Source organism: Flavobacterium daejeonense DSM 17708, assembly GCF_000425425.1.
Lineage (GTDB): Bacteria > Bacteroidota > Bacteroidia > Flavobacteriales > Flavobacteriaceae > Flavobacterium > Flavobacterium daejeonense.
Genome location: NZ_AUDK01000019.1, coordinates 1 through 57,671 on the forward strand (window position 1 = coordinate 1; position 57,671 = coordinate 57,671).

At 34.7% G+C, this 57,671-nt stretch carries 50 protein-coding genes; 49 read left to right on the forward strand and 1 reads right to left on the reverse strand.

Annotated elements, in window-relative coordinates; all coding sequences use genetic code 11:
* Nucleotides 1-548: 548 nt before the first annotated feature.
* The 27 genes from H599_RS0113015 to H599_RS0113155 all read left to right on the forward strand — a co-directional run bounded on the left by H599_RS0113015 (nucleotide 549) and on the right by H599_RS0113155 (nucleotide 32,872).
* Nucleotides 549-1,841 carry a nucleotide sugar dehydrogenase gene (locus tag H599_RS0113015; RefSeq protein WP_026714533.1) on the forward strand — a complete coding sequence of 431 codons (1,293 nt, stop codon included), beginning with the start codon at nucleotides 549-551 and terminating at the stop codon, nucleotides 1,839-1,841.
* Nucleotides 1,842-2,238: 397 nt separating this feature from the next.
* Nucleotides 2,239-3,246 carry a mannose-1-phosphate guanylyltransferase gene (locus H599_RS0113020; protein ID WP_026714534.1) on the forward strand — a complete coding sequence of 336 codons (1,008 nt, stop codon included), beginning with the start codon at nucleotides 2,239-2,241 and terminating at the stop codon, nucleotides 3,244-3,246.
* 439 nt (nucleotides 3,247-3,685) lie between these two features.
* On the forward strand, nucleotides 3,686-4,732 hold the full coding sequence (gene rfbB / locus H599_RS0113025; RefSeq protein WP_026714535.1) for a dTDP-glucose 4,6-dehydratase: 1,047 nt from the start codon (nucleotides 3,686-3,688) through the stop codon (nucleotides 4,730-4,732).
* 526 nt (nucleotides 4,733-5,258) lie between these two features.
* Nucleotides 5,259-7,682, forward strand: a complete 2,424-nt coding sequence (locus tag H599_RS0113035) for an SLBB domain-containing protein (protein ID WP_026714536.1) — start codon at nucleotides 5,259-5,261, stop codon at nucleotides 7,680-7,682.
* A gap of 80 nt (nucleotides 7,683-7,762) precedes the next feature.
* A complete protein-coding gene (locus tag H599_RS0113040) occupies nucleotides 7,763-8,137 on the forward strand; it encodes a four helix bundle protein (RefSeq protein WP_026714537.1) in 375 nt (124 codons plus the stop codon).
* Nucleotides 8,138-8,251: 114 nt separating this feature from the next.
* Nucleotides 8,252-9,310 (forward strand): Wzz/FepE/Etk N-terminal domain-containing protein, encoded by a 1,059-nt coding sequence (locus tag H599_RS0113045; protein WP_026714538.1) that lies wholly within the window; start codon nucleotides 8,252-8,254, stop codon nucleotides 9,308-9,310.
* On the forward strand, nucleotides 9,310-10,344 hold the full coding sequence (locus H599_RS0113050) for an iron-sulfur cluster-binding domain-containing protein (RefSeq protein ID WP_026714539.1): 1,035 nt from the start codon (nucleotides 9,310-9,312) through the stop codon (nucleotides 10,342-10,344). The genes H599_RS0113045 and H599_RS0113050 overlap by 1 nt, the downstream gene beginning before the upstream one ends.
* A 5-nt stretch (nucleotides 10,345-10,349) precedes the next feature.
* Nucleotides 10,350-11,126, forward strand: coding sequence for a glucose-1-phosphate cytidylyltransferase (gene rfbF / locus H599_RS0113055; RefSeq protein ID WP_026714540.1), 777 nt, complete (start codon nucleotides 10,350-10,352; stop codon nucleotides 11,124-11,126).
* A gap of 59 nt (nucleotides 11,127-11,185) precedes the next feature.
* Complete coding sequence (gene rfbG / locus H599_RS0113060) at nucleotides 11,186-12,265, forward strand: CDP-glucose 4,6-dehydratase (protein ID WP_026714541.1); 1,080 nt, start codon at nucleotides 11,186-11,188, stop codon at nucleotides 12,263-12,265.
* A complete protein-coding gene (locus tag H599_RS0113065; RefSeq protein ID WP_026714542.1) occupies nucleotides 12,258-13,145 on the forward strand; it encodes an NAD-dependent epimerase/dehydratase family protein in 888 nt (295 codons plus the stop codon). Before rfbG ends, H599_RS0113065 begins: the two co-directional genes overlap by 8 nt.
* 16 nt (nucleotides 13,146-13,161) lie before the next feature.
* Nucleotides 13,162-14,466: a lipopolysaccharide biosynthesis protein RfbH gene (rfbH, locus tag H599_RS0113070; protein ID WP_026714543.1), complete on the forward strand. Its 1,305-nt coding sequence runs from the start codon at nucleotides 13,162-13,164 to the stop codon at nucleotides 14,464-14,466.
* A gap of 129 nt (nucleotides 14,467-14,595) precedes the next feature.
* Nucleotides 14,596-15,567 (forward strand): glycosyltransferase, encoded by a 972-nt coding sequence (locus H599_RS0113075; RefSeq protein WP_035141631.1) that lies wholly within the window; start codon nucleotides 14,596-14,598, stop codon nucleotides 15,565-15,567.
* 3 nt (nucleotides 15,568-15,570) lie between these two features.
* Nucleotides 15,571-16,995 carry a lipopolysaccharide biosynthesis protein gene (locus H599_RS0113080; protein WP_026714545.1) on the forward strand — a complete coding sequence of 475 codons (1,425 nt, stop codon included), beginning with the start codon at nucleotides 15,571-15,573 and terminating at the stop codon, nucleotides 16,993-16,995.
* Between the two features lie 221 nt (nucleotides 16,996-17,216).
* Entirely contained in the window at nucleotides 17,217-18,068 is an 852-nt protein-coding gene (locus tag H599_RS19760) for a glycosyltransferase family 2 protein (RefSeq protein ID WP_035141633.1), read from the forward strand.
* A gap of 20 nt (nucleotides 18,069-18,088) precedes the next feature.
* On the forward strand, nucleotides 18,089-18,898 hold the full coding sequence (locus tag H599_RS0113090) for a glycosyltransferase family 2 protein (RefSeq protein WP_026714546.1): 810 nt from the start codon (nucleotides 18,089-18,091) through the stop codon (nucleotides 18,896-18,898).
* On the forward strand, nucleotides 18,899-19,738 hold the full coding sequence (locus H599_RS0113095; protein ID WP_026714547.1) for a glycosyltransferase: 840 nt from the start codon (nucleotides 18,899-18,901) through the stop codon (nucleotides 19,736-19,738).
* 170 nt (nucleotides 19,739-19,908) lie between these two features.
* Nucleotides 19,909-21,078 carry an O-antigen polymerase gene (locus tag H599_RS0113100; RefSeq protein WP_162174263.1) on the forward strand — a complete coding sequence of 390 codons (1,170 nt, stop codon included), beginning with the start codon at nucleotides 19,909-19,911 and terminating at the stop codon, nucleotides 21,076-21,078.
* Entirely contained in the window at nucleotides 21,075-21,788 is a 714-nt protein-coding gene (locus H599_RS0113105; protein WP_026714549.1) for a glycosyltransferase family 2 protein, read from the forward strand. The genes H599_RS0113100 and H599_RS0113105 overlap by 4 nt, the downstream gene beginning before the upstream one ends.
* 38 nt (nucleotides 21,789-21,826) lie before the next feature.
* Nucleotides 21,827-22,675, forward strand: coding sequence for a glycosyltransferase (locus tag H599_RS0113110; protein ID WP_035141636.1), 849 nt, complete (start codon nucleotides 21,827-21,829; stop codon nucleotides 22,673-22,675).
* Nucleotides 22,676-22,776: 101 nt separating this feature from the next.
* The gene (locus tag H599_RS0113115; protein WP_026714551.1) at nucleotides 22,777-23,751 is read left to right on the forward strand and encodes an MraY family glycosyltransferase; all 975 of its coding nucleotides are present in this window, start codon (nucleotides 22,777-22,779) and stop codon (nucleotides 23,749-23,751) included.
* Nucleotides 23,752-24,517: 766 nt separating this feature from the next.
* Nucleotides 24,518-24,943, forward strand: a complete 426-nt coding sequence (locus H599_RS0113120) for a WxcM-like domain-containing protein (protein ID WP_026714552.1) — start codon at nucleotides 24,518-24,520, stop codon at nucleotides 24,941-24,943.
* Nucleotides 24,936-26,075 (forward strand): DegT/DnrJ/EryC1/StrS family aminotransferase, encoded by a 1,140-nt coding sequence (locus tag H599_RS0113125; RefSeq protein ID WP_026714553.1) that lies wholly within the window; start codon nucleotides 24,936-24,938, stop codon nucleotides 26,073-26,075. The genes H599_RS0113120 and H599_RS0113125 overlap by 8 nt, the downstream gene beginning before the upstream one ends.
* A gap of 921 nt (nucleotides 26,076-26,996) precedes the next feature.
* Entirely contained in the window at nucleotides 26,997-27,545 is a 549-nt protein-coding gene (gene rfbC / locus H599_RS0113135) for a dTDP-4-dehydrorhamnose 3,5-epimerase (protein WP_026714555.1), read from the forward strand.
* Between the two features lie 173 nt (nucleotides 27,546-27,718).
* Nucleotides 27,719-28,555, forward strand: a complete 837-nt coding sequence (locus tag H599_RS0113140; RefSeq protein WP_026714556.1) for a BRO-N domain-containing protein — start codon at nucleotides 27,719-27,721, stop codon at nucleotides 28,553-28,555.
* A gap of 280 nt (nucleotides 28,556-28,835) precedes the next feature.
* Nucleotides 28,836-29,699, forward strand: coding sequence for a dTDP-4-dehydrorhamnose reductase (gene rfbD / locus H599_RS0113145; protein ID WP_026714557.1), 864 nt, complete (start codon nucleotides 28,836-28,838; stop codon nucleotides 29,697-29,699).
* A gap of 167 nt (nucleotides 29,700-29,866) precedes the next feature.
* Complete coding sequence (gene rfbA, locus H599_RS0113150) at nucleotides 29,867-30,736, forward strand: glucose-1-phosphate thymidylyltransferase RfbA (protein WP_026714558.1); 870 nt, start codon at nucleotides 29,867-29,869, stop codon at nucleotides 30,734-30,736.
* Nucleotides 30,737-30,940: 204 nt separating this feature from the next.
* Nucleotides 30,941-32,872: a polysaccharide biosynthesis protein gene (locus H599_RS0113155; protein WP_051590750.1), complete on the forward strand. Its 1,932-nt coding sequence runs from the start codon at nucleotides 30,941-30,943 to the stop codon at nucleotides 32,870-32,872.
* 394 nt (nucleotides 32,873-33,266) lie between these two features.
* Here H599_RS0113155 and H599_RS0113160 read toward each other — a convergent pair whose 3' ends face one another.
* Entirely contained in the window at nucleotides 33,267-34,007 is a 741-nt protein-coding gene (locus H599_RS0113160; RefSeq protein WP_026714560.1) for a tyrosine-protein phosphatase, read from the reverse strand.
* Between the two features lie 563 nt (nucleotides 34,008-34,570).
* On the opposite strand from H599_RS0113160, the gene H599_RS0113170 reads away from it, so the two are divergent.
* The 22 genes from H599_RS0113170 to H599_RS0113275 all read left to right on the forward strand — a co-directional run bounded on the left by H599_RS0113170 (nucleotide 34,571) and on the right by H599_RS0113275 (nucleotide 57,520).
* Nucleotides 34,571-35,440, forward strand: a complete 870-nt coding sequence (locus H599_RS0113170; protein WP_026714562.1) for an ABC transporter permease — start codon at nucleotides 34,571-34,573, stop codon at nucleotides 35,438-35,440.
* 198 nt (nucleotides 35,441-35,638) lie between these two features.
* Nucleotides 35,639-35,989, forward strand: a complete 351-nt coding sequence (locus H599_RS0113175; protein ID WP_026714563.1) for a four helix bundle protein — start codon at nucleotides 35,639-35,641, stop codon at nucleotides 35,987-35,989.
* A gap of 245 nt (nucleotides 35,990-36,234) precedes the next feature.
* Complete coding sequence (locus tag H599_RS0113180) at nucleotides 36,235-37,509, forward strand: ABC transporter ATP-binding protein (RefSeq protein WP_026714564.1); 1,275 nt, start codon at nucleotides 36,235-36,237, stop codon at nucleotides 37,507-37,509.
* A 3-nt stretch (nucleotides 37,510-37,512) separates the two neighbouring features.
* Nucleotides 37,513-38,322 (forward strand): FkbM family methyltransferase, encoded by an 810-nt coding sequence (locus H599_RS19765; protein WP_026714565.1) that lies wholly within the window; start codon nucleotides 37,513-37,515, stop codon nucleotides 38,320-38,322.
* Between the two features lie 8 nt (nucleotides 38,323-38,330).
* Nucleotides 38,331-39,176, forward strand: a complete 846-nt coding sequence (locus H599_RS19770) for a glycosyltransferase (RefSeq protein ID WP_035141641.1) — start codon at nucleotides 38,331-38,333, stop codon at nucleotides 39,174-39,176.
* Nucleotides 39,176-40,090, forward strand: coding sequence for a glycosyltransferase family 2 protein (locus H599_RS19775; RefSeq protein ID WP_051590747.1), 915 nt, complete (start codon nucleotides 39,176-39,178; stop codon nucleotides 40,088-40,090). Before H599_RS19770 ends, H599_RS19775 begins: the two co-directional genes overlap by 1 nt.
* Before the next feature lie 2 nt (nucleotides 40,091-40,092).
* A complete protein-coding gene (locus H599_RS0113200; RefSeq protein WP_026714566.1) occupies nucleotides 40,093-41,142 on the forward strand; it encodes a hypothetical protein in 1,050 nt (349 codons plus the stop codon).
* 3 nt (nucleotides 41,143-41,145) lie between these two features.
* Nucleotides 41,146-42,084: a glycosyltransferase family 2 protein gene (locus H599_RS20380; protein WP_026714567.1), complete on the forward strand. Its 939-nt coding sequence runs from the start codon at nucleotides 41,146-41,148 to the stop codon at nucleotides 42,082-42,084.
* Between the two features lies 1 nt (nucleotide 42,085).
* Nucleotides 42,086-43,228 carry a glycosyltransferase family 4 protein gene (locus H599_RS0113210; RefSeq protein WP_026714568.1) on the forward strand — a complete coding sequence of 381 codons (1,143 nt, stop codon included), beginning with the start codon at nucleotides 42,086-42,088 and terminating at the stop codon, nucleotides 43,226-43,228.
* Nucleotides 43,219-44,238, forward strand: a complete 1,020-nt coding sequence (locus tag H599_RS0113215; RefSeq protein ID WP_026714569.1) for a glycosyltransferase family protein — start codon at nucleotides 43,219-43,221, stop codon at nucleotides 44,236-44,238. The genes H599_RS0113210 and H599_RS0113215 overlap by 10 nt, the downstream gene beginning before the upstream one ends.
* Nucleotides 44,235-45,107, forward strand: a complete 873-nt coding sequence (locus H599_RS0113220) for a beta-1,6-N-acetylglucosaminyltransferase (protein WP_026714570.1) — start codon at nucleotides 44,235-44,237, stop codon at nucleotides 45,105-45,107. Before H599_RS0113215 ends, H599_RS0113220 begins: the two co-directional genes overlap by 4 nt.
* A gap of 3 nt (nucleotides 45,108-45,110) precedes the next feature.
* Nucleotides 45,111-46,181, forward strand: a complete 1,071-nt coding sequence (locus H599_RS0113225; RefSeq protein WP_026714571.1) for a glycosyltransferase family 2 protein — start codon at nucleotides 45,111-45,113, stop codon at nucleotides 46,179-46,181.
* Between the two features lie 12 nt (nucleotides 46,182-46,193).
* On the forward strand, nucleotides 46,194-47,285 hold the full coding sequence (locus H599_RS0113230; RefSeq protein ID WP_026714572.1) for a glycosyltransferase family 4 protein: 1,092 nt from the start codon (nucleotides 46,194-46,196) through the stop codon (nucleotides 47,283-47,285).
* Nucleotides 47,286-48,197 carry an acylneuraminate cytidylyltransferase family protein gene (locus tag H599_RS19785; protein ID WP_081810569.1) on the forward strand — a complete coding sequence of 304 codons (912 nt, stop codon included), beginning with the start codon at nucleotides 47,286-47,288 and terminating at the stop codon, nucleotides 48,195-48,197. It begins immediately after the preceding gene.
* Entirely contained in the window at nucleotides 48,194-49,234 is a 1,041-nt protein-coding gene (neuB, locus tag H599_RS0113240) for an N-acetylneuraminate synthase (RefSeq protein WP_026714573.1), read from the forward strand. Before H599_RS19785 ends, neuB begins: the two co-directional genes overlap by 4 nt.
* 192 nt (nucleotides 49,235-49,426) lie before the next feature.
* Entirely contained in the window at nucleotides 49,427-49,747 is a 321-nt protein-coding gene (locus tag H599_RS0113245) for a GIY-YIG nuclease family protein (protein WP_026714574.1), read from the forward strand.
* Nucleotides 49,748-50,041: 294 nt separating this feature from the next.
* Complete coding sequence (neuC, locus tag H599_RS0113250; protein ID WP_026714575.1) at nucleotides 50,042-51,163, forward strand: UDP-N-acetylglucosamine 2-epimerase; 1,122 nt, start codon at nucleotides 50,042-50,044, stop codon at nucleotides 51,161-51,163.
* Nucleotides 51,163-52,563 carry a glycosyltransferase family protein gene (locus H599_RS0113255; RefSeq protein WP_026714576.1) on the forward strand — a complete coding sequence of 467 codons (1,401 nt, stop codon included), beginning with the start codon at nucleotides 51,163-51,165 and terminating at the stop codon, nucleotides 52,561-52,563. Before neuC ends, H599_RS0113255 begins: the two co-directional genes overlap by 1 nt.
* 99 nt (nucleotides 52,564-52,662) lie before the next feature.
* The gene (locus H599_RS0113260) at nucleotides 52,663-54,096 is read left to right on the forward strand and encodes an MBOAT family O-acyltransferase (RefSeq protein ID WP_026714577.1); all 1,434 of its coding nucleotides are present in this window, start codon (nucleotides 52,663-52,665) and stop codon (nucleotides 54,094-54,096) included.
* A gap of 142 nt (nucleotides 54,097-54,238) precedes the next feature.
* Nucleotides 54,239-54,622 carry an endonuclease domain-containing protein gene (locus tag H599_RS0113265; protein WP_026714578.1) on the forward strand — a complete coding sequence of 128 codons (384 nt, stop codon included), beginning with the start codon at nucleotides 54,239-54,241 and terminating at the stop codon, nucleotides 54,620-54,622.
* 413 nt (nucleotides 54,623-55,035) lie between these two features.
* On the forward strand, nucleotides 55,036-55,914 hold the full coding sequence (locus tag H599_RS0113270; protein ID WP_026714579.1) for a hypothetical protein: 879 nt from the start codon (nucleotides 55,036-55,038) through the stop codon (nucleotides 55,912-55,914).
* Nucleotides 55,915-56,350: 436 nt separating this feature from the next.
* The gene (locus H599_RS0113275) at nucleotides 56,351-57,520 is read left to right on the forward strand and encodes a glycosyltransferase family 4 protein (RefSeq protein WP_026714580.1); all 1,170 of its coding nucleotides are present in this window, start codon (nucleotides 56,351-56,353) and stop codon (nucleotides 57,518-57,520) included.
* Nucleotides 57,521-57,671: the final 151 nt, after the last annotated feature.

The window sequence follows — 57,671 nt, forward strand, 5'->3', positions numbered from 1 at the left end:
ACCCGAACTGACGTATGGGTATTCGTGTAATTCTTGTGTCGTCACTTCGAGTGTTTTATGTAGTGAAACGGAATAAAACGTATCGAGAAGGTTTTGTCACATAACGGTTCTCGATACTTCGAAACAATTTTCTGTTGCAAATTGTTTCTCAACCCGAACTGACACCCGAACTGACCTGTAGTAATAAACCAACGTATGTTTTTCTAACCCAGAACTCACAACTCAAAACCCACAACTGACAACTGACAACTAATAAAATAAGATTAATCTGTGATTTTATGGTTCTTTTGACATCACTAAATTTGGTGATTTTTTGGCGTAAAACTTTTTTGTTGTAAGTTTTTTGGTGTTGATTAGTAGTGGTTTAGGTTTTTTTTGTCGATGAATGGAATGTTTGTCACGTCCAACGGCTAAATATATAATGGTAATTCGACTTGAAGTAGTTATATTTGCACACGTAAAAAAAAGGATTCTGACTCGTTTTGTGTGGGTTGGAACCGCGAAGCGTTGGAGTAAATTCACTACAATTCCTGAAATGACCCTAATTTATGAGTTCAAATTCTAAAATAGCTGTAATAGGGCTGGGCTATGTCGGATTGCCATTGGCTCGTTTGTTTGCTACCCGATATGCAGTTGTTGGCTTTGATATCAATCAAAAAAGAATAGAAGCCCTGAACAATGGGGTTGATGACACTTTAGAAGTCGAAGAGTTGGTTTTACAATCGGTTTTGATTTCCAAGGAGGAAATACAAACAAGTAAAGGTTTGTATTGCAGTAATCAACTGGAGGATATTGCCGATTGTACTTATTATATTGTTACAGTTCCTACTCCTGTTGATAAGAATAACCGCCCCGATTTGACTCCGCTGTACAAAGCGAGTGAAACAGTCGGTAAGGGTTTAAAAAAAGGGGATATTGTTATTTATGAATCCACCGTTTATCCGGGAGTGACAGAAGAGGAATGTGTGCCGGTTTTGGAACGGGTTTCCGGTCTGAAATTTAATGTTGATTTTTTTGCCGGATATTCTCCGGAACGTATTAATCCCGGCGATAAAGAACATACGGTCGATAAAATTTTAAAAGTAACAGCCGGTTCTACTCCCGAAGTCGGACAAAAAGTAGATGCCTTATATCAATCGGTGATTACTGCCGGAACGCATCTGGCGCCTTCTATCAAAGTGGCTGAAGCGGCTAAAGTGATTGAAAATTCCCAACGGGACATCAATATTGCTTTTGTCAATGAATTAGCTAAAATATTTAGTTTAATGAGCATTGATACCAGTGCTGTACTGGCTGCTGCGGGAACCAAATGGAATTTTTTGCCCTTTAAGCCTGGATTGGTGGGAGGGCATTGCATAGGGGTTGATCCTTATTATTTGGCGCAAAAAGCACAGGAATTAGGCTATCATCCCGAAATTATTTTAGCCGGACGTCGTTTAAATGATAGTATGGGGGAGTATGTGGCGTCTCAGGTGGTGAAACTGATGATTAAGAAAGGGATTTCAGTCAATGGTGCTTCACTATTGATGTTAGGAATTACTTTTAAAGAAAACTGTCCGGATGTACGCAATACCAAAATCATAGACGTGATTAAAGCGTTACAGGAATATGGAATTACAATTACGCTTTGCGATCCATTAGCCAATCCGGAAGAAGTACAGCATGAATATGGACTGGAATGTAATTCTAAACCCATAGAAGGGAAAAAATATGATGCAATCGTACTAGGAGTGGCTCATGCTGAATTTTTAACCATGGATTTGTCAACATTGCAGAAAGAGAGCAGTGTTTTATATGATGTAAAAGGCGTTTTAGGAACAGCAGTTGATGGGAGGTTGTAGTTGAAATAACACACCCCTAACCCCTCTTAAGAGGGGAATTTGTCTCGTTTATACATTACGAATTCCCTCCTTGAGGAGAGCTCAATGTCATTAAGTTAAGCTTTTTGTCGTCACTTCGAGTGATTTTAAATAATAATGCGGTAGCTTTATTATTTAAAATTGTATCGAGAAGTCTTGTTTAAACTAGAGTTCTCGATACTGGCTTACGATTTTCTATCGCAAATTGTAAGCCAACCCGAACAGACGTATCCTTAACTTAATGACATTGAAGGAGAGCTAGGGAGGTGTAAGCTTGGAAATAAGATATGTAAAATGGATTTTTATATTAAGCACCAACAACAGAAAACTGACAACAGATCCCGATAGCTATCGGGACAGATAACTGATAACAGTTAATATGAATAAAAAACACAATATTATACACGTTATCCTTACCGGAGGGGTAGGTAGTCGTTTATGGCCATTGTCCCGAAAGAGCAGACCCAAACAATATTTAGAGATTTTTGACGGAAAATCTTTGTTTGAATTGACCGTAGATCGAAACCGTGATATTGCTGACAAAGTGATTGTGGTGGGTAATGTCGATAATTGCCATCTGAGTAGAAGAATTCTGGAAAAGACGAATACGGACTATTTTGATATTGTAGAAGCTACTCCCCGAAATACCGCAGCTGCGATTGCTTTTGCCGCTTTTGCTGCCGATCCGGAGGATATTTTGATTGTAACTCCAATGGATCATATTATTGAAGGTAAAGAACAATATGATATTGCAGTTGCAGATGCTATCTCAAAAGCGGAAGAAGGCAATATTGTTACTTTCGGAATTGTGCCTACTAAACCGGAAACCGGTTATGGTTATATTGAAGCTAAGGGTGAAAATGTGCTTTCTTTTAGAGAAAAGCCTAATTTAGTTACCGCAAAAGGTTTTTTAGCAAAGAAGAACTTTTTATGGAATAGTGGAATGTTTTGCTTTAAGGCGGGTGTATTGCTGGACGAATTGAAACACTTCCAGCCTAAGGTGTATAAAAGAGCTAAAAAAACCTGGGAACATAGCGAAAATGGGAAATTAGATTTAGGATTGTCATTAGACATTCCTTCCATCAGTGTGGATTATGCGGTGATGGAACGTTCTAAGAAGATAAAGGTGATTCACTCTCAGTTTTTATGGTCTGATTTAGGGTCTTTTGAATCGGTTTATGATTATTTGTTATCCAAAGGACATCCGGTGGATGAACATGGTAATATGGTGATAGGGGTTCAAAATTATACGGCTTTTATCGGTATGAAAAATACGATTTTAGTAGCCACTGAAAATGCCAATCTGGTTTTGCAAAAAGAATATTCGCAGGATGTGAAAGATTTATATAATGAATTGGAAAGTCAACATTCCGAATTATTAAATTAAGCTTTTGGGTGACATTGTTCTTTGATGATCAATTTTCTTGTTCCCGATACGATTTTATAATGAAAATCGAAGTGACGGATAATAAAGGTTAACTATTTGGTAAACGAGGCTTCTCGATACGTTTTACTCAGTTACACTGCGTAAAACACTCGAAGTGACGGAAACAGGACATCAGTTCATCACACCGTCAGTTCGGGTTGAGAACAGCTTTGCGACAGAAAAGTGGTTTGGAGTATCGTGAACTATTTGGTAAACGAGACTTCTCGATAATTTTTACTCCGTTACACTACGTAAAACACTCGAAGTGACGTTTTTTATATGAGAATGGTTCTCGATATAAATTTTAGAAAAAGCTGCTCGCATTTTCTGAAATTTTACCCGAACTGACGTTTTTGATAATTTTACTCAGCGGGTTAAAATAAAAAAATAAAAAAATAAAATGAAAAAAATACTGATTACCGGTGGTGCCGGATTTATCGGATCGCATGTGGTTCGACGTTTTGTGACCAAATATCCGGAATACCACATTTATAATTTAGATGCACTGACCTATGCAGGGAATCTGGAAAATATTAAGGATATTGAACATAGCGAGAATTATACTTTTGTCAAAGGGGATATTGTGGATGAAGCTTTCATTAACGAACTTTTTTCAATACATCATTTTGACGGGGTATTGCATTTAGCGGCGGAGTCTCATGTTGACCGCTCTATTGAAGATCCGTTGGCTTTTGTGAAAACCAATGTGATCGGGACGATGAATTTACTAAATGCCGCTAAAAATCAGTGGAAAGACAATTTTGAAGGCAAGCGCTTTTATCATATTAGTACCGATGAGGTTTATGGAAGTCTGGGTGCAGAGGGGCTTTTTACGGAAACAACTCCTTACGATCCTAATTCGCCTTATTCGGCTTCAAAGGCAAGTTCGGATCATTTTGTCAGAGCGTATGGAGAAACCTACGGACTGCCTTATGTGTTGACCAATTGTTCCAATAATTACGGTTCTTATCATTTTCCGGAAAAATTAATTCCGTTGTTTATTAATAATATTATCCATAATAAGCCGTTACCGGTTTACGGGGATGGTCATTATACCCGTGACTGGCTTTTTGTAGAGGATCATGCTATTGCGATTGATTTGGTTTTTCATGAAGGTAAAAATCACGAAACCTATAATATTGGTGGTTTTAACGAATGGAAGAATATCGATTTGGTTAAATTATTATGCCAGATTATGGATCAAAAATTGGGCAGGGCAGCAGGAACTTCTCAGCAGTTGATTACTTATGTCAAAGATCGTCCGGGACATGATTTGCGTTATGCCATTGATGCTTCTAAAATTAATAAAGAACTGGGATGGAAACCGTCAGTGACTTTTGAAGAAGGTTTGGAACGAACGATTAACTGGTATCTGGCGAATGAGGAATGGCTTAAAAATGTCACTTCCGGCGCCTATAAAGACTATTATAAAAAACAATATTCGTAAGAAAACACCAGCTCGAAATGTGATTTTATACAAAAAAAAAATTAGATAAAATGATGTTTTAAAGCCTGGGGACTTCTTGAAAATTGTAACCAAACCGTTTATTATTTACGAAAATGAAATGTCCTTAGCATCCGCAGTCGAGTGTCAAATATTTGAAGAATGCGTAAAAAGAAAAGTTGTTTGAGGACGAAGGACGAGTTCTTTTCTTTTAGCATTCGAAAATAAATTTGACCGACGAGGATGTGTAGACTTGATTTTTTTGTTTCTTTTTTGATCAAGCAAAAAAGAAAATTAAAATTTTTAAGAACAAATATTGCTTAGTTATAGAAAAACGTCAGTTCGGTTTTTTTTATAAAATAGCGGTAGCATTTTTATAAAAATGTATCGAGAACGATGGTTTACTATAGGCTTCCCGATACGCTTCGCTACTCGAAGTGACGTATATCGGGAACCGTTTTTAATAATTTCAGATCAACAGCATATAATTTTTTGAATTACTAATATCATCGAAAAACAATAAAGACAAATGAAAAACATAAAACTTGTTTTCGTATTCTTTTTTACACTTTTACTTTCATATCATTCTTATGCTCAGGATATACTAAAATCCAATGATTTGAGTACGGTAAAAGTAGCTAATTTATCGGATGCCGATATTGCTAAGATTAAAGCACAATTGCAAAGTAATAACATGACTATTGAGCAGGCAGAACCGATGGCTTTATCAAAAGGCATGAGCGCTGCTGAATTTGCTAAATTGAAGGAACGATTAAACAGTCTTTCCACAGGTTCCTTAAATAATAAGGCAGCCGGGAATACGACTGGAAAGACGAATAATTCGGGACGTATTTTAGACAAAATTGCCAATAACAAGGTAAAAGATTCTGTCAATGCGATGATATTTGGTTCGGAGTTGTTTGATAATCCAACCTTAAATTTTGAACCCGATTCGAATCTGGCTACTCCGGTCAACTATATCTTAGGCCCTGGTGATGAATTGCAGGTGAGTGTCTATGGGGTACAGGAATATAATGCCAGTATTCCTGTTAGCGCTGAAGGGAAAATTTCCATTCAATATGTGGGCGAAATTGCAGTTTCCGGTATGACCATAGAAGCAGCTACCCAAAAAATAAAGGCTGCGATTGCTCGGGTTTATAGTACAGTAGCTTCGGGACAGTCTCAGGTAAGTGTTAGTTTGAGTCGTATCCGAACGATTAGCATTACCATTGTAGGAGGAAAACAGCCGGGGAATTATGCCATTTCTTCATTGGCAACGGTATATAATGCCTTGCATTTGGCGGGAGGTCCGGGGAAAAACGGCAGCTACCGAAATATCGAATTAATTCGAAATAATAAGGTTTATAAGTATGTAGATATTTATCGTTTTTTGGTCAAAGGCGATCAGTCGGACAATGTGACTTTAAAGGAGAATGATGTGATTCGTATTCCGGTTTATACCCAAAGGGTTACGGTTACGGGAGAAGTAAAACGTCCGGGGATTTTTGAGATGAAAAAAGGAGAAACATTTTCCGATTTATTGCGTTTTGCTTCCGGCTTCAATGAATTTGCTTATACGGCTTCGGTGAATGTGACCCAAAAAACCGGAAAAGAGTTTAAGGTTAAGGATATTAGTGAAAAGGAATTTTCGTCTTACCAGCCACAGGCGGGAGATGTTTTCCGAATCACTAAGATTTTAAACCGATTTGAAAACCGAATTAAAATAGCCGGGGCAGTTTTCAGACCGGATTATTATTCCTACAGCGAAGGGATGCGGGTTTCCGATCTGATTCAAAGAGCGGAAGGTTTAAAAGAAGACGCTTATACTAAAAGAGCCCGAATTATTCGTTTAAAATCAGACTTAACAACTGAAATAGTCAATGTGGATTTAGCAGCAGCTTTATCGGGTGATGCGAATGCGGATATTGCGTTGAAAAGGGAAGATGAGGTAACCATTTATTCTGTTTTAGATTTCAGGGAAGAATATAAAGTAACGATTGATGGTGAGGTAAAAAATCCGGGAGAATACGAATATGTTGATAATTTAAGTCTGAACGATTTAATTGTACAGGTGGGCGGATTAACGGGTTCGGCTTCTAAGCGTGTGGAGATTGCCCGAATGATCAAGTCGGATGAAAGGAATGATAATGATCCGAAGCGTGTTGAATTGCTTGCATTAGAAATTACAGCCGATAACAATGAGCAGGTAAAGAATTTTGTGTTGAAACCTTTTGATGTGATCAACGTTCGAAGAATGGCGGTATATGAAAAACCGCAGATGATTAAAGTGAGTGGTGCGGTGGTTTATCCCGGAAAATATGTTTTAGCCAATAAAAAAGAATCCGTTTATAATGTGGTGATGCGTGCCGGAGGTTTGACCGCTGTGGCTAACATCGAAGGGATGAAAATTCTAAGGCCTATTAAGCAGGAACAAATTGATGATATTGAACGTATCGATTTGAATTTATCTCAAAATGACAGCCTAAAAGAAGGTATGACTAAAAAACTAAAAGAAGAGGTTAAATTTTCGGTTATTCCTTTGGACTGGGAAAAAATTGAAAAAGACAAAGCGCATTATTCTAATGTGACCTTATTCCCGGAAGATGAAATTGTGGTGAGCACTTTTAATGAAGGGGTAAAAGTGACCGGAAATGTATTATTGAATTCTGAGATTCCTTACAGAAAAAGTAAAGGATTAAACTATTATCTTAATGCGGTTGGAGGGGTTAACAGCAAAGGCTGGAAGAAAAGAGCCTATGTGATTTATCCTAACGGCAAGGCAGATGTAACCTCCTCTTTCTTATTCTTTAAATCTTATCCAAAAGTAACCCCGGATTCTCAGATTGTAGTACCTGAAAAGCCGGAAAGAAAGCGAATGAGTACCGGTGAATGGGTAAGTATTGGTAGTGTATTTAGCAGTTTGGCCTTGTTGATTATTACTGCTTTTAAATAAGTTGTGGGTTGTGAGTTATCGGTTCTCTGTTATCGGTTATGGGTTATTAGTTAACAGACAACAAAAAAAACGATAAAAAAATGAAGAGTTATAAAGATTTAGATATTTACAATTTGAGTTTGTCGTTATTTTATAGGATACACCGTGTTTCTTTGCAATTGCTTAAGTATGAATTGTATGAATTAGGTAGTCAGTTAAGAAGATCTTCAGATGCAGTAGCTACTAATATCGTTGAAGGGTATGGAAGAAAAAGATACAAACAGGATTTTATCAAGTTTTTGACTTATTCGCATGCCAGTAATTTAGAAACCTTATGTCATCTGGAAAAATTAGGGGTACTATATCCCGAATTGACAGCAGAATGGAAAGAATTGAAAACTGACTATGATATTCTAGGAGCTAAGTTGTTCTCCTTTTTAAAATATGTAGAAAATAATTGGAATAAATTTGAATAAACTGTTATTCGTTTTCGATTATGAGTTAACCGACAACCGACAACCGACAACCGACAACCGATCCCGATAGCTATCGGGACAGATAACAGATAACGGAAAACCGACAACTGAAAAATGAACGAACAAAACGACGAAATATCCTTAAAGGAATTAATTGAAAAAGGCAAAGAATGGTGGGATTATTTGCTTTCGAAATGGAAAGTGATTGTGCTGGCCGGAGTAATAGGAGCAGCTTTAGGACTGACGTATTCTTTTATTAAAAAACCGGTTTATACGGCTACACTTTCTTTTGCAATGGAAGATGAAAAAGGAGGTGGATTGGGTGGTGCATTAGGATTGGCATCGTCTTTTGGATTGGATTTAGGCGGTAGCGGTGGTGGAGCCTTTTCAGCTTCTAATTTAACAGAATTGTTCAAATCCCGTTCGATGGTGGAACAAACTCTGTTAAGTCCGGTAGTAGTAAACGATAAGACGATGTCGCTGGCGGAGATGTATATTCAAAATAAGGAATGGAGAGAGAAATGGGAGAAAAAACCGAAATTGGCTAAATTAGAATTCGTACCAAATGCCCGTAGGGAAGAATTTAGCAGAGTTCAGGATAGTGTTATGGGGAAGATCTATGAAAATTTATTGAAAGAGAGTCTTTCTGTAGTCCAAAAAGACAAAAAGATTTCCATCATTAACATTGATGTGGCTTCGGAAAATGAATTGTTTTCCAAATATTTTTGTGAGGCGCTGGCCAAAGAGGTATCCGATTTTTATGTGGAGACTAAAAGCAGGAAAGCCCGTGAAAACATGCTGATTTTAGAACGACAAACGGATTCTATTCGTCGCGAATTGAACGGTGCCATTACCGGAGTAGCGGTAGCCAATGATAATACCTTTAATTTGAATCCCGCATTGAACGTGCGTCGTACTCCTTCCGCCCGCAGACAGGTGGATGTACAGGCCAATACGGCAATATTGACCGAGTTGGTCAAACAGACTGAACTAGCCAAGGTCACTTTGCGTAAAGAAACCCCTTTGATTCAGGTGATTGATAGGCCTATTTTACCATTGGCAAAGGAAAAATTTGGAAAAGCCAAGGGAATAGTATTAGGAGGGATATTGGCAGGTTTTTTAACAGTATTGGTGTTGATTATTAGAAAAATTTTAAAATCAATTTTGAATTGATGAATACATATACTCTTAAAGTAATTGAAATAAAGAAAGAAACGGGAAATACGGTTACACTGTGTTTTAAACAACCGGGATTAAAAAAAATAAAATACCTGGCGGGGCAATATCTTACTTTAGTCTTTAAGATTAATGGCCGTAGGTATTTAAGACCTTATTCTTTTTCTTCTGCTCCTAAAGTAGATTCTTCTTTGGAAGTGACTATTAAAAGAGTGCCTAATGGGATAGTTTCTAATTATATTAATGATGAAGTAAAAGTTGGGGATGTTATCGAGGTTTTACCTCCTATGGGTGATTTTATATATCCCATAGTATCTAACATAAAAAATGTATTTCTTTGGGGTGTTGGAAGTGGTGTAACTCCATTATTTTCGTTGTTGAAATTTATTTTAAACGAAGAATCTTTGTCAGACACTCAAGTACATTTGATTTACGGAAATCATAATATTGAAAGTTCTATTTTTTGGGATGCTTTGCATATTTTGCAGCAGAAATATTCGGATAGATTGCAAATCACTCATTTTCATACCTGTTCTCAGCAAAAAGAAAATACTGCTATCAGTATTTTAGGCAGAATAGAGCCTCATCAAGTACTTAGAAATTATGAATCGGATAAGATCAAAGAGAGTTTGCATTACATTTGCGGACCATCTGATTTGAAAAATAATATTAAGACAGTTTTAGCAAAGTATGATTTGCCTAAAGAAAATGTATTGATAGAAGATTTTGAGTTGGTTAAAAATCCCAAAGATTTTGATGGTATTGAAACAAGGAAAGTTATCTTAAATTTTGAAAATAAAGAGACTGAATTGGAGGTTACAAAAGGGAAGAGCATTTTAGAGGCGGCTTTAGATGCTGCTATAGAATTGCCTTATTCCTGCCAAACAGGGAATTGCAGTACTTGTAAAGGGCAATTAAAAGGAGGTAAAGGTAAGATGATTGGAATACAAGAGCGAAAGGATCTTTTAGAAGATGAGTATTTACTTTGTTGTACTTATCCTTTAACAAATAATGTATATATAGAAATATAATATTTATGAAAGTAGTAATTTTTGCAGGAGGTTTCGGAACCCGACTCATGGAAGAAACCGAAGCGCGCCCCAAGCCAATGGTTGAAATTGGAGGGAAACCTATTTTATGGCACATATTAAAAATGTACGAGCAGCATGGTTATAATGAGTTCGTAATTTGCTTAGGATATAAAGCTACTTATATTAAAGAGTATTTTTATAATTATTATTTGCATAATTCAGATGTCACTATCGAATTGGCAAACAACAATATTAATGTACATTTTTCGGAAACTGAATCTTTTAAGGTTACTTTGATTGATACAGGATTACATACGAATACAGCTGGACGATTAAAGCGAGTCCAGAAGTACGTACAGAATGAAACGTTTATGTTGACGTATGGTGATGGTGTTGCGGATGTCGATTTTAAAGCCTTATTGAAATTTCATCTATCTCACGGGCGTTTGGCTACCTTAACTAGTGTTCAGATACCTGGACGTTTTGGAAATTTGGATATTAAAGAAGGAGGCTTCGTGGATAATTTTATCGAAAAACCAATAGGAGATGGAATGTGGATAAATGGCGGTTTTTTTGTGCTAGAGCCAGGTATTTTTAAATATTTGGAAGGCGATGTGACTGATGTACAATGGGAGAAGGGACCCTTGGCTGCTATTGCTCAAGATAGTCAATTGGCAGCCTATAAACACCACGGATTTTGGAAATGTATGGATGCATTACGTGACCGTCATGAATTAGAAGAATTATGGAGTTCAGGTAAAGCGAAGTGGAAGACTTGGTAAGGAAGTTTATGCGTTTAAAAGTTTAATTGTTCAAAAGTTATAAAAAAAATTAAAAGGTAATGTTCAATAAATTACAACAAACCTACCAAGGCAAAAAAGTGTTCCTAACCGGTCATACGGGTTTTAAAGGAGCTTGGATGTTAAAAACCTTGTCTCTTTTGGGAGCGGAAGTAAAAGGCTATGCTTTAGCACCTCAAACGGAAGATGATTTATATCATCTGATTGCAGGGGATACCCTTTGTACTTCGGTGATCGCTGATTTGCGTGATAAAAAGTGTTTGGAAGAAGCATTACTTTCGTTTCAACCCGATTTTGTCTTTCATTTAGCGGCACAGCCATTGGTGCGGTTGTCTTATGAAATTCCAGCCGAAACCTTTGAAGTAAATGCTATAGGGACAGCTAATGTTTTAGATGCTGTGCGTCTTCTTGACAAATCCTGTTCGGTAGTGTTAATTACAACGGATAAGGTGTATCATAACAATGAATGGCTTTATCCCTATAGAGAGAACGATCGATTAGGAGGCTATGATCCCTATAGTGCGAGTAAAGCTTGTACAGAATTGGTAATCGATTCGTATCGAAATTCTTTTTTCAATACAAAAAGATATACGACACACCAAAAAGCCATTGCAGTTGCCAGAGCGGGCAATGTAATAGGTGGTGGCGATTGGTCGCAAGATCGTTTGATACCCGATATTGCCAAAGCTTTTGCTCTAGAAAAACCAGTTGTAATACGTAATCCCAATTCGGTGCGACCTTGGCAACATGTTTTAGAACCGGTAATTGGATATTTATTGTTAGGCACCCATTTAGTTGTTTCGCCTGTTCAATATAGTCAAGCCTATAATTTTGGACCGCATTTATCAGATGCACTTCCTGTGGCCGAAATGCTCAAACTAGCGATTGCTAGTTGGGGAAAAGGGGAATATAGAGTAGAAAAAGTGGAAGGACAACCTCATGAAGCTGGATTGTTGAAATTGGATATTAGCAAAGCAATAAACGAATTAAAATGGCAACCTAAAATGAATGCCCAACAAGCGGTGAGTATGGCAATGGATTGGTATAGTGAATTTAACTCTAATAAAAATAACATTGACGATTTTACAACAGCACAGATAAACAGATTTTTGGATGAATAAAATTTTAATAACAGGGGCTACTGGTTTTTTAGGGAGTAAAATTTTAAAAAAATTAGTTGAAGATGATTATAATGTTGTTGCTTTAGTTCGAAAAACTTCAAACTTAAATAGGATTGAAAGTGTTAAAGGTGATTTCGATTTATTTTATTTTAATGAAAAATCAAATAATTTAAATGAGTTATTTCAAAATCACAAAATTGAAACAATTATTCATACTGCTACAGAATACGGTAGGAATGCAAAAACTTCGGAAGTTTTAAAGACAAATGTTATTTTTCCAATTCAATTGATAGAATTTGGTTTAGAAAGAGATCTTAAATTATTTATGAATTCAGACACTTTTTTTGGGAAGCCTGAACATTCGAATTCTTCTTATCTAAATCAGTATACAAATTCCAAAAAATATTTTTTAGATTATTTATTTTGTAAACGAGAAGGATTTAAGGCTGTTAATTTAAGATTAGAACATATCTTTGGAGAGTTTGATTCTGATAATAAATTTGTGACAGATGTTTTGCATAAGATGTTGAAATCAGAAAAGGAAGTTTTATTAACTGATGGATTGCAAAAAAGAGATTTTGTTTATGTCGAGGATGTTGTAAATGCATATTTAAAAGTACTAAATAATATTGAATTTATTGCTGAATGTTCCGAGTTTGAAGTAGGTAGGGGGGAATCCGTATCTGTTCGCCAATTTGTGGAATTAATAGCTGAGGAAACGAAATCAAAATCAAAATTGGTTTTTGGGGCAATTTCAAATAGAAAAGAGGAAATACATAATTCAATAGCAAATATTGAATCTTTATCTAAAATAGGTTGGAAGCCAAATTATGATTTGAAAACAGCGATTAGAAAAATGATAGAATTAGAATTAAGATAAATATAATTTTTAGAATATGTTAAAAAATATACAAGACACTTCACTACTAGATAGTTTGAAAGCTATAGCAAAGGCGAAAACGACTCAGGTAATCATCGCAGGAGAGAATTATATTCCCGTTACCGGAAAAGTGTTGGATGAAGAAGATGTATTAATGGGTGTAGATGCCACCTTAGACGGTTGGCTCACAGCAGGTCGTTTTGCCAATACATTTGAGGAAGATTTTGCCAAGTATTTTGGGGCGCACAGAGCTTTATTGGTAAATTCAGGTTCTTCAGCGAATTTGGTGGCATTTTATGCTTTAACTTCCCCTAAACTCGGAGATAGAGCAATTAAGCCTGGAGATGAGGTGATTACCGTAGCAGCAGGATTTCCTACAACAGTAAATCCAATTATCCAGTTTGGAGCGATTCCCGTATTTATTGATGTGGATATAGCCACGCATAATGTAAAGGCCGATATGATTGAGGCAGCAGTAAGCCCAAAAACCAAAGCGATAATGATTGCCCACTCTTTGGGGAATCCTTTTGATTTGGATGAGGTAATGCGAGTGGCTAAAAAATACAATCTTTGGGTAGTAGAGGATGATTGTGATTCACTGGGGGCTATGTATAAAGGACAAAAAACGGGAACTTTTGGTGATATTTCCACTTTTTCTTTTTACCCAGCACACCATATTACCATGGGTGAAGGCGGTGCGGTATTGATTAACAATCCTGTGTTGTCTAAATTAGCCGAAAGTTTCCGAGACTGGGGTCGTGATTGCTATTGCGAACCGGGAAAAGACGACACTTGTGGCTGTCGTTTCGGACAACAATTAGGAACTTTACCTTATGGATATGACCATAAATATACTTATTCTCATATTGGTTTTAACCTAAAAGTTACCGATATGCAAGCAGCTTTTGGGGTATCACAAATTAAAAAGATTGACAGTTTTGTACAACGCCGTAGAGAAAATTACGCTGCTTTGTATGAACGTATGAAAGAGTTTGAAGAAGTATTCATTCTTCCAGAACCTACTCCGAATTCGGACCCATCGTGGTTTGGATTTTTGTTGACTTTGCGAGAGGGCGATGCAGCCGACCGTCACATGCTGGTGCAACATCTTGAAGAGAAAAAAATTGGTACCCGTTTGTTGTTTGGTGGGAACTTGTTGCGTCAGCCTGCTTATGCGAATATAGAACATAGGGTCGTTGGTGATTTAACCAATACGGATACCATTATGAATCAATCGTTTTGGTTAGGCGTTTGGCCAGGATTGAATGAGTCGCATTATGATTATATTGCAAAAGTAATTAGAGATTATTTAAATTCTTAAGCTTTTAAGAGTTATTGGTTAGGTTTGATCTTAAAAAAGAATAATTGTAAATATTTTGATTTTGAGGATTTAAAAATGAAACAGTTAAAATTAATAATAGTGTAATACTCTTTAAAAAAAAATATTTTAGTGAAGTTAACAATACTTATACCAACTTATAATAGGGTTCGGTATCTTAAGAAAAACATTGAGATGTTAGATTATTATATAACTAACAACGAACTTGAAAATACGGTCAAAATACTAGTCTCAAATAATTTTTCAACAGATGAAACTCGAAAAACTCTTGAAATTTTGAAAAGTTCAATTAAGTCTGAACTAATTATTTATAATCAAAATTTAAATATTGGACTTGAGAAGAATGCATTGTTTGTTTTAGAAAAGTGTGAAACACCATTTGTAATGTATTTAGGTGACGATGATTATATTAAAGAAGAATATTTAGTTCAAGTCATAAAGTCAATTGAAGATGATAATAAAATAGGATGTATAATTCCCTCCTATATATCAGTAGATTATGAAGGCAATGAACTAATTCCTAGAGTTGGTAGGGATTTTGATTTGCCAACTAAATTATATTTAAAAGGGTTTAGTAATTGTCTTGAAAATTCAATACGAGGTCATCAACTTAGTGGATTAGTTCTAAAAAATGAAGGATTGTTTAGAATCTACAAAGAACAAAATGTTAATAATTTGTATCCATTTATTTATTTTACTAGTTATTGTTGTTTAAACTATTCAACTTTACATCTGACTTTTTCTCCCGTTTATGTTACTGCCGCTATTCAAAAAGATAAAGATTGGGGATATGGGAAGGATGGTTTGATCCCTCATATTTTTGATAATTATCAAAAAATAAAAGGGATATCCTACTATCAAAAATTTCTTTTACAAAAAAAAGTTATAGTAAGTCAGTCATGGCGCTATTTTATATATTTACAGCATGGGAAAATAAATTTTATAAGATCATTGTTTTTGATAATTATTTCGAAAAGAACTAATTGGATAACAAAGTTCTATTTGCCTGTTTTTGTTACAATGTTTTATTTCAATTCATTAGGAAGAAAGCTAAGAGTTAAAAGTAAAATTATTCCCAACTAACCTATGTCCATAAAAAAACAATTCATTTCCGGCGTTTTTTTTACTGCGTTGACTAAGTATCTCGGTATCATAGTAAGTTTGGTAATAACTGGGGTGCTTTCACGAATTTTAAGGCCTTCGGATTTTGGATTGATTGCGATTGTCTCTGTATTGATTACTTTTTTTAATTTGTTGGCAGAAATGGGCATTGGACCTGCTGTTGTTCAACGGCAGGATTTAAGTAAACGAGATTATCAGGAGCTGTTTTTTTTTACGATAGTAGTTGGAGTTGTTTTGTCTTTATTATTTATTATAGCGGCTCCATGTATTGCTTCATTTTATGAAGAGGACAGGCTTGTTTTGTTGTGTAGGTTGCTGGCTTTTGGGATTGTACTGAATTGTGTTAATATTATACCTAATGCTTTGTTGCTAAAAGAAAGGAAGTTCAAGTTTATCATGTACAGACAGCTTTTAGTACAGCTTTTATCTGGGGGTGTCGGTATCATTTGCGCTTTAAATGGTTTGGGAGTTTGGGCCTTGGTGATTTATACTTTGTGTTCGGGGCTTTTTGTATTTTGTTTTAATTACTTTAAAAATCCTTTGGGGATAAGTTTTTTTTCTAAGCAGACTTTACAGAAAATATCAAAATTTGCCACATATCAATTTTTGTTTGGTTTTATTAATTTTTTTTCAAGGAACGCTGATAATTTATTAATAGGTAAATATATTTCACCTTCAGCTTTAGGGTATTATGATAAATCGTATCGATTAATGATGATACCAATTGAGAATCTTACACATGTTTTTTCACCAGTAATACAGCCAGTTTTATACGAGTATCAAGATGATAAAGTAAAGATATTTAGTGTTTACTCTAAGTTGGTCAGTATCTTAGCATTGATAGGGTTTCCGTTATCCGTTTTTTTGCATTTTTCAGCAAGCGAATTGATTTTTATTGTATTTGGTAGTCAGTGGAAGGCTTCAGTTCCAGTTTTTGAAATTCTAGCTTTATCGGCAGGCATACAAATAGTATTGTCAAGTTCTGGTTCTATATTTCAGGTAGCCAATGATACCAAGCGATTGTTTGTTTCTGGATTTTTATCAGCCATTGTGATGGTGTCATCTATTCTGGTTGGGGTCTTAGTTTTTAAAGATTTAGAAAAATTAGCATGGATGCTGGTATTAGCATTTGCTTTTAATTTTTTTCAATGTTATTTTATATTAATAAAAAAAGTATTAGAACAATCACTTTCAGACTTTTTTAGGTTGCTTTATTGGCCTGTTTTTGTTGCTGTTTGCTTTTATATTACAGGATCAATGTTTGCACCTTATTTGATTCATTATAATTTGTGGATGTCTTTATTCTTGAAAATATTTATTGCAGTTGTGATTTGGGGTATTTTGGCAGGTCGGCAAATAATAGATGTTTATAGAGGGATGAGAGCTTAGTTGTTGGTTTTATTTTTTTAAATATTAAAAAGTATATATTTTTTATGGGTTGCGTAAAGAAAACAAACCTTAATTAATTTAAATACTGTTAATGAACGGTCTTTAGAAAAAAATGTAATTGATAACAATAAAGTTTTTTTATTAACTTAAAATCATTGTGTTTTTTATAGTTTTTTAAATAAAATTTAATACGGAAAGATAAAATTTTGAAAATAAATTGTATGACAAAATTCAGCATACTTATTGCAAACTATAATAATGGTCATTTTTTTAAAGACTGCTATGATAGTATTATTGCACAAACTTATACAAATTGGGAAGTTATAATTGTGGATGATGCCTCAACTGATAATTCGTTAGAATTAATAAAAACACAAATAGGGGATGATCCACGTTTTGTTTTGGTGCAAAACGATCAAAATGGTGGTTGTGGCTATACCAAAAAGCGTTGTGCAGAATTAGCAACTGGTGAACTTTGTGGTTTTCTGGATCCGGATGATGCTTTAATGCCAGAGGCAGTTCAAGTTATGGTAAAGGAGCATCAATTGGATATAAATGTGAGTATGGTATATTCAAATTATTATAGTTGTGATGAGAAGTTAAAACCAAAATATATTTATAAAGGGACATCTATAAGTGGTTTATCATGTTTAGAATTTGGGAATAGTATTACTCATTTTGTTAGTTTTAAAAGTAAAAATTATAAAGCATCTGAGGGAATAAATCCTGACTTGAGAAGGGCTGTAGATCAGGATTTATATTATAAATTAGAAGAACAGGGTGCCATAAAGTATCTTGATTCAATCACTTATAAATATAGGATTCACAAAGGAGGAATTTCAACAAATAATAATTCTGCAAAAGCATTTGCAAATCACATGTTTGTTATTTTTCTGGCTTGCAAAAGAAGAAATTTGAGATATGAAGATATAATACCTATTTATTACAAAAAATATTGCAATATTGAAAATGTATATTTTAAAACGGGTCTTTTTATATTAAAGCCTTTTAAGTTTGTACATAAAATAATTAAAAATCATTTGTTAACAAAATTAAGGGTTATAAAGGTTTAATTATTTAACTACTATTAATAATGAATGAATTATCTAAAGTTTCTATTATAGTTCCCTGTTATAATCAAGCGCATTTTTTAGCAGAAACACTTGAAAGTGTATTGCAACAAACTTATGGCAATTGGGAATGTATCATTATGAATGACGGATCTATAGACCATTCAGAAACGATTATTTTAGAAACCATTTCAGGAGATCATCGATTTCACTATTGTTTTCAAGAAAACAAAGGCGTTTGTACGGCTAGAAACAATGCTATACAACTGTCAAAAGGAGATTATATTTTGCCATTAGATGGCGATGATATTCTGTCTCCAGAATTTTTAGCCCGTACGGTTGCCGTATTAGATGCTCGACCAGAAATTAAAGTAGTGTATACAGATGTTCAGTTTTTTGGGAAGAAAAAAGGTTTGTATCAACTACCCTCGTATAGTTTAGGTGCTCTTTTAGGACAGAATTTAATGGTTTGTACTTCACTTTTTCGAAGAATTGATTATGATAAAACAATAGGATATAATCCAAATATGAAAGAAGGTTTAGAGGATTGGGATTTTTGGCTATCCTTGTTAGGGAAGAACGGTAACGCCTATAAGATTCCGGAAGCATTATTTTATTATCGGATACAATCCAAGTCACGAACTACAGGGATTGATTTAGAAAAGCAGCATCGCTTACGTAGGCAAATTTATGAAAACCACAAGGATTTATATTCTTCCCATTTTTTTGATCCTAAATTATCCTTTGAATATACTAATCTGTTACATTCTAAAGAGTATCGCTTTGGTTCTTTTTTATTAAAACCTTTACGGTTGTTAAAATCTTTGTTTTAAATGTCAGATCAATTCTTTATCGTTTTGGTATTGTACAAAATGAGTTTATCGGAATCTAAAACGATACAATCGTTAGGTAAATTCGTTTCTAATAATACACCACTATTAGTATTTGATAATAGTCCGACTCGTCAATATGAAGAAAGTGTATTTCAACATGAAAATTTTAAAATTCAGTATGTATTTGATGAATCTAACCCGGGATTGAGTAAAGCTTATAATTTTGCACTTCAAAAAGCAATTGAAAGAGGGGCGATCTGGATGTTACTGTTGGATCAGGATACCCATTTTACGGCGGATTATTATGACGAAGTAGTGCGCTTGTTACAAAAGCCAATTCCTAACCATGTTGCGGCTATTATGCCTCGTGTGCAATCACACGAGGGAGATAGTTTAATTTCGCCTACGCAAATGCATAGCGGCGCTATTTGTCGTCCTGTAAAAGTTGCTAGCGGTATTTCTAAACTTGCTGTTAGTGGTATTAATTCTGGTACTTTATTGCGAGTGAATTTTATCAATTCGATTAGTGGTTTTTCAGAGAAGTATTCTTTAGATATGTTAGACCATTGGTACTTTCGGATGATTTATAAAACAGCGCATGCGGTTTATATTATGAATAGTTGTATTTATCAGGAATTATCTGTTTTGGGGAATTATGAAGCTACTATTTCATTGAGTAGATATCAACAGATGTTGCGATCAGAATTTTTGTTTGTAAAAGAGGAAGGGATATTGAGTTTGCTTATTTTTAAATGCAGACTACTTTTTAGAATATTGAAGCAATTACGATTTACTAATTCAGGTTATTGGCAGGCTAGTTTACGGCAGCTTTTTACTTAATCACAATTGATTTTGATTGTCAAAATTTATTTAGGGTGTTAAAAAAAAAGAATATTATAGGGTTAGTTTTGCTCCTCTTTGTTGGGATACTGCTGTTTTATCGGTATGTCCAAATTGGAGTTGAATTAAATCAATTATATTGTTTTATAGGTTATTATATTTTTGCGATAGTGGTATTTGTATATTCCTATATACGATTTAATAATGCACTTAATCCTATTTCGATACTAATTCCCTTTATTTTTGAATTGTCTTACAGTTTTTTACAGTTTTCTGTTGATCAAAAAGGTTATTCTGTTAATACCTTTTTTGTAGTCAATTTATCTATTATTTTTTATCTTTTTTTTGCATCTATTGACTATTCGTATGTACCGATTGGCTTTCTTAAGTTAGATACTAAATTACGTTTATTATTGCTGCGTTTACTTTCAATATCTGCATTGATAACTTTTGTTTTAGAATGTTTTGTTTTTGGGTATATCCCAATATTGAATATTACTAGTGTAGATGTTTACAATGATACCAATGGGAAACTGATTCCTTTTCTACATTATTTTATTTTATTAAATGCGATACTTCCTAGTTGGTCCTACATTTTTTATAAAGAAAAAATAATTACTAAGCGAGAATTTTTTAGAATATCATTTTTGTCTCTTTTTATTTTATTGAATTATTTGAGTAAGCAATTGTATTTAATATGTGGGATTACTTTTTTTATGACTTACACTTTTTATAATAAAGTGTCCTTTAAAAAAATATTCCGAATTGTAGGCGTTGCTTTAGGTGTTTTTGTAGCATTAATATTTTTGCGAATTGATTCAGAAAGTACTTTTTCGGCAGCCGAACTTTATAGGGCGTATGCTGGTATTGAGAATGATGAATTAACTTTGTTAGAATCTTTTTTTGTTTTATACAGTTCAATCCGTTTTACCGTATTGGATGAGATGATTAATTTTAGTGATTCGATTCATTTTTTTGGTTTTGGAATCTATACGTTTCGTCCGATACTATCCCTTTTTTTGATAGAGAAAACGGGTTTAGTTCAAAGAATACCCGAATTGGATTCGGAGCTTAGGGTAGGAACCTTTTTAGCTGATCCGTACTTGGATTTTGGTTTTTTTGGAGTTATATTTTTAAATGCCTTCTACGGTTTTTTAGCTTTACGTTATTATAGACAATATCATAATAGACGACCTGAAGCAATTGTTAAATTTGCTATTATTGTGTTTTGTATTTTAATGGGGATGTTTGTTAATTATTTTGGTTCTATGTTGGTGTGGATTGGGCTGTTATTTAATAAAATTATGGTAGGCGGTTTGGTAAAAAATAATAATTTATGATTTCAGTTTGTATGGCCACCTATAATGGTGAGAAATATATTGAAGAGCAGTTAGCATCTATTTTAAATCAGTTGAGTATAGATGATGAAGTTATAATTTCAGATGATCATTCAACAGATAAAACACTTGAAATTATAAGAGAACTTAATGATTCTCGAATTAAAATATTTAATAATTTAGGAATTGGGGTTGTTCAAAATTTCGAAAATGCTATTAAGAATGCCTCAGGAGATTTAATTTTTTTATCTGATCAGGATGATATTTGGGAACCAAATAAGGTAAGAGTTTGTCTGGATGATTTTAGGATGGGATATGATTTAATTTTATCAGATTGCTCAATTTTTGAATCAACAACTGGTGAAATCATTGAAGAATCTTTTTTTAAGTTTAATGCTTCAAAAAAGGGTATTTCAAATAATATAATTAAAAATAGCTACATAGGTTGTTGTATGGCTTTTACTAATGAATTAAAACAAAAAGCGTTACCGTTTCCTAAAACAATCCCTATGCACGATAGCTGGATAGGTCTGATAGGAGAAATCTTTTTTAAAGTGAACTATAACAATTCAAAGTTAATCAGGTATAGAAGACATTTGGAAAATGTTTCTTTTACTGCAACAGGTAAAAGTAAATTTTCATTTCGGAAGAAGTTTGCATTTCGAGTTTTGTTAATTTATCATTTGTTACTAAGAAAAATAACAAGATTCTAAATTAAATTCAAATTGGAGATCAAAATAGCTCTACAAATATGAAACAAAAAAAAGAGTTTGTATACGATATTGTATGTAGTTTGGTGATTTATAAAAATGACAGAAAGCAACTTCTAGATGCAATTGATAGTTTTTTAAACACGGATTTAGAAGTTAAATTAGTTTTAATAGACAATTCACCGACTAATGATTTAGCCAATATTAAAATTGATTCCAGAGTGGAATACGTTCATAATCCATCTAATCCGGGTTATGGTACTTCCCATAATATTGGTATAAAGAAGTTTTCTGATATTTCTAAGTATCATCTTGTTTTAAATCCGGATATATATTATTCAAAAGGAGTAATTGAAGAAATTATTTCTTTTATGGAAAAAGATAAAACTATTGGGTTAGTTATGCCTAAAGTATTGTATCCTAATGGAAAAATTCAGTATCTTGCTAAATTATTGCCCAGTCCATTTGACTTTTTTACAAGAAGATTTTTGCCATTTAAAAAGTTGAAAAAAAGGATTTCGGATAAATTTGAATTGAAATTTAGTGGATATGATATTATAATGGATGTCCCTTATTTATCAGGATGTTTTATGGTCTTTAACACTGAAGTATTAAAAAAAATAAATGGGTTTGACGAAAAAATATTTATGCATATGGAAGATTTAGATATAACACGTAGATGTAATGAAGCTGGATTTAGAACAGTTTTTTTTCCGCATCAGTTTGTTTACCACGACCATCTATATAAAACTTTCTTAACTTTTTCTAATTTGAAAATGTATTTTTCATCTGCATTTTACTATTTTAATAAATGGGGATGGATTTTTGATAAAAATAGAAAAACAGTAAATAAATTTACAATTGAAAATATAATGCGGTTAAAAAAATAATTGCTTTCAAATTGAAAGGCAATAAGTTTTTTGAAAGCATTTTAGAGCTAAAGATAAATTCAAATTTTTGAAAATAAATTAAAAAAACTGACAAATAAACAATGGAATACATACTACTGGGAATTGTTTTAGTCATCATCATGTTGCTCTATTTTAAAGTAGCAGACCGATTTAATATTATTGACAAACCGAATCAAAGAAGCTCACATACCCAAATCACATTAAGAGGTGGTGGAATCATTTTTTGGTTTTCCGCCTTGTTGTATTATGTACAGCACCTTCAGGGTAATGCTCTTTTTTTTGTTGGGATTACTCTGGTGAGTCTGGTGAGTTTTTGGGATGATATTCAGAGTTTGTCCAATAAGATTCGTATTTCGATTCATTTTTTAGCCATTACACTGGTATTTTATGAGGCAGCTGTTTTTGAAACCCTGCCGTTTTTAGGTATTGCCGTAGCTTATGTGGTGGCTATCGGATTGATTAATGCGTATAATTTTATGGATGGAATTAACGGTATTACAGGACTTTATACGTTGGTGGTCATGGGAGCCTTGTGGTATGTTAATGAAAATATTCAATTTTTTGCCGATGCCGATTTTATGAAATATGCGATGATGGCCAGTTTGGTTTTTTTGTATTTCAATTACCGAAAAAAAGCCAAATGTTTTGCCGGCGATGTGGGAAGTATAGCCATTGCTTTTTGGATTATTTTTCTGCTGGTTAAATTGGTTTTAGCAACGAGTTCTATAGTATGGTTATTGTTTTTAGCGGTTTATGGAACGGATACGGTTTGTACCATTTTGCATCGTTTGTATTTGAAACAGAATATATTTGAAGCACATCGACTGCATCTGTATCAGGTATTAAGTAATGAGTATCAAATACAACACCGTTTGGTGGCTCTGTATTATGCTTTGGCACAAGTAATAGTTTCTATTGTGGTGGTGTTTTTTTATCATAAAGTTCAGGATATAGTGTTGTTTTTAATTGTTATTCCTCCTTTACTGTTGATTTATAGCTTAAAGTTTTATTTGTTAAAAAAAAGTGATGCTCAACCCGAACTGACGAGGAGATAAACTGACGCCTTGTTCCCGTCACTTCGAGTAGCGAAGCGTCCCGAATCTATCGGGACGGGAAGTCTTGTATGTAGAATAGTTCTCGGTTCTCGATACGATTTTTAAAGCGGATGATTTGAATTACTAACGAATATTATTTTGGCTTTAAAAATCACTCGAACTGACGAGTGTTCGAATATACGTACGTCACTTCGAGTTTTTTTTGGCTTTAAAGAATGTCTTTTGAGAAAGAATTACCTTAAGCCAAAAAAGTATCGAGAAGTTTTGTTTAAACCAGAGTTCTCGATACTTCAAACCAATTTTCTGTCGCAAATTGGTTTTCAACTCGAACTGACGGTGTGGTGAACTGACGTCCTGTTTCGTTACTTCGAGTAGCGAAGCATATCGAGAAGTTTGGTTTGCAGAATAGTTCTCGATACTTCGAACTCATTTTCTGTCACAAATGAGTTCTCAACCCGAACTGACGAGGAGATAAACTGACGCCCTGTTTCCGTCACTTCGAGTAGCGAACCATATCGAGAAGTATTGTTGGCAAAATGGTTTTGTAATTTGTAACTCAAAGTCTTCTTAGTTAGCACAGTCGTATTCCCCTCTTAAGAGGGGTTAGGGGTGTGTTTTTATTAAAAAGATATAGACGTCAGTAGTAGCGAAGCGTCCGAATCTATCGGGACTAAAAGTCTGGTTTGCAGAATAGTTCTCGATACTTTGAACCCATCCCGATAGCTATCGGGACAGATAACTCACAACCCACAACTAAATAAAAAATATGAATCCTAAAATAATTCAAGGCGGTAATTTTTCCGATCATCGAGGCAGTATTTCTTTTGTAAACGACTTTAGTTTCAAAGAAATCGAAAGGTTTTACATTATCAGTAATTCCGATAAAAATCCTGTTCGAGCCTGGCAGGGACACAAATTGGATGCGAAAAATTTTTATTGTTTAAGCGGAGCTTTCAAAATTCATTTTGTGAAAATTGACAACTGGGAAAATCCGTCACCAGATTTAGTAGTAGAAACGGTTGAGGTATCGGAATCAGATTCTAAAATAGTTCATATTCCGGCGGGTTATGCCAATGCCATTGAATCCTTAAAAAAGGATTCAAAATTAATATCCTTCTCTACTTTGCCATTAGCAAGGGTAAGTGAAGATGATGTTCGTTATCCATCGGATTATTGGAAGTTAAATGGCTAATAAGAGAATTTTTCTTTCGCTTTCTCAACAAAGTGGTTGGGAGCAGGAATATGTTCAGAAGGCTTTAGAAACGCATTGGATTACTTCAGGCGGACCCAATGTGGATGCCTTTGAAGAGGGGCTGGAAAACTATTTCGGGAGCGAAAAATTTGTTGCCGCTTTAAATTCGGGAACTTCGGCTATTCATTTGGCTTTAATACTATTAGGTGTAAAAGGAGGTGATGAGGTTATTTGTCAAAGTCTGACTTTTTCGGCTTCAGCCAACCCTATTTTGTATCAGGGCGCAACTCCTGTTTTTGTAGACAGCGAATCGGATACGGGGAACATTTGCCCGATAGCTTTAGCCGCAGCGATAGAAGACCGAATAGCTAAAGGAAAGAAGCCCAAAGCAATTATAGCGGTTCATCTTTACGGTATGCCTTACAAAGTTGAAGAAATCCATTCGATTGCTGTAAAACATGAAATTCCGGTTATTGAAGATGCTGCCGAAGCTTTAGGAAGCTCTTATAAAGGGAGACCATGCGGCACTTTGGGTACTTTAGGAGTTTTATCTTTTAATGGAAATAAACTGATTACCACTTCTGCCGGTGGTGCTTTGCTTTCGGATTCCAAAGTATTAAAAGAGAAAGCTATTTTTTATGCCACCCAATCCAGAGAAGCGACTGTTCATTATGAGCATCGTGAAATCGGTTATAATTACAGAATGAGTAATATTTGTGCCGGAATAGGTTTGGGACAGTTAACCGTTTTGGATGCAAATATTGCAAAAAGAAGGGAAAACCATTTGTTTTACAAAAGCCTTTTTGAGGCCATTGAGGCGGCTGAACTTTTTGAGGTTCCTCATGCTGATTTTATTTCCAATTATTGGTTGAACACTATTTTAGTTAAAACGAATACGGTGAAAAAGAGAAGCAGGGAAACTTTAAGACTGGCTTTTGAAAAAGCGAACATTGAAAGTCGTCCATTTTGGAAACCCATGCATTTGCAGCCTGTTTTTTCTGATTATCCCTATTATGGGAAGAAGGTAGCAGAGGATTTGTTTGAAAAAGGATTATGCCTGCCTTCGGGATCTCATCTGACGGAGGAGGATAAAAACAGAATTAAAGAAGTGATTGTTAATTTCTTTAAATGATAATTGGAACTAATATGTTGTTACGTCACTTCGAGTAGCGAAGCGTCCCGAATCTATCGGGACGGGAAGTCTTGTTTAAACTTGAGTTCTCGATACGATTTTTAAAGCGGATGATTTGAATTACTAACGAATATTATTTCAGATTTAAAAATCACTCGAACTGACGAGGAGATAAATTGATGTCTAGTTTCGTCACTTCGAGTAGCGAAGCGTCCCGAATCTATCGGGACGAGAAGTTTGGTTTGCAGAATAGTTCTCGATACTTCGAACTCATTTTCTGTCGCAAATGAGTTCTCAACCCGAACTGACGGTGTGGTGAACTGACGTTTTGTTACGTCACTTCGAGTAGCGAATTGTATCAAGAAGTCTTGTTGACAAAATGGTTTTGTAATTTGTAACTCAGAGTCTTCTTAGTTAGCACAGTCGTATTCCCCTCTTAAGAGGGGTTAGGGGTGTGTTTTTACTAAAAAGATATAGACGTCAGTAGTAGTGAAGCGTCCCGAATCTATCGGGACGGGAAGCTTTGTTTAAACTTGAGTTCTCGATACGATTTTTAAAGCGGATGATTTGAATTACTAAATATTATTTCAGCTTTAAAAATCACTCGAACTGACGTGGAGATAAATTGACGCCCTGTTTCCGTCACTTCGAGTGAATTTTCAGAAAATGCGAATAGCTTTTCAGAATCCCGAAGTTTCGGGAGTATCGAGAAGCCTTGTTGGCAAAATGGTTCTCGATACTTCGAACCCATTTCCTGTCGCAAATGAGTTCTCAACTCGAACTGACGTTCTGTTTTCGTCACTTCGAGTGAATTTTCAGAAAATGCGAATAGCTTTTCAGAATCCCGAAGTTTCGGGAGTATCGAGAAGTCTGGTTTAAAAGAGCTTTCTCGAAACCAATGATTTAAAATAAAATATTAATATGAAAATAGAAGAAACATTTATAAAAGATTTAGTAATTGTAGAGCCAACAGTATTTGGAGACGAAAGAGGTTATTTTTTTGAGTCCTACAGTAAAGTTAAATTTGAAGCTTTAGGAATCGATATTGATTTTGTGCAGGACAACCAGTCTTTTTCAAAAAAAGGAACTTTGAGAGGATTACATTATCAAAATCCACCTTTTGCACAAACCAAATTAGTTCGGGTACTGGAAGGAGAAATTATTGATGTGGCGGTTGATTTACGAAAATATTCTCCTACTTTTGGAAAATCATTCAGCATTTTGTTATCTGCTGAAAATAAAAAACAATTATTAGTCCCTCAGGGATTTGCTCATGGTTTTTCAGTAATTAGTGAAACAGCTTCGGTTATGTACAAATGCGATCAGTTTTATAATAAGGCTTCCGAAGGAGGAATTCGTTATGATGATCCCTCATTAAATATCGATTGGGGAATGGATTTGAAGGAGGCTATTGTCTCTGAAAAAGATCAGATTTTACCGTTTATTGAAAATTGTAATAGTCTGTTTTGAGTTGTCAGTTATCAGTTGTGGGTTGTGGGTTGTGGGTTGTGTCCTTTGACTCTTCGTCGAGCTCAGGGCAGGCTTAGCTTAGGATGACGGTGAGTTATTGGTTTTTTGTTATCCGAGCATAATTTGTAACTAATTAAGAAAGTCTTCCTTAAAAATCTTTAAAAATTTCGATTATGACACAACATCAGACTTTACAGTTGTTTGAAAATAAAAAGATACGTACCCTTTGGGATGCTAACCAAGAGAAATGGTATTTTTCCATAATAGATGTGATAGAAGTATTGACGGGAAGTACAATTCCTAAGCGGTATTGGTCGGATCTTAAAAAGAAGCTTTCTAAGGAGGGAAGTCAGTTGTACGAGAATATCGTACAACTGAAAATGCAGTCCAGTGATGGGAAATATTATAAAACGGATGTTGCTGATACAGAACAACTTTTTAGATTAATACAATCCATTCCCTCACCTAAAGCAGAGCCTTTTAAAAATTGGTTGGCGCAAATAGCTTCGGAACGTCTTGATGAAATACAAGACCCCGAGCTGACTATCGATAGGGCGTTGGAGCAGTATTTACAATTAGGATATTCTCAAAATTGGATTAATCAGCGACTAAAAAGTATTGAGATTCGAAAAGAGTTAACGGATGAATGGAAAAGTAAAGGATTGAAAGAGGGTATGCAATTTGCAACACTGACTGATATTATTTCTAAAGCCTGGTCAGGTAAAACGACTAAAGAATATAAGGTTTTGAAAGGGTTGAAGAAAGAAAATCTTCGAGATAACATGACAAATACTGAATTAATTCTAAATATGTTGGCTGAAGCTTCTACTAAAGATATTTCTCAGGCCGTGAATCCTGAAAGTTTTGAAGAAAGTAAGGAAGTTGCCCAGCAAGGAGGTAATGTAGCCAAAGTTGCTTTACAAGAATTGGAATCGAAAACAGGAAAGAAAGTGGTTTCAGAATTGAATGCCAAAAAGATTTTGAATGCCAAGCATAAACGGCAAGAGTAGTTTGTCGAATGGGAGTATGTAGTGAAGGGCGTTTTAGTCATCGGTTGTGAGTGCCAATAGCTATTGGGATGAGTTGTGGGTTGTGTCCTTCGACCCTTCGTTGAGCTCAGGACAGGCTTAGCTCAGGGTGACGGTGAGTAGTGAGTTATGATAGGAATACAAACGTTCTGATTCTTTTTTGGCTCCCTTTAGTCCCGAAGTTTCGGGAGGGAAAATAAAAAATATAGTTCTAAGTAATGATAATATTCGCAATAATTCGTAAAATTAGATTAAAAAATAGATGAGTAAAATATTAGTAACAGGAGCCAATGGACAATTAGGTTCAGAGTTGAGAGTCCTATCGAAGGACACTTCTTTTGAATGGGTTTTTACCGATTGGCAGGAATTGGATTTGTGTGATTTGGACAATTTAGCAGCCGCTATTTCGAAAATAAATCCGCAAATTATTATTAACTGTGCGGCACATACTGCCGTTGATAAGGCCGAGTCCGAATATGAACTATCCGATGTTTTAAATCACAAAGCAGTTGCCGTTATGGCACAGTGGAGCGCTGCAAACCATTGTAAGCTAATTCATATTTCCACCGATTATGTGTTTGATGGCAATTCGGCAGTGGCTTTGACAGAAGAGGCTCCAACAGCACCCATAAATGTGTATGGAGTGACGAAGTTGGCGGGTGAAAAAGCCTGTGTGCAACACAATCCGGATGCGATTATCATTCGCACATCCTGGGTGTATTCCAGTTTTGGAAATAACTTTGTGAAAACCATGTCGCGCCTGATGCAGGAAAGGGACAGCCTGAATGTCGTGAACGACCAGATAGGCAGTCCAACCTATGCCGCCGATTTGGCGCAGGCCATCCTCACCATTATTAATCATCCAAAATGGCAATCTGGGATTTACCATTTTTCGAATGAAGGAGAGATTAGTTGGTACGAATTTGCAAAAGCTATTCAGGAAATAGGCCGTTTTGATTGTGCCGTTTCCGGTATTCCAACTTCGGCATATCCTACACCCGCTAAGCGTCCGGCTTATTCTTTATTGGATAAAACGAAGATTAAACAGGTTTACGATGTGGCAGTACCAAATTATAAAGAAAGTTTACAAAAATGTATGGAATTATTACGAATTAAAATGAATTAAAACGAATTAAAACGAATTAAAACGAATTATACTAATGGACGCAGCCAATAAAATACTTTATAAAGAAGGAAACAATGTAATAATGTTGTGAGTTGTGAGTTGTGAGTTGTCGGTTTCTTTAACTGATAACTGATAACTGATAACTGATAACTGATAACTGAAAAAAAATGAAAGGAATTATACTAGCCGGAGGTTCCGGAACACGTTTACACCCATTAACCTTAGCGGTAAGTAAGCAATTAATGCCGGTTTATGATAAACCCATGATTTATTATCCATTATCTACCCTGATGATGGCGGGAATCAACGAAATATTAATTATTTCCACGCCTCATGATTTGCCTCATTTCAAAAAATTGTTGGGTGACGGAAGTGAAATAGGATGCCAATTTAGTTATGCCGAACAGCCTGTTCCTAACGGATTGGCTCAGGCTTTTGTGATTGGAGAGGAATTTATTGGAAAAGATAGTGTCGCCTTGGTTTTGGGAGATAACATTTTTTTCGGAGCCCACATGCAGGAGTTGTTGCAATCGAACAGAAATCCGGATGGAGGAGTGGTTTTTGCCTATCACGTTTCCGATCCGGAACGTTATGGGGTAGTGGAATTTGATAGAGCATTAAAAGCCATTTCGATTGAAGAAAAACCTTTGGAACCGAAGTCCAATTATGCCGTGCCGGGCTTGTATTTTTACGACAATTCGGTGGTGGAAATTGCTAAAAACATTCAGCCAAGTGCCAGAGGAGAGTATGAAATTACCGATATCAATAAGGCTTACCTTGAAAAAGGCAAACTGAATGTAGGCATCCTAAGCCGGGGAACGGCCTGGCTGGATACCGGGACTTTTAACAGTTTAATGCAGGCTGGACAATTTGTTCAGGTTTTGGAGGAGCGTCAGGGGTTAAAAGTAGGCTGTATCGAAGAAATTGCCTGGAGACAGGGATTTATTAGTAGTCAGCAATTGAAAGATCTGGCCGAACCTTTGAAAAAATCGGGTTATGGAGAGTATTTGTTGGGATTGTTGAAACATAAGTTGTAAAGATATTAGGATAATAAGACACTCTGAAATGTTATTTTACTTTTAGAGTCACATTATATTGTCGATTTGATAAAATTTTTTGATTGTTAGAAGTTTCTTCCTGAGTAATGTTTTTTTTACAGTTTTTATGTCTTATTTTTGGGGTCTGAATTAAAGAGGGGTATTTTGAGAAATAGTAGTAACAGAGGGAGAGATGATAAAAGAATTAAGGTTTCTTTATCTAGGGAAAATTTGATTAGGAGTATTCATAATCTGAGTTATTTGCCCCGCTGGATTGTGGTTGGGATTGATTTGACTGTACTTGTAGCTAGTTTTTTCTTTACAAAGCTAATTATCAATGGTGTTGGTTTGCAATTTATTGTTTTTAATTATAAAGCTATATACATCTCTTTTATTTTAGTAATTAATCTTTTTTCTTTTTGGATTTTTCGCACCTATTCCGGGATTATCCGCCATTCTTCTTATACGGATGCGATTAAGTTATTATTTTCTCAGGTTTCTGTTTTAGTATTTTTTGTCAGTTTAAATTTTGTTTACGAATATTTTAACGGCTACAAAATTTACCTGAATACCGCCCTGTTTATTAACATGGTCATTTCTTTTTGTGGCTTGTTTTTGTATCGCGTGGTAGTGAAACAGGTTTTCGAACAGTTTTTTTCTGAAAGAAATGATATTAAATTACCGCGAACACTGATTTACGGAACGGATGCCAATGCTTTGGCGGTAGCTAATGCACTGAAATTAGAGGTGCCGAGTCGTTTTAAGATTGTGGGTTTTGTGGACAGAAACAGCCAGAATTCCTCCAAGCGAATGATGGATTTACCTATTTTAATTCAAAAGAAAAAGCTGCCCACACTGATGCGTTCCGTTGGGGCGGAAAGTGTTATTATTGCGGATAAGAGTTTGTCTAAAGAAGATCGATTGGTTATCGTAGAACAATGTCTGGAATTTAATTTCAAAGTCTATATTGTGCCGTTGATTACCGATTGGGAAAACCAAAAAGAGATTTCTCAAAAGGTAAAAAGCATCCAGATTGAGGATTTGTTAGAAAGAAAACCTATTGTTTTAGACGGAAAATCCATTTCCAAGCAGTTAAAAGATAAAACGGTATTGATTACCGGTGCTGCCGGTTCTATTGGTAGTGAAATTGTCCGACAGGTGTTGCAATTTAAACCCAAAAGAATCATTGCAGTCGATCAGGCCGAAACGCCTTTGCATCATTTAAGTCTGGAGTTGAAAAACACGGATACCGAAGCAGTTATCTTAACCATCGTAGCCGATATCCGTAACAGAGATGCAATAAACATCCTTTTCAAAGAATACCTGCCGGAAGTGGTGTATCATGCTGCGGCCTATAAGCATGTACCTTTGATGGAAGAAAATCCTTCTCAGGCGATTTTGACCAATGTCGAAGGAACTAAAAATCTGGCTGATTTGGCCTGTGAATATAAGGTAAGAAGCTTTGTAATGGTGTCAACAGACAAAGCTGTTAACCCGAGTAATGTAATGGGAGCCAGTAAACGTATTGCTGAAAAATACGTGCAGTCGTTGCAATTGAAATACAATAGCAATAACGAGAAAAAAAGCACCAAATTCATTACGACCCGTTTTGGAAATGTATTAGGATCTAATGGATCCGTTGTTCCTTTATTTACCCGACAAATTGCCGAAGGAGGTCCTATAACCATTACCCATCCGGATATCATTCGTTATTTTATGACCATTCCAGAAGCCTGCCAACTCGTTTTGGAAGCAGGTGCAATGGGAAAAGGAGGCGAGATTTATATTTTCGATATGGGCAAACCGGTAAAAATTATCGATTTGGCTCGTAAAATGATTAAACTGGCCGGTTTTATTCCGGATGAGGATATTAAAATTAAGATTGTAGGCTTACGTCCGGGAGAAAAATTATACGAAGAATTATTGAACGATACCGCTAAAACTATTCCTACCCACCATCATAAAATCATGATTGCTCAGGAAGTACAGGAAGAGTTTGAAATTTTGCATGACGAAATTGAAACCCTCATCACTATTGCCAACTTCCATAAAAAAGACGCTATCGTATCCAAAATGAAAAAAATCGTCCCGGAATTCAAGAGTATGAACTCTACGTTTGAAGTATTAGACAAATAATTTTTTACAGTTTATATCATTAAGTAGTTAAGGGAATTAAGGATTCTTAGGTAGCAAAAAAAAAAAAAATGAACCAGTGAGTTGAGTCCCGATAGCTATCGGGATGAGTTATACGACAGGGTGTAAATCTGATGTCCTCAATTACCACCAAACACATTCCCCTCTTTCAGAGGGGTAGGGGTGTGTAAAAACTAGCAGTAAAGCTATCCGTAACGATTATAAAAAATAATTTGTGTAATCTGCGGTAAAAAAAACTTATGTGACTTATGTGGGTTTTAAAATTTAACCGCAAAGATTCACTAAGCTTTCCGCAAAGCCCACAAAGGGAATAAATTAATCCGCAACGATTATAAAAAATAATTAGCGAATTTGCGGTTTAAAAAAACAAAACAGTTTACGTAGCTCTAAAAAACTGATTATTCCCGATAACCTCCTTTAACGGATTCAAATCCTTCAGTTTTACCTTGTCATCAAAAGCAGCAATATGCCTGTCATGATGCACATCACTCCCCACAAAATCATACAGCCCCTTTTGTAGCAGACTTTCGGCAATCTTAGCAATATTTTCCCCGTAATAACCCGTCACCGCCAGTAAATTCAATTGGAACAAACAACCCGCTTTTTTAAGCCTGTCATATTCAGCGGTATTTTTATGGTAAAACAGATAACGCTCCGGATGCGCCAAAACAGGAGTATAACCCGCTACCTTCAAATCAAACAGTGTAGAATACAACTGAATCGGTGCATTGCTATACGATATTTCCACCAGCACGTAATTGTCCTTCAGAGTCAGTAACGGTTGGGTTTGAAACAGTCGTACAAACTGCTCGTCCATCATGTACTCGGCAGCAGCCTTAAACGGAGTACTAAACCCTTTTTCTGCAAGTGCTTTAACCGTGTGGTTTTGGTTAGCAATAATTTGCTCATGCGTATTCTCCCAAAAATGCTGAATAATATGCGGAGTACAAATAAATTCACTGACCCCAAAGCTTAGCAAAGCTTTAGTCAGTTGCAGCGTATCAGCAAAAGTCTTAGCACCATCGTCAATCCCGGGCAGTAAATGCGAATGAATATCAATATGGTTATCCGGAATCAAATCCTTCAAAACCGATTTGGATTTTAAAAAACTAAACATGCTGCAAATATAGGGAAAAGAGTTGTGGGTTGTTCGTTGTCCGTTGTCAGTTATCCCTTATACGTTATGGGTTGTGAGTCCCGATAGCTATCGGGACGAGAAGTCTTGCTTGCAATGTCCTTTTCAATTACCACAATCATATTCCCCTCTTCCAGAGGGGCTAGGGGTGTGTAAAAAAACAAGAGTATAAAATTTTCGGTTTTCCCCAACCCTAAAGGGAGCCGAAAATTCAGAACGTTCTTTATTAATAACAACGTCCTATTTCTTTTTCCCATCCTTTAGGGATGGGGAAGGAAAAAGAAAAAACAAAAACCCCCCAGTTTTTTTCCACCCTTTAGGGCGGGGAAAGAAAAAAACTTTAGGGGTAGGAGAAAGAAAAGAAATGAAATGAAATGAAAAGTTTGTTCTCTATCGATATCAACAACTCATCCCGATAGCTATCGGGACTCACAACCCAGAACTCACAACCCACAACCCTTTTTTAGGTTAATAATCGAAAATAATTGCGTAGTCTCACAATCCCTTAGTATATTTACTCCTAAGGAAACAGATTATTCGGATTCATGAATCAAACGAACAAACAGCAACCGGACTGGTTATTTGAGATAACGCCTAAAAACAAATTCTTTTCATTGAATTTAAAAGAAGTGTGGCGTTACCGCGATTTACTCAGTCTTTTTGTAAAAAGAGACATCGTTACGGTGTATAAGCAAACCGTTTTAGGGCCACTTTGGTATTTAATTCAGCCCTTATTTACCTCCATAACGTTTACGATTGTGTTCAATAATCTGGCAGGAATTAGTACCGGAGTCGTGCCCCCTTTTCTGTTCAATTTGGCCAGTATTACGGTGTGGAATTACTTCACCGCCTGTTTCACCGGAACATCCAATACCTTTGTGTCCAATGCCGGAATTTTTGGGAAAGTCTATTTTCCCCGAATCATAGCCCCGTTGACCACGGTAATTTCCAATTTGCTGAAATTTGGCATCCAACTCTTTATCTTTTTTGTTTTTTATGCTTATTTTTATTGGAAAGGAGCACCTTTACATTTTAATTGGGCGACCCCTTTTTTCCCGTTTACCGTTATTGTAATGGGAGTTTTAGGCTTAGGACTCGGAATGATTATTTCGTCGATGGTCACTAAATACAGGGATTTAAGTTATTTGATTGGTTTTGGAGTACAATTGTTGATGTACATTTCGGCGGTCATTTACCCGATGGCATTAATTGAAGAAAAAATCCCCGAATACGCCTGGATCATTCAGTATAATCCCCTGGCTTATATTGTCGAAACCAGCCGTTATATGTTGTTAGGAATAGGTGAATTGCCCTTAGGCGGAATGCTATATACCCTGATTTTTACATTTTGTATATTTATATTTGGAGTATTATTGTTTAACCGAACAGAGAAAAGTTTTATTGATACGGTGTAATTTAGTGAGTAGTGAGAAGTGAGTAGTGAGAAGTGAGAAGTGAGTAGTGAGAAGTGAGTAGTGAATAGTGAGAAGTGAATAGTGAGAAGTGAATAGTGAGAAGTGAATAGTGAGAAGTGAATAGATAATTATTACATTTTTTATTAACTATTTACAACTCACCACTCATGACTCACCATTTACTATTAAAAAAAAGATATGGATCATAAAGATTTAGATGTTTGGAAGAAAAGTATGGATTTGGTTGAATCTGTTTATAAATTGACGCAACAATTTCCAGAAGCTGAAAAGTTTGGGCTAATCAGTCAAATGAGAAGATCGGCTGTTTCAATTCCGTCAAATATTGCAGAAGGAACTGCTAGAAAGGGAGATAAAGAATTGTTACAATTTCTTTATATTGCAATTGGTTCTGTTGCTGAACTGGAAACACAATATTTGATTGCTATTCGGTTAGGATTTATATCAAATCATACTCTTGTGGAACAGCAATTGACAGAAGTAAAGAAACTATTGTTAGGATTTAAAAATTACATAGATAGAAAGAAGTGAAAAGTGAGAAGTGAAAAGTGAGAAGTGAAAAGTGAGAAGTGAAAAGTGAAAAGTGAGAAGAAGTATTATCACTCACCACTCACCATTCACCACTCATCATTCACCACTCACCACTCACCATTCACCATTCACCATTCACCATTCACCACTCACCATTCACCACTCACCATTCACCATTCACCATTCACCATTCACCATTCACCACTCACTACTCACTACTCAGCACTCACCATTCACTACTCACCATGAAAGAAATCATCATCAAAGCCGAAAACATCTCCAAGCAGTACCGACTCGGAAAGGTAGGCACCGGAACCATAAAGCACGACCTCAACCGTTGGTGGCACAGTCTCATCGGTAAGGAAGATCCCTATTTAAAAATTGGGGAAGCCAATGACCGTTCCGTTAAAGGAGAGAGTGATTACGTTTGGGCATTGCAGGATATTAATTTCGAAATAGCCAAAGGAGAGGTGGTGGGTATTATTGGGAAAAACGGAGCAGGGAAATCCACGTTGTTAAAGATTTTGTCACGGGTGACTTCGCCTACTACCGGCAGTGTGAAATTTGGAGGGCGTGTGGCTTCCTTACTCGAAGTAGGAACAGGATTTAATGGTGAAATGACCGGTCGTGAGAATATTTTCCTGAACGGAGCCATTTTAGGGATGACCAAAAAAGAAATCGCGTCTAAGTTGGATGAAATTATCGAATTCTCCGGCTGTGAACGCTATATTGATACTCCGGTAAAGCGATACAGCAGCGGAATGTATGTGCGCCTGGCCTTTGCCGTAGCCGCTTTCCTCGAACCTGAAATATTAATAGTTGATGAAGTCTTAGCCGTAGGAGATGCTGAATTCCAGAAAAAAGCCATTGGCAAGATGCAGGATATTTCTAAAGGCGAAGGTAGAACAGTCTTGTTTGTAAGTCATAATATGGCAGCGGTAAAGAGTTTGTGTACCAGAGGGATTGTATTGGAGCATGGGAAAGTGGCGTTTGAGGGGGGGATTGATGAGGCTTTAAATAGATACCTATCTTCAAAATTTACCCAAATGGTTTGGAAAGGAATCGATGGAGATGAAACTTTATCTTTAATGTCAGTTTCAATTAATAATTTTTCAAGGGATTCAAATTTAAAGACTTCAGATTCCTTGCAAATTTTGTTACAATTTAAGTTGGGTATTGTTCTTAATGATATTGTGCTAGGTTTTTCAGTATTATCGGGTATTGCAAATCCTTTAGTAGGTGTTTTATATAATGATTATAATGATTATACAGTTATTAATCCTGGAGAGTATGAAGTTTCCTTTATAATACCGCCTTATAGTTTGGCGTCAGGTGATTATGAAATTGAATTTAACCTTTCGATACATAATGTTAAGAAATTTACAACCCAAAAATCTAATCTGACATTTAATCTTCTGGCGGATTCAGAAGTAGGTAATAAATTTTTTCTTCAAAATCATCCCAATTATAATTCAGTTGTCAGACCGAACTGGTTTGAGTACTTAAAAAAAAATAGGTAAATTATGGTGTTTAAACTTTTAAAGAATGCTATAAAAAGATTTTTGATTGCAGTAAATCAGAAAGTATTTTACACTGATTTTCAGAAGGAAATGCTTAAAGCAAAAAAAACAGTTTCAGAGGGAGTGATTTCTCTTTTTGGAAAACAATTTTATTATCATCATGGGATTGCTTTTTATGTTACTTATCAAGAGATTTTTGTAAAAGGTATTTACAATTTTAAAACAGATAGTAAAAAACCGGTGATTTTAGATTGTGGGGCAAATATGGGATTAAGTGTGTTATTCTTCTCAAGAAATTTTCCAAATGCTGAAATTTTTGCTTTTGAACCGGATAAAAAAGTTTTGAGTTATTTGGAAAAAAACATAGCTTCTCAAAATCTTAAAAATGTCCATTTAATCCAAAAAGGAGTTTGGTCATCAGAAACTATTTTAAAATTTTATACTGATAGTGGAATGGGAGGAAGGTTAGCTATGAAATATAATAATCAAATCCCTGAATTTGTTCCTACGATTAGATTACGAGATTATTTGGAACGTCCGATCACTTTTTTAAAAATGGATATTGAGGGGGCGGAATATGAAGTTTTAAATGATATTGAAGATAGATTAACTAATATTGAAAATGTTTTTTTAGAATATCATAGTATTTTTGACGAAGAACAACATTTAGATGAAATATTGGCAATTTTCAAGCGTAATGGTTTTCGTTATCATTTAAGTCAGTCTTTTTCAAGAAATCGCCCATTTATAGATAAGAATATTGGATGTGAAAAATATGATATGGCTATTAATATTTATGCTTACAAAAGCTAAAAAGAAATATGATTTCAATTATAATATGTTGTAGGAAAAAAAAAATAGATTTTGAATTAGAATTAAATATTCAAATGACTATTGGATGTGAGTACGAGTTAATAGTTATTGATAACTCAGAAAACAAATATTCTATATTTGAAGCTTATAATTTAGGAATTGAACAAAGTAAAGGAGAATATTTGTGCTTTATTCATGATGACATATTATTTCATACTCAGGATTGGGGAAATGTAATCAGTAATATTTTTGCGTCAGATGCATATATAGGATTGATAGGGATTGCAGGTGCCAAAATGAAAACAAAGATGCCTTCAGCCTGGTGGGATTGCCCTAAAGAATATAAAATGCTAAATATTATTCAGCATCTTAATTCAAATATAGTAGAACATCAACAAATAGGGTGGAGAGAGAATACGATTGAAGAGGTTGTTGTAATTGACGGAGTTTTTATGGTAGCCAAAAAATTATCTTTTTTAAGATTTAACGAAAAAATGTTTGGTTTTCATAATTACGATATGAATCTTTCATTGGAATGTTTGATTAATAATTATAAAATTGTTGTTACAAAGGAAATTTTGATAGAACATTTTTCACTAGGGACTTTAAATGAATCTTGGTACACTTCAACAATTAAATTTAGAAAACTATATAGAAGGTATTTGCCTTTAAAAATAGATAGTTTGAATTCCGGAGTTTTAAAATTTGCGGAAATTCAAAATGGAATGTGTTTTACAATGGGCTTATTAGCTTTAGGTAATAAAAAAGAATCTCTAAAATATTGGTTGCAACTATTATTACTTAAACCATATTCTAAATTTCATTTTAAATTTTTAAAAAGATTGATTCAATAATGCTAGCCATAATTATCCCATATTACAAACTTACTTTTTTTGAAGATACCTTAGCTTCGTTAGCTACTCAAACGGATAAAAGATTTAAAGTTTACATTGGGGATGATGCCAGTCCGGAGAATCCAACAGCATTAATAGACAAATACCGGGGAAAATTTGATTTTAAATATCATCGGTTTGATGAAAATTTAGGAGGGGTATCATTGACTAAACAATGGGAGCGTTGTATTGAGCTGTCAGGGGATGAGGAATGGTTAATGATTTTGGGAGATGATGATGTGTTAGGTAAAAATGTGGTAGAGGAATTTTATAAAACTTTTCTAATTGCTGGAAATAAAGTAAATTTATTTAGGTTTAATTTAAGGGTTATAGATGAAAAAAACGCTTTGTTACACGTGAATGAGGCCTTACAAGAGATTGACTCCTCTTATGATTTGTTGGAAAAAATATTTTTGCTGAAAGAAATTATTACAATGAGCGAGTTTGTTTTTACGAGAAAAATTTATGAGCAAAATAATGGGATAGTAGCATTTCCGTTGGCTTGGTTTTCAGATTATGCCACTTGGTTGTTATATGGTAAAAAAACAGGGATATTCAATATAAATAATGCTTCCGTTTATTGGAGACTAAGTAAAGTCAATATCTCGTCAAAATCAACAGATATAAAAGAAATTGAATTGAAAGTTACTAGTTTATTTTTATTTAATTCTTTTTTGAAAGATAATTTAAATATTGATAAAGAAGAGTTAAATAAATACCAATTTAACTATCTGTTGAATCAATTGAATGTCATTAAATTCTTTTCAGCTTTAAGGTTAATACTTGTCGTAATGATTCGTTTAAGAAAAAAAGACATTATAATTGTATTATATAAATATATAGGCAGAAAAGTGAGTAGAAAAATATTTAACTGATTATGAAGGTGTTAGTTCCACATCAAAAAGACCAAAATATATACCTTGATGAGATTATTAAATATTCTGAAAGTGAATTCGTGTTTGGAAACTTTAAGGATTTTAATTCTTCTTTTGATATCGTAAATATTCAGTTTCCCGAAGCGATTTTTGATTGGAAAGTTCCAACTCAAACAGAATTAAATGAATTAGAATCTCAGATTAGAATCTGGAAAATGAGTTCTAAAATTGTTTATACGATGAATGATTTTAAAAAGCACTATGATAAAAAAGAAAATTTTGATAATTTGTTTTCATTAATTCATAAAAATGCAGATGCTGTAATTCACTTAGGGAATTACTCGATGCAACATTGTCAGAAAATGTTTTCTGAAGATTGTATTCATACAATAATTCATCATCCTCTATATAGTAGTTTACTGGAAAGTGGAAAAAGAGAAAATATAGAGGAAATATATAAAATTGATTTGGAAAATAAATTTGTCGTTTCCGTAATCGGGGGCATCAGGTCTAAGGAGGAAATGAAACTAATATTTAAGATATTCAAAAAAATTCCCGTAAAGAATAAATTTTTAGTAGTGCCCAGAATGTTTCAATTTCTTGAAATTCCTGATTATATTCCTTATCGATTTAGGAAAAAGTATCGAAAGTTAATGGAAAGTCTATATTGTTTGTCATTATCTAAAAAGCAGTATTATTTTAATTCTCTTTTTTTAGATTATTCCTATTTAATAAATTTAGTTGACAGAAGTTCTGTAATAATTATTCCCAGAGTAAGGAATTTGAATTCAGGTAATTTGTTTCTGGGGTTGACATTCGATAAACCAATGGTTATACCAGGAATAGGAAATTTGACAGAAGAGGCAGATAATTTTGGGTTACCTGTTTTTGATATAATAAACAATTCATACGAAGACGTAATTAATAAAGTCTTAGAATTAGAGCATAATTCGTATTTTCAAACAAAACAATTTCAAGATAAAAAAAAAGAGTATCAACCCGAGAAAATAGCTATGAAATATGATAGTTTCTTTAAGTCTTTAATATTTTAGAAAATGAATCCTCTGGTTTCTATTATCATTCCCACCTACAATCGCGCCCATCTTATTGGTGAAACGCTAGATTCTGTTATGGCACAAACCTATCAAAATTGGGAATGTATTATTGTGGATGATGGTAGTGAAGATGACACTCTTGCAGTTTTAGAAAGGTATTTAATTGCCGATACCCGATTTCAGTTTCATTATCGTCCAATAGATAGAATTAAGGGAGCAAATAGCTGCCGGAATTATGGATTTGAGTTAAGCAAGGGAGAATATATAAAATGGTTTGATAGTGATGATATAATGTTTTCTGATTGTTTGGAGAAACAAATTGAAAATAGTCACACTTTTGATGTTTCGGTTTGTCAGGTTGTAAAATATGATTTTGAAAATCAAAAAATACTGGGAATGACACAAATTAATTCCGATCAATTGATTTTGGATTATCTTTTAGGGAAAATTACTTTCTACATTATCTCACCGTTATGGAAAAAAGAGTTTGTTAAAAGACAAAAAGGATTATTTGATGAATCTATTTCTAATTTAGACGATTGGGATTTTAATTTAAGAATGCTATATGAAAATCCTGTAATTAAATTTATAAATGAAGGATTAATATATTATCGTATTCATAATGAATCTCTATCTCAGGAATTAGGAAAATTGAATAGAAAAGAAATAGCATCTGAATTAAAAGCAAGAGATAAGCATATAAAATTATTAGAAAGAAATAACGATGTTATTAATTCTAATGCGTTACAAAATTTTACTAAAAATAGGGTTAAGTATTTTTTGAGAGAGGCGTTGGTAAGAAAAGATGCTAATGATTTGTTTCTTTGCAAAGAATTATTCAAAAGACAAATAAAATTGTTTGATTTTATAGATTTATTTAAATCTGTATTTGCAGTTACAACATTTAAAATTTTTGGCAAAGGTTATAAATATTTATAAAATGAAAATCCTTTTTGTTTCCATGCCTTCCGTTCACGTAATCCGATGGATAGAAAATTTAAAAGACACTAATCATGAATTGTATTGGTTTGATGTGTTAGATAGTGGGCGATTGGATACTTTAGAGAGGGTACATCAATTTACAACTTGGAGAAAAAGGAAATTTCCGTATATAAAAGGAGAATACCGTTTACAAAAAATATTTCCAAACATGTATGAAAAAGTGAAGTCTTTTTTAGAAGTGACAGCCAATGAAGCATTAGAACAAATCATTTTAGACATTCAGCCCGATGTAGTACATAGTTTTGAATTGCATAGTTGTTCCTATCCTATTTTGAAAACGATGCAAAAATTTCCAAAATTGAAATGGTTGTATTCCTGTTGGGGGAATGATTTGTTTTATTACAGGCAATATAAAACACACTTAAAAAGAATACAGCAGGTTTTAGCTCGTGTTAATTTTTTACATACCGATTGTATGCGTGATTTTGAAATTGCCAAAAAATTAGGTTTCAAAGGTCAGTTTTTAGGTGTTATCCCGGGAGGTACAGGATATAAAATAAAGGAGTTAGATGTTTATAAATTAGACATTACAGAGCGGAAAATTATTTTAGTAAAAGGCTATGAACATAAATTCGGCAGAGGGCTAAATGTTATTAAAGCTTTACAGTTATTAGATAAGGAGTTAGAGAAATATAAAGTTATAGTATTTGGAGCGCATCAAAAAGTTATAGATTATATAACATCCAATCGGCTAGATTTTACTTTTTTTGACAGACATGGACTTTCGCATAAAGAATTAATGCAATTAATGGGGAAATCTTTAGTGTATATAGGAAATAGTATTTCAGATGGTATGCCTAATACAATGTTAGAAGCTGTTGTAATGGGAGCTTTTCCAATACAATCCAATCCAGGAGGTGCTTCCGAAGAGATTATTGTACAGGGCAGGAATGGCTATTTAATTGCTAATCCGGAATCGGTTTCAGAAATAAAAGAAATACTCCTAAAAGCATTATCTGAAAAAAGTAACTTTGTAAAGGCAGCCGAAATAAATCAACAGCTGGCTCAGGAGCGATTGGATTATGCAGTCAATCAATTGAGGGTAATCGAAATGTATAATACAATTCTAAAATGCGGGTAGGTTTTAATCCAAATAAAAACAAACAGTTGGAATCTAATGATTTTTATCATCAGGTTATTATACCCGTATATATCCCTAATCAGGAAGGTTATTTTAAAGATAGTTTTACAATTTTACAATTATGTTTGGAGTCTTTATTTAAAACAGTTCATGACAAAACTTTTATTACCATTGTCAATAACGGAAGTTGTTTTGAAGTTTCTAATTATTTGGGTGAGTTGTATCAAAGCAGGAAAATTCAGGAACTTATCAATACTAAAAATATTGGGAGAATTAATGCTATCTTAAAAGCTGTTGCAGGACACAATTTTACTGTTGTCACTGCTTCTGATGCAGATGTTCTGTTTTTAGAAAAATGGCAGGAGGCTGCTTATGAGGTTTTTAAACATTTTCCTAAAACAGGTGCAGTGTGTACGACCCCTTCTTCAAAATCGTATAAAACTTATACGGCAAATATTTTTTTTGATTGTTTTTTTTTTAAAAGATTACGTTTTACAGCAGTGCAAAATTCTACGGCTTTAAGAGCATTTGCACATAGTATTGAAAATCCTTTGTTTTATAATGAAGTTCATTTAGCAAATTATTTAACTATTTCGAGTAATGATTTTAAAGCAGTTGTGGGAGCCGGTCACTTTGTAATAACATATAAAGCATCTCTATTTTATTCTTTACCTGAAAAATCTACGGAATATGTATTAGGAGGAAATAGTAATTATTTATTAGATACAATGGTTATAAAAAAAGGTTTTTGGCGTTTATCTACGGCTGATAATTATACCTATCACATGGGCAATGTTGCTGAGGCTTGGATGTTTGAGGAAGTTACTAAGTTAAAACAAGCTGTCAAAACAATAGATTTTCAATTAAAAGAGAGACCTTCAGAGACTAAATGGGGCTATTATATTAAGAGTAAAATTTTTGGTAAGTTTATCTTGAACAAAAAAATAATGAAATGTTTTTTACGTTGGAAAGGACTTTCAAAAAGAGAAGCAGAAAAGTATTTAACATGATGGATAAAATTAACATAGCCTATTTAATTACTGCTTACCATAATTATGGGCATCTTGAAAAATTAATAAGAGCTCTTCAGGATACTAATGTGTATTTTTATATACATATTGATAAAAATTCAGAAATGCCAACAAATTTAAATCAGTTTACAAATATTAAATTTATAAAAAGACATAAAGTTTGGTGGGCTGGCTGGTCGCATCAAAAGGCAATATTTAATTTAATGGCTGCTGCGGTTAAAGATAATTATGATTATTATGCTTTACTGAGTGGTAGTGATTATCCGATTAGGTCTAATGAATTCTTGTATAATAAGTTACAACAAGGAGGAGAATTCATTAGCATTAAAGAAGGATTTCCATCTGATTTAAAAAGAGGGTGGATAACTAATTTTTATTTTGATCTGTTTTATAGACGAAAGCCAAATAAACCCATTTGGATTAAAATTTTATTACGCTTAGAGAAAAAGATTAGTTTATACTTTCCCAAAAAAAACTTTCCGTTTAAAAAAGTTTTTTTTGGTCCTACATGGTGGATTTTAACCCATTCAACCGTTCGGTATATTTTAGATTTTTTAAATTCAAATCGGCATTACGAGCGTTTTTTTAAAAATTCATTTTGTTGTGAAGAAATTTTAATACCAACCATAATTGGTAATTCAGGAATTACAAATATAAAAGGGAATTTGACTTATGTGGATTGGTCTGTACATCCGGGACCTGCATTTGTATCTAAAAAGCATTTGGCTATTTTTGAAAATGATTTTGTTCAAAATGAATACGGGGATAATGTTGCTTTTTTTGCCAGAAAATTTGATAAAGAAAGTGAAGCCCTATTAGATTTTATTGATTTAAATTTTAGAGCATAAACTATGATAACCATACTTTTTATTTACCGGAATAAAGACTTAATAAGGGTAAAAAACAGTTTGTTAAGCTTGGAAAATCAAACAGTAAAAAAGTTTAAGATACTTTTTGTAGATTATGGTTCACAATCGGTTTACAGTCTTGCTTTAAAAGAACTTTTGAAGCAATTTTCAGCTATTCACTATCATTATTCTTATGTTGAAAACCAGCCATGGTCACGTGCTAAGGCTATTAATGTGGGCTTACAATTAATTAAGACCCCCTATGTTTTTGTGGCAGATATAGATATGATTTTTAGAGAAAATTTTATCGAAAAGCTTTATGATTTGGCAAAAGTTAATTTATCGACTTATTTTAAGGTTGGGTTTTTAAGTAAAGAAACCAAAGTGTTTTCTGGAAATTTTGATACTATTCCTGTAGCTTTTTCAAGTGGAGTTGGAGCTCAGGGTTTGTCTCTTTTCTGTATGGAAGCTTTACATAAAATAAATGGATTTGATGAATTCTATCATTTTTGGGGTGCTGAAGACACCGATATTCATGTTCGCTTACAAAATGTGGGCTGTGAAGTATCATTTTATGATGCTGAAATTGTATTGCTGCATCAATGGCATTCCAGTTACCGAAGCAGTGAGCGTAAAAAATTAACGACTGATTTGCAACTCTCAGGAGTGGTGCAGTTGAATCATCAACATCTAAAAGATACCATCGCTCAAAAAAGAACGAAAGTAAATGATGATGAGTGGGGTGTTTCTATTTCAAAGAAGCAATATGAAGCATTGCAAAAACCTGACAGGCAAATAATAATAACAAATCGGAAACCGGAAATCGATCATTTTTTATTTTATACTCTAAAACAAAAAACACCGCTGATTACAGAATATCTATTTCAATTGGATATAGAAGAGGGGACTTTAAAACAAAAAATAAAAAAAATACTCCGTAAAAAGGTTCCGCAATACTATACTCTTAAAGAAATTAATGACTTTATTTTAGTACATTTAATTAGTAATCCGGCACTAAAAAACTACCGCTATCAGGTTGCTCCTGATATGAAAAGTATATCTTTGATTCTTTAAAAATTGTAATTCATGACCAAAGTAATCCTTATATCGCAAGTTCCGCTACCGTATGAAAAAATAGGGAGTTGGACTACTCTTTATAAAAATTACTTACAACAAGATCATCAAATAGATTTTATAGTTTGTGAACAACCGGAATACCAATTTCCAGATGTAAATTACAGTCTTGTAGCAACAGATTTTTTGACAAAAGTTCAAAAAAAGATAGCTAAAAATCCTTATATAGGTTACTTTAAAGCCTTAGCAAAAATCATAAAACCAGGTGAAAAGTATATTATTCAGATAGTAGATAATTTCGGAATTGTAAAACCTTTACAGGATTTCCTGTTTTCTAAAAAATGGAGAGAGCATTGTTATTTGCAGTTTTTCTATCATGGTTTTCCGCCTTTTTATGGCAATTTTGAAAGTCGTTATTTTTTTGAAACCATTGACGAAATGGTATTGTTAACTTTTGATTCTTATTGGGTACACAAAGAACAGTACACGGTTTTGCCTACTCACTTTTCGGTTTTACATAACGGCATTGATACACAAAAGTTTTATAAGGTAAGTAGCATCGAAAAAGCAGTGTTGAAAGAGAAATTTGGAGTCAAAGATAAAACAGTTTTTATATGGTGCTCTCAGGATCGTCCTAAAAAAGGCTTGCATATTATATTGGACGCCTGGAAAAAAGTACATGTACAGAATCCAAATACGGTATTATGGGTAATTGGTTGTGAACCTAAAAAACCCGCAAAAGCTGTTGAATACTTAGGGAGAATTCCAAATGAAGAATTAGCTCAATATTATCAAACGGCGGATTGTTATTTATTTCCAACTTTATGGCATGAAGGTTTTGGTTTAAGTCTCATTGAAGCCTTGCATTGTGGTTGTTATTGTATTGCTTCGGCTTTAGGAGGTGTCCCGGAAGTGTTACAGTATGGTAAATTGGGTAAGTTAATAGAAAAACCTCATTTTGTCGAAGAATGGGAAAAGGCTGTAACTAATTTTTTAGAAAGGGAAATTGTAATTCCTGATGCTCCAAAAGATTTATATACAGCTGAAAATTGGAGCAATGACATGAATAAAATCATTGAAAATGCTAAAAGCAGATTAAAATAAATGAAAACCATCGCCATCATTCCTGCCCGGGGCGGTTCCAAACGCTTAGCCGGAAAAAATACGCTGCTTTTAGGAGGTATTCCTTTGTTAGTGCATTCTATTCAATATGCTCAGGCAAACCAGGAAATCATTGATGCCATTTATGTTTCCACGGATCATGTAGAAATTAAAAAAATAGCCCTTCAATACGGTGCTAAAGTTATCGATCGTCCGGAACATTTGAGCGGGGATTTGGAGCCTACTGTTTCAGCTCTAAAACATGTACTTCAATCTGTAAAAGATGAAGTTGAAAACGTGATTATATTACAACCTACCAATCCACTTCGACCTACCAATTTACTAAGAGAAGCTTTTGAAGAGTATCAAAAGGAAAATTACGACAGCCTCTTTACAGTTTCCCGAAACTATCAGAAATTCGGAAAAATAGCCAACAATAAATTTATTCCTTTTAATTATACCATTGGGCAGAGAAGCCAGGATTTAGAACCACTCTATTTTGAAAACGGATTGCTATATATTACTAAGGCCGCAGCCATCATGGAAAATAAAATCATAACCGAAAATGCCTTCCCTTTGCTGGTAAATCATATTTTTGCCAATATCGATATCGACATGCAGGAGGATTTAGACTACGCCGAATACCTGTACAGTAGCAATGGCAATGACAATGACAATGACAATAGCAATGGCAATAACAATAGCAATGGCAATAACAATAGCAATGGCAATGACAATAGCAATGGCAATGACAATAGCAATGGCAATGACAATAACAATAGCAATAGCAATGGCAATAACAATAGCAATAGCAATAGCAATGACAATAACAATAGCAATAGCAATAGCAATAGCAATGGCAATAAAAATAGCAATGACAATAACGGACAACCGATAACCCACAACCCAAAATGAACCCATACATAGAAATTGCAGGAAGAAAAATAGGCCTCGATTATCCGCCATTAGTGATTGCCGAAATCGGTATCAATCATGAAGGTTCTTTGCAAGTCGCCAAAGAAATGGTGGATGCAGCATACAGAGCAGGTGTTGAGGTGGTCAAACATCAAACGCATATTGTTGAGGACGAAATGAGCGGAGCTGCCAAAAAAGTAATTCCCGGTAATGCCGATATTTCCATTTATGAAATCATGGAACGTTGTTCGCTCAATGAAGTAGAGGAATTAGAATTGAAAAACTATGTGGAAAGCAGAGGCATGATTTTTATATCGACCCCCTTTTCGCGTGCCGCTGCTGACAGATTAGAGCAATTTAATGTGCCGGCTTATAAAATTGGTTCCGGCGAATGCAATAATTATCCCTTACTGGAGCATATTGCTTCTTTTGGCAAGCCGGTAATTTTGAGTACCGGAATGAACACCATTGAAAGTGTACAAAAAGCAGTGGCCATTTTTGATAAATACAATGTTCCTGTAGCCTTGTTGCATACGACCAATTTGTACCCAACACCAATTCATTTAGTGCGTTTGGGAGCTATGACACAATTACATGAAGCTTTTCCGAACAAGGTTTTTGGATTATCTGATCATACCTTAAACAATAATGCCTGTTTAGGAGCGGTAGCCTTGGGAGCAAGCATTCTGGAACGTCACTTTACAGATCACATGCATCGTACAGGACCGGATATTATTTGCAGTATGGATGAAAAAACAACATCAGAATTAATTATTGCCTCTAATGAAATCTGGCAAATGCGCGGTGGAACCAAAGAACCCGCCAAAGAAGAGCAGGTAACTATCGATTTCGCTTTTGCTACAGTGTGTACAATAGCAGCAATCAAAAAAGGGGAAAAACTATCCAAAGAAAATATCTGGGTCAAACGCCCCGGAACCGGAAAGATTCTCGCAGAACATTTTAATGATTTAATTGGAAAAACAGCAACCAGAGATATTGAAAATGATGAACAGCTTTGTTTGGAGGATGTTTGTTGAGTAGGTGTCGGCAGCTCTCGATCTGACAAAGTTGATAATTTTTTGAGAGTCAAATCGTGTGTCAGGTCGAGCGCAGTCGAGACCCCTATATAAAAGAGTTGTCATATTTGTTCTCGCAATAAGTTAATTTTGCTTACTCGATTATAATTGAACTGTCAAATCGAGCGGAGTCGAGATTTAAAATGAATACAGATGAAATTTTATTTTGTATATATATTGAAGTGCAAGGACGAATCTTTATATGTCGGAATCACATCTGATCTTGAAAGAAGAATAATGGAACACAATGCGGGGAAATATCCGGAGGCTTATACACATTCTCGAAGACCAGTTGAGTTAGTTTTTTATCAGGACTTTACAGATCCCAATCAAGCCATTACTTTTGAGAAGAGAATAAAAAAATGGAGTCGAGCCAAAAAACAATGTTTAATAGATGAGAATTTTGATAAATTACAGAGTTTGGCTGAATGTAGAAATGCCACACATCATAAATACAAGCCAGATGAAGAATAAAATGCGTCTCGACTGCGCTCGACGTCCAAATGTTGATAATTTATTAGATAAGAAATAAAGGCGTCTCGACTGCGCTCGACGTGACAGAGCATTAGTTCTAATTTAAACATATTTTTTTTGAGAGTCAAATCGGGTGTCAGGTCGAGCACAGTCGAGACCCCTATTTAAAAAGAAAACTTTAATAATTGAAATAGTTTTTAAGAGTTAATTTTGCTTTATCGAGCGCAGTCGAGCTGTCAAATCGAGCGCAGTCGAGATTCTTAAAAATCAAATTACCCAAGGAAACCCATACGAATGAAAAAAATAGTATTTCTTACCGGAACCCGTGCTGATTTTGGAAAAATAAAATCCTTAATTACTATTTTGGAGCAAAACCCTGAATTTGAAGTTCATGTTTTTGTAACCGGTATGCACCTGCAAGAGGAATACGGCTATACACTAATAGAGATTGAACGTTGTAAATTTAATAACATACATACGTTTGTAAATTATACTCACGAAACCACGATGGATTTAACACTAGCTAAAACCATTGAAGGTTTTTCGGCCTATTGCAAAGCCATTCAGCCCAATATGGTTGTGGTACATGGCGATCGGGTAGAAACATTAGCAGGAGCCATAGTAGGTTCCTTAAATAATATTTTAGTAGCCCATATTGAAGGTGGCGAAATTTCGGGTACGGTGGACGAATTAATTCGGCATAGCGTTAGTAAACTAAGTCATATTCATTTTGTATCAAATAATCAGGCAGCAAAGCGATTGATACAAATGGGAGAAATACAGGAAGCTGTATTTATCATCGGTTCTCCGGATATTGATAGTATGTTTTCCAATCAGTTACCGGATTTGCCAACTGTCAAAACCTATTACAATATAGATTTTGAGGAATATGCTGTGGTAATGTTTCATCCGGTTACCACAGAGATTATGGAAATGCACCAATATGCACAAACCTTTGTGAAGGTACTGTTAGAAGACCATCAAAATTATGTGGTGATTTATCCAAACAATGATTTAGGAAGCCGTTGTATTAGGGATGCTTATAAGGAATTAAAAACCAATCAGCGATTTAGAGTTTTTCCGTCCTTACGCTTTGAATATTTTTTAACCCTTCTGAAAAACGCCTGTTTTATTATAGGAAACAGCAGTGCCGGAATCAGAGAAGCTCCTTATTATGGTATCCCAATTATCAATATCGGTACAAGACAGCAAAACAGAGCTGTTCATGCTGATATTATCCATGCCGATTATACCGAAAAGAGTATCAAAGAAGCTTTAGCTCAAGTGCAATCCAGTAGAGTAAAAGTGACCAATAGTGATTTCGGACAGGGAAATAGTGATCAATTATTTTTAGAATGTCTTCAAAAATCGGATATTTGGAAGCTTAATCATCAAAAACAATTTAGAGATAGTTAATGGCGAACCAAAAAGTATTGATTCTCCTGCCGGACGGAATAGGGCTTCGAAATTTTGCTTACACTGATTTCTATAAATTGGGTAAGGAAAAAGGCTTCTCTATAATTTATTGGAACAATACCCCTTTTAACTTATCCGATTTAGGATTCCCGGAAATTAAAATTAATAAGGCAAAAGCAAGTCCGTTAGCAGATATATTTAAAAATGCCCGAAAACATATTGAACTGAATTTAAATATTCGGAAAGGAAATGATGAGGTGTACAACAGCTATCGGTTTCCCTTTACTTATAAAACACTTAAATCAGCGGTTAAAAATGTGGCAACTCAGTTTTTAATTGCGACACATACTTCTGATAGCGGTTTAGAGCGGATTCGTGAAAATTTAAAAGAAAAGGAACGTAAAACGCATTATTTTCAAGAGTGTTTAGAAACCCTGAAAAGAGAAAAACCGGCTATTGTTTTATGTACGAATCAACGTCCCATTTTGGCCGTAGCTCCATTGTTGGCAGCACAGGAATTAGGGATTCCCACCGCTACTTTTATTTTTTCCTGGGATAATTTACCCAAGGCAACAATGGTTGTGGAGACCGATTATTATATGGTTTGGAGTAATTATATGAAAAAAGAGCTGTTGTATTATTATCCCTATATTAAAGAAAGTCAGATTTTGGTTACCGGAACCCCTCAGTTTGAGAGTCATTTTAATACCCATAAAATAGTTTCTAAAGAGCAATTTTTTGAATGGCATCAATTGAATTCTCAAAAAAAATACATTTGTTACTCAGGAGATGATGTTACAACTTGTCCTGATGATCCACAGTATTTAGATGATGTCGCAGCAGCAGTACGACTATTAAATCAGGAAGGGGCAGCCTTAGGAATTATATTCAGAAGATGTCCAGTTGATTTTTCGAATCGTTTTGATAATGTTTTGCAAAAGAATAAAGACATAATCACGCCGATAGCCCCCAAGTGGGAATTAATAGGCGAAGGCTGGAATACGGTTTTGCCTACTCAGGAAGATTTAGATTTACAACTCAATACAATCTTTCATTCCGAAATGGTTATAAATTTAGGATCATCTATGGTATTCGATTATGCCGTTCATAAAAAAAGTTGCGCTTTTATAAATTATGATGTAAGCAATAAAAAAAATCCATCCTGGTCAGTATCAAAAATATACAACTATGTTCATTTTCGTTCAATGCCTGATAAAAAAAGTGTGATTTGGTTGAGTTCGGCTGATGAAATAGCAGCTAAAATTAAATCAGGATTAGAAAAATCAGGGGAGATTGTTGCAAATGCTCAAAGATGGTTCCAAATCATAGCCGGTGAAAATCCCACCCAAGCCTCAGAAAAAATATGGGATGCCATTGATAAGATAGTTAATGAAATTTAATTTAAAATAATGTTTGCTTCTGTGTCATCCTGAGCTTGTCGAAGGATTAAATCTCACATCTCACATCTCACAACTCACAACTCACCATTCACTACTAAAATGTTCTTCAACTCCCTAACTTTTGCCATATTCCTCCCAATAGTTTTTGTGCTATACTGGTTTGTGTTCAATAAAAACAAAACTACGCAGAATACGCTGTTGATTATTGCCAGCTATTATTTCTATTCCTGTTGGGACTGGCGGTTTTTGTTTTTGTTGGTTTTTTCCACCTTTTTGGATTATTACACCGGAATCCGGATTGAAAAAAGTCAGAAGGAAAGCGGACGCAAATTCTGGTTTTGGCTCAGTATCGGAGTCAATCTGGGATTTCTGGGCATGTTCAAATACTATAATTTTTTCACGACTTCTTTTGCAGAATTAGCCAATGGTTTCGGATTGAAAACTTCACCATTCTTATTGGATGTAGTGTTACCTGTGGGGATTTCTTTTTATACTTTCCATGGATTGTCCTATGTAATTGATATTTATTACAAAAGAATCAAAGCCGAATACAACTTTGTCGATTATTCACTTTTTGTGAGTTATTTTCCGCTGTTGGTCGCCGGACCTATCGAACGAGCCACGCATTTATTGCCGGAAATAAAAGAAAAAAGAAGCTTTAACTTCGAACAGGCCAAGGCCGGAATCTACCAAATGCTATGGGGATTAGTCAAAAAAGTCGTAATTGCCGACACCTGTGCCACCTATGCCAATGCCATTTTCGACCATTATCCGTCGATGAATTCCGGCTCACTCATTTTGGGAGCCGTTTATTTTGCGTTCCAAATTTACGGAGACTTCTCCGGCTATTCCGATATGGCTTTGGGGATGTCTAAATTATTCGGATTAGAGTTGTTGCGAAATTTCAACTATCCCTATTTCTCCAGAGACATTGCCGAATTCTGGCGTCGTTGGCACATTTCTCTTTCTTCCTGGTTTCGTGATTATTTGTACATTCCCCTCGGAGGCAGCAAAGGCGGAATGTGGATGAAAATTCGAAATACCTTTATCATCTTTTTGGTAAGCGGATTTTGGCATGGCGCCAATTGGACCTATGTTGTTTGGGGATTTATCAATGCTTTGTATTTCCTGCCCTTGTTATTGCGAAAGTCCAATCGTAATAATATCGATACGGTAGTTTTAGACAAAAGTTGGAATTCCGTAAAAGTAGTAGCCAACATCCTGCTCACTTTTGCGCTGAGCTGCCTGGCCTGGGTATTTTTCAGAGCCAGTACCATTACCGATGCTTTTTTATATTTGAAAAAAATGTTCACCAACGGAGTTTTTGCCTCCCAATATTTAGCTAACGAACGCTACAATTACGAATTACTATTGATGCTATTGGCTTTTGTAGCCGTCGAATGGAACCATCGCACTAAAGAAGAACCCATTTCCGGCAAATACCAAACTGTAAAATTAGCACTTTGCCTAACGTCAATTATAGCTCTAGGGACTTATTCTGATTATAAGGAATTTATTTATTTTCAGTTTTAATGGTTTTAATTTTCGTTTTCCCCAACCCTAAAGGGAGCCGGAAATTCAAAGCGTTCATGATTAATAATAAAGTCCTAATTTCTTTTCCCCTTTAGGGCTGGGGTAGAAAAGAAATTATTATATAATTTTAAAATATATTCTTATGGCAAAAAATAAAAATCTATCCGATAATATGTGGAAAGGGGCATCTCCAGAGATTTTTTCAAACGCAAAGAAGTTAAGAGAAAATCAAACGGAAGCAGAAGAAAAGTTGTGGTTAGCTGTAAAAGATAATCAGATTGAAGGATATAAATTTCGAAGACAACATCCGCTTAGTATTTATGTAGTTGATTTTTATTGCCATGCTTTAAAATTAGTAATTGAAATAGACGGAGGCTATCACTTGGATGAAGAACAACAAATCTTGGATAAAAAAAGAACAGCAGATATTGAATTTCAGGGATTAAAAGTAATCCGGTTTACTAATGAAGAGATACTATTAAATTTACCAAATGTTGTTGAAAAAATTAAAACCTATATAAAATAAAAACGTCCCATTTCTTTTTTCCACCCTTTAGGGCGGGGAAAGAAAAAAGAAATTAATGATTTGTTTTTTAGAAAGGAGTTAAAAGAGCCAAATTTTCGTTTTCCCCAACCCTAAAGGGAGCCGGAAATTCAAAAGCGTTCATGATTAATAATAAAGTCCTAATTTCTTTTCCCCTTTAGGGCGGGGAAAGAAAAAAGAAATTAATGATTTGTTTTTTAGAAAGGAGTTAAAAGAGCCAAATTTTCGTTTTCCCCAACCCTAAAGGGAGCCGGAAATTCAAAGCGTTCATGATTAATAATAAAGTCCTAATTTCTTTTCCCCTTTAGGGGCAGGGGCAGAAAAGAAATGAAAAAGTTCTGCTTTTTTCCCACCCTTTAGGGCGGGGAAAGAAAAAAATAAACAATTACAACCAAATGAAACAATTCATACTTTTTACAATTAAAACCATAATCATCATCCTGCTTTTAGCAGTACTGCTGGACTATGCCTATACCACCGTATATGCACATTCCAATAACCGAAACAAAATAGAGGATGTCTATAATTCCAAAAACCGAAATTATGACGTCGTAATTTTGGGCTCTTCCCGTGCCAACAACCATTTTGTTTCCGAAATGTTCGAACAAAAAGGCCTGAAAACCTTCAACTACGGTATCAGTGGCGGACATTTATTCGAAGCCGATTTACTGCTGAAACTAATGATGGAACGCCATTACAAAATCAAAACGGTCATTTTGGAAGCCGATTTAAATTTGTCTAATGAAAAACGTTCCGAAACGGTGGCGGCTAATTTTTTACCCTATATACACCGTTCTGAAATTATAAAAGAGCATTTTTCCAAAGAACCCGATTTTAATAGCCTGTATTATATCCCTTTTTATCGCTATGTTAATTTTGATGAATTAATCGGTTTCAGAGAATTTTATAAGACATTAAGCAACCAATCAACCAATGTTTTGGATAAAGGAGGATTTCATGCCCTGAAACAAAATAAAAAAGGGAGGATGAAAAATGATATTAGTACTCTAAAACCCTTAAAAAATAAATATTACGAAGATATAAAAGCAATTTGCGTAGCCAATAAAATTAACTTTATTGCGGTAATGACACCTATGTGTGAAAACACCAAAGGCATAGACTATTTCGAAAAAGTAAAAAAAGCCTACCCTGAAATCCACAATTATGAAAAGGTAGTAACAGCAGATAAATATTTTTCGTCTTGTGGACACATGAACGCCAATGGCGCTAAAATATTTACAGCCAGAATCCTTCAGGATTTTTTCTCCAACTAGTCCAAAAGATGATACTTTATCTTCATTTTTAAAGCATACTCTCTCATTTTACTCAAACGCATTCCCCTCTTCCAGAGAGGCTGAGTGTGTGTAAAAAACGAGAAGCAAAGCACAAAAAAAAACTCAAATACAACTATACGTATTCCCCTCTTCCAGAGGGGTTAGGGGTGTGTGAAAGACGGAAGGGAATCACAAATTTCTCAATTATCCTTAGATAAAACCGACAACTGTCAACCCACAACCCACAACTCACAACTCACAACTGAAAAGGGACTAGGGGTGTGTAGCAATCATCATAAGGTATCCCAAACCACCTCAATTACCACCACACAAAACCCACAACTTACAACTTACAACTGATAATCGACAACCCACAACTCAATATAATTATTAAATTACAACGAAGTTTCATATCATTGCATAAAGAAACCATCACATGCACATCGCTTTTTTAACACCCGAATATCCTCATGCTAAAATAGCTCACGCAGCCGGAATAGGTACCAGTATTAAAAATCTGGTTATGGCTTTGGTGGAAAAAGGACTGAAGGTTACCGTATTGGTTTATGGGCAAAAAGAAAATCAAATTATAGCGGAGAACGGATCAACAATCCATTTGATTAAAAATCAAAAATACAGCATCTTAGGCTGGTATAGGCATCGCAAACATATTGAGAAATATTGTAAGGCAGTAATTGAAAAAGAGAAAATTGAGATACTGGAAGCCCCTGATTGGACTGGAATTACGGCTTTTATGAAATTCAAAATTCCGTTGGTTATTCGCTTTCACGGCAGCGATACCTATTTTTGTCATTTGGAGCAAAGAAAACAAAAAGGAAAGAATTTCTTTTTTGAAAAGCTGGCTGTTTCAAATGCAACAGCTTTCATTGCACCTACGGCCTTTGCAGGAGCATTATCAAAAAAATTATTCAAGATTAAAAAGAAGCAAATAAAGACCATTCATTACGGACTGGATTTAGCTTTGTTTCAAAATCTCGAACCGGAACAATTGGAAACAGGATTATTACTTTATACCGGAACCCTCATTCGGAAAAAAGGAGTTTTAGAACTTCCGGCTATTTTCAATAAAGTTCGAACAGCGTTTCCTAATGCCAGATTACTTTTAATAGGAGGTGATGCACCCGATATAAAAACCAATTCCAATTCTACATGGGAATTGATGAAGAGTCAATTTACCCCGGAAGATTTGAAAAAAGTAAGTTATTTGGGTAAAATACCTTATGGCCAAATGCAGGAATACATTCAAAAAGCCCATGTTTGTGTGTTTCCCACCTTTGCAGAAACCTTGGGAATGGTCACTATTGAAGCCATGGCGATGCAGAAAGCAGTAGTAAATTCCAATATCGGCTGGGCTCAGGAACTAATAATTGATGGAGAAAGTGGTTTTTTAATCCATCCGGCCAACCATAATTTATTTACAGAAAGGATTTTACAATTACTCGAAAACAATGCCCTGACTCAGGAGATGGGACAACTTGCCCGATTAAGAGTAGAAAAGCATTTTAATATCGATACAATTGTTCAGCAAAATATACAGTTTTACAAAGAAGTAGGAAGCAGAAATCTAGACAAGCGGCTTGAATAAACTAATTATCTATCAACTATTACGATTAATAGAAAATAACCCGTTGACTAAAATTAGTTTTTGAGGATAATTTTTCGTCACGTCGAGTGATTCCGTTATTGGATGGGATTGTATCGAGAAGTTTTATTCCGTTTCACTATACAAAAAAAAC

Bases quoted from the DNA above. Each gene is read 5' to 3' on its own strand.
- H599_RS0113015 (WP_026714533.1), top strand. From the start codon at position 549: ATGAGTTCAAATTCTAAAATAGCTGTAATAGGGCTGGGCTATGTCGGA.
- H599_RS0113020 (WP_026714534.1), top strand. From the start codon at position 2,239: ATGAATAAAAAACACAATATTATACACGTTATCCTTACCGGAGGGGTA.
- rfbB (WP_026714535.1), top strand. From the start codon at position 3,686: ATGAAAAAAATACTGATTACCGGTGGTGCCGGATTTATCGGATCGCAT.
- H599_RS0113035 (WP_026714536.1), top strand. From the start codon at position 5,259: ATGAAAAACATAAAACTTGTTTTCGTATTCTTTTTTACACTTTTACTT.
- H599_RS0113040 (WP_026714537.1), top strand. From the start codon at position 7,763: ATGAAGAGTTATAAAGATTTAGATATTTACAATTTGAGTTTGTCGTTA.
- H599_RS0113045 (WP_026714538.1), top strand. From the start codon at position 8,252: ATGAACGAACAAAACGACGAAATATCCTTAAAGGAATTAATTGAAAAA.
- H599_RS0113050 (WP_026714539.1), top strand. From the start codon at position 9,310: ATGAATACATATACTCTTAAAGTAATTGAAATAAAGAAAGAAACGGGA.
- rfbF (WP_026714540.1), top strand. From the start codon at position 10,350: ATGAAAGTAGTAATTTTTGCAGGAGGTTTCGGAACCCGACTCATGGAA.
- rfbG (WP_026714541.1), top strand. From the start codon at position 11,186: ATGTTCAATAAATTACAACAAACCTACCAAGGCAAAAAAGTGTTCCTA.
- H599_RS0113065 (WP_026714542.1), top strand. From the start codon at position 12,258: ATGAATAAAATTTTAATAACAGGGGCTACTGGTTTTTTAGGGAGTAAA.
- rfbH (WP_026714543.1), top strand. From the start codon at position 13,162: ATGTTAAAAAATATACAAGACACTTCACTACTAGATAGTTTGAAAGCT.
- H599_RS0113080 (WP_026714545.1), top strand. From the start codon at position 15,571: ATGTCCATAAAAAAACAATTCATTTCCGGCGTTTTTTTTACTGCGTTG.
- H599_RS19760 (WP_035141633.1), top strand. From the start codon at position 17,217: ATGACAAAATTCAGCATACTTATTGCAAACTATAATAATGGTCATTTT.
- H599_RS0113090 (WP_026714546.1), top strand. From the start codon at position 18,089: ATGAATGAATTATCTAAAGTTTCTATTATAGTTCCCTGTTATAATCAA.
- H599_RS0113095 (WP_026714547.1), top strand. From the start codon at position 18,899: ATGTCAGATCAATTCTTTATCGTTTTGGTATTGTACAAAATGAGTTTA.
- H599_RS0113105 (WP_026714549.1), top strand. From the start codon at position 21,075: ATGATTTCAGTTTGTATGGCCACCTATAATGGTGAGAAATATATTGAA.
- H599_RS0113110 (WP_035141636.1), top strand. From the start codon at position 21,827: ATGAAACAAAAAAAAGAGTTTGTATACGATATTGTATGTAGTTTGGTG.
- H599_RS0113115 (WP_026714551.1), top strand. From the start codon at position 22,777: ATGGAATACATACTACTGGGAATTGTTTTAGTCATCATCATGTTGCTC.
- H599_RS0113120 (WP_026714552.1), top strand. From the start codon at position 24,518: ATGAATCCTAAAATAATTCAAGGCGGTAATTTTTCCGATCATCGAGGC.
- H599_RS0113125 (WP_026714553.1), top strand. From the start codon at position 24,936: ATGGCTAATAAGAGAATTTTTCTTTCGCTTTCTCAACAAAGTGGTTGG.
- rfbC (WP_026714555.1), top strand. From the start codon at position 26,997: ATGAAAATAGAAGAAACATTTATAAAAGATTTAGTAATTGTAGAGCCA.
- H599_RS0113140 (WP_026714556.1), top strand. From the start codon at position 27,719: ATGACACAACATCAGACTTTACAGTTGTTTGAAAATAAAAAGATACGT.
- rfbD (WP_026714557.1), top strand. From the start codon at position 28,836: ATGAGTAAAATATTAGTAACAGGAGCCAATGGACAATTAGGTTCAGAG.
- rfbA (WP_026714558.1), top strand. From the start codon at position 29,867: ATGAAAGGAATTATACTAGCCGGAGGTTCCGGAACACGTTTACACCCA.
- H599_RS0113160 (WP_026714560.1), bottom strand. From the start codon at position 34,007: ATGTTTAGTTTTTTAAAATCCAAATCGGTTTTGAAGGATTTGATTCCG.
- H599_RS0113170 (WP_026714562.1), top strand. From the start codon at position 34,571: ATGAATCAAACGAACAAACAGCAACCGGACTGGTTATTTGAGATAACG.
- H599_RS0113175 (WP_026714563.1), top strand. From the start codon at position 35,639: ATGGATCATAAAGATTTAGATGTTTGGAAGAAAAGTATGGATTTGGTT.
- H599_RS0113180 (WP_026714564.1), top strand. From the start codon at position 36,235: ATGAAAGAAATCATCATCAAAGCCGAAAACATCTCCAAGCAGTACCGA.
- H599_RS19765 (WP_026714565.1), top strand. From the start codon at position 37,513: ATGGTGTTTAAACTTTTAAAGAATGCTATAAAAAGATTTTTGATTGCA.
- H599_RS19770 (WP_035141641.1), top strand. From the start codon at position 38,331: ATGATTTCAATTATAATATGTTGTAGGAAAAAAAAAATAGATTTTGAA.
- H599_RS19775 (WP_051590747.1), top strand. From the start codon at position 39,176: ATGCTAGCCATAATTATCCCATATTACAAACTTACTTTTTTTGAAGAT.
- H599_RS0113200 (WP_026714566.1), top strand. From the start codon at position 40,093: ATGAAGGTGTTAGTTCCACATCAAAAAGACCAAAATATATACCTTGAT.
- H599_RS20380 (WP_026714567.1), top strand. From the start codon at position 41,146: ATGAATCCTCTGGTTTCTATTATCATTCCCACCTACAATCGCGCCCAT.
- H599_RS0113210 (WP_026714568.1), top strand. From the start codon at position 42,086: ATGAAAATCCTTTTTGTTTCCATGCCTTCCGTTCACGTAATCCGATGG.
- H599_RS0113215 (WP_026714569.1), top strand. From the start codon at position 43,219: ATGCGGGTAGGTTTTAATCCAAATAAAAACAAACAGTTGGAATCTAAT.
- H599_RS0113220 (WP_026714570.1), top strand. From the start codon at position 44,235: ATGATGGATAAAATTAACATAGCCTATTTAATTACTGCTTACCATAAT.
- H599_RS0113225 (WP_026714571.1), top strand. From the start codon at position 45,111: ATGATAACCATACTTTTTATTTACCGGAATAAAGACTTAATAAGGGTA.
- H599_RS0113230 (WP_026714572.1), top strand. From the start codon at position 46,194: ATGACCAAAGTAATCCTTATATCGCAAGTTCCGCTACCGTATGAAAAA.
- H599_RS19785 (WP_081810569.1), top strand. From the start codon at position 47,286: ATGAAAACCATCGCCATCATTCCTGCCCGGGGCGGTTCCAAACGCTTA.
- neuB (WP_026714573.1), top strand. From the start codon at position 48,194: ATGAACCCATACATAGAAATTGCAGGAAGAAAAATAGGCCTCGATTAT.
- H599_RS0113245 (WP_026714574.1), top strand. From the start codon at position 49,427: ATGAAATTTTATTTTGTATATATATTGAAGTGCAAGGACGAATCTTTA.
- neuC (WP_026714575.1), top strand. From the start codon at position 50,042: ATGAAAAAAATAGTATTTCTTACCGGAACCCGTGCTGATTTTGGAAAA.
- H599_RS0113255 (WP_026714576.1), top strand. From the start codon at position 51,163: ATGGCGAACCAAAAAGTATTGATTCTCCTGCCGGACGGAATAGGGCTT.
- H599_RS0113260 (WP_026714577.1), top strand. From the start codon at position 52,663: ATGTTCTTCAACTCCCTAACTTTTGCCATATTCCTCCCAATAGTTTTT.
- H599_RS0113265 (WP_026714578.1), top strand. From the start codon at position 54,239: ATGGCAAAAAATAAAAATCTATCCGATAATATGTGGAAAGGGGCATCT.
- H599_RS0113270 (WP_026714579.1), top strand. From the start codon at position 55,036: ATGAAACAATTCATACTTTTTACAATTAAAACCATAATCATCATCCTG.
- H599_RS0113275 (WP_026714580.1), top strand. From the start codon at position 56,351: ATGCACATCGCTTTTTTAACACCCGAATATCCTCATGCTAAAATAGCT.